This window comes from Lederbergia galactosidilytica (assembly GCF_017873565.1).
Taxonomy (GTDB): Bacteria; Bacillota; Bacilli; order Bacillales; family Bacillaceae_C; genus Lederbergia; species Lederbergia galactosidilytica.
Genome location: NZ_JAGGKH010000012.1, coordinates 1 through 57671, shown reverse-complemented (window position 1 = coordinate 57671; position 57671 = coordinate 1). Strand labels below are relative to the sequence as shown.

Annotated in this window: 51 protein-coding genes and 1 pseudogene; 37 read left to right on the top strand and 15 right to left on the bottom strand. The window is 37.0% G+C overall.

The annotated features are described in order from the left end of the window. The first annotated feature begins 35 nt into the window (after window positions 1–35). Genes dhaK through dhaM form a run of 3 tightly spaced genes read left to right on the top strand, consistent with a single transcriptional unit; the run spans window position 36 to window position 2057 of the window. The gene (dhaK, locus tag J2Z23_RS13555) at window positions 36–1025 is read left to right on the top strand and encodes a dihydroxyacetone kinase subunit DhaK (RefSeq protein WP_057983666.1); all 990 of its coding nucleotides are present in this window, start codon (window positions 36–38) and stop codon (window positions 1023–1025) included. 41 nt (window positions 1026–1066) lie between these two features. After that, window positions 1067–1681: a dihydroxyacetone kinase subunit DhaL gene (gene dhaL, locus J2Z23_RS13550; RefSeq protein WP_057983664.1), complete on the top strand. Its 615-nt coding sequence runs from the start codon at window positions 1067–1069 to the stop codon at window positions 1679–1681. Window positions 1682–1685: 4 nt separating this feature from the next. Continuing rightward, window positions 1686–2057, top strand: coding sequence for a dihydroxyacetone kinase phosphoryl donor subunit DhaM (dhaM, locus tag J2Z23_RS13545; protein ID WP_209974232.1), 372 nt, complete (start codon window positions 1686–1688; stop codon window positions 2055–2057). 67 nt (window positions 2058–2124) lie between these two features. On the opposite strand, the gene J2Z23_RS13540 is transcribed toward dhaM, so the two are convergent. Further along, on the bottom strand, window positions 2125–2601 hold the full coding sequence (locus tag J2Z23_RS13540) for a GNAT family N-acetyltransferase (protein WP_057983660.1): 477 nt from the start codon (window positions 2599–2601) through the stop codon (window positions 2125–2127). A gap of 782 nt (window positions 2602–3383) precedes the next feature. Here J2Z23_RS13540 and J2Z23_RS13535 point away from each other — a divergent pair. The 5 genes from J2Z23_RS13535 to J2Z23_RS13515 all read left to right on the top strand — a co-directional run bounded on the left by J2Z23_RS13535 (window position 3384) and on the right by J2Z23_RS13515 (window position 8787). Further along, a complete protein-coding gene (locus J2Z23_RS13535; protein WP_209974230.1) occupies window positions 3384–3599 on the top strand; it encodes a gamma-type small acid-soluble spore protein in 216 nt (71 codons plus the stop codon). Between the two features lie 212 nt (window positions 3600–3811). Beyond that, window positions 3812–5287, top strand: coding sequence for a protein adenylyltransferase SelO (locus tag J2Z23_RS13530; RefSeq protein ID WP_209974228.1), 1476 nt, complete (start codon window positions 3812–3814; stop codon window positions 5285–5287). Between the two features lie 441 nt (window positions 5288–5728). Next, window positions 5729–6643 (top strand): carbohydrate ABC transporter permease, encoded by a 915-nt coding sequence (locus tag J2Z23_RS13525; RefSeq protein ID WP_057983650.1) that lies wholly within the window; start codon window positions 5729–5731, stop codon window positions 6641–6643. Continuing rightward, window positions 6640–7449, top strand: a complete 810-nt coding sequence (locus J2Z23_RS13520; protein ID WP_057983648.1) for a carbohydrate ABC transporter permease — start codon at window positions 6640–6642, stop codon at window positions 7447–7449. Before J2Z23_RS13525 ends, J2Z23_RS13520 begins: the two co-directional genes overlap by 4 nt. Window positions 7450–7470: 21 nt before the next feature. Further along, complete coding sequence (locus tag J2Z23_RS13515; RefSeq protein WP_209974226.1) at window positions 7471–8787, top strand: ABC transporter substrate-binding protein; 1317 nt, start codon at window positions 7471–7473, stop codon at window positions 8785–8787. A 402-nt stretch (window positions 8788–9189) separates the two neighbouring features. Here the strand turns inward: J2Z23_RS13515 and J2Z23_RS22320 are convergent. Next, window positions 9190–9453, bottom strand: a pseudogene (locus J2Z23_RS22320) (amino acid permease); the annotation flags it as partial. Window positions 9454–9819: 366 nt separating this feature from the next. Continuing rightward, window positions 9820–10254: a DUF2243 domain-containing protein gene (locus J2Z23_RS13505; protein ID WP_057983642.1), complete on the bottom strand. Its 435-nt coding sequence runs from the start codon at window positions 10252–10254 to the stop codon at window positions 9820–9822. A 357-nt stretch (window positions 10255–10611) separates the two neighbouring features. On the opposite strand from J2Z23_RS13505, the gene J2Z23_RS13500 reads away from it, so the two are divergent. Next, window positions 10612–10797, top strand: coding sequence for a type Z 30S ribosomal protein S14 (locus tag J2Z23_RS13500; protein WP_209974224.1), 186 nt, complete (start codon window positions 10612–10614; stop codon window positions 10795–10797). Window positions 10798–11010: 213 nt separating this feature from the next. Here the strand turns inward: J2Z23_RS13500 and rbsK are convergent, their stop codons facing one another. The 3 genes from rbsK to J2Z23_RS13485 are packed head-to-tail and all read right to left on the bottom strand — an operon-like array spanning window position 11011 to window position 13635. Then, the gene (gene rbsK, locus J2Z23_RS13495) at window positions 11011–11925 is read right to left on the bottom strand and encodes a ribokinase (RefSeq protein WP_209974221.1); all 915 of its coding nucleotides are present in this window, start codon (window positions 11923–11925) and stop codon (window positions 11011–11013) included. Between the two features lie 38 nt (window positions 11926–11963). Next, a complete protein-coding gene (gene rpe, locus J2Z23_RS13490; protein WP_057983636.1) occupies window positions 11964–12635 on the bottom strand; it encodes a ribulose-phosphate 3-epimerase in 672 nt (223 codons plus the stop codon). Between the two features lies 1 nt (window position 12636). Then, the gene (locus tag J2Z23_RS13485) at window positions 12637–13635 is read right to left on the bottom strand and encodes a LacI family DNA-binding transcriptional regulator (protein ID WP_209974219.1); all 999 of its coding nucleotides are present in this window, start codon (window positions 13633–13635) and stop codon (window positions 12637–12639) included. 186 nt (window positions 13636–13821) lie between these two features. Between J2Z23_RS13485 and J2Z23_RS13480 the strand changes: the two genes are divergently transcribed. The 4 genes from J2Z23_RS13480 (at window position 13822) to J2Z23_RS13465 (ending at window position 18500) form a co-directional block, all read left to right on the top strand. Next, window positions 13822–15222 carry a PTS transporter subunit IIC gene (locus J2Z23_RS13480; protein WP_064468941.1) on the top strand — a complete coding sequence of 467 codons (1401 nt, stop codon included), beginning with the start codon at window positions 13822–13824 and terminating at the stop codon, window positions 15220–15222. Between the two features lie 347 nt (window positions 15223–15569). Next, entirely contained in the window at window positions 15570–16619 is a 1050-nt protein-coding gene (desA, locus tag J2Z23_RS13475; protein ID WP_209974217.1) for a Delta(5) desaturase DesA, read from the top strand. Between the two features lie 154 nt (window positions 16620–16773). Continuing rightward, the gene (locus J2Z23_RS13470; protein ID WP_209974215.1) at window positions 16774–17904 is read left to right on the top strand and encodes a sensor histidine kinase; all 1131 of its coding nucleotides are present in this window, start codon (window positions 16774–16776) and stop codon (window positions 17902–17904) included. Further along, on the top strand, window positions 17901–18500 hold the full coding sequence (locus J2Z23_RS13465; protein ID WP_057983627.1) for a response regulator transcription factor: 600 nt from the start codon (window positions 17901–17903) through the stop codon (window positions 18498–18500). The genes J2Z23_RS13470 and J2Z23_RS13465 overlap by 4 nt, the downstream gene beginning before the upstream one ends. A gap of 306 nt (window positions 18501–18806) precedes the next feature. Here the strand turns inward: J2Z23_RS13465 and J2Z23_RS13460 are convergent, their stop codons facing one another. Beyond that, window positions 18807–19157 carry a YxeA family protein gene (locus J2Z23_RS13460; RefSeq protein WP_057994304.1) on the bottom strand — a complete coding sequence of 117 codons (351 nt, stop codon included), beginning with the start codon at window positions 19155–19157 and terminating at the stop codon, window positions 18807–18809. Between the two features lie 322 nt (window positions 19158–19479). On the opposite strand from J2Z23_RS13460, the gene rhaM reads away from it, so the two are divergent. The 3 genes from rhaM to J2Z23_RS13445 all read left to right on the top strand — a co-directional run bounded on the left by rhaM (window position 19480) and on the right by J2Z23_RS13445 (window position 21956). Further along, window positions 19480–19794, top strand: coding sequence for an L-rhamnose mutarotase (gene rhaM, locus J2Z23_RS13455; protein ID WP_057983623.1), 315 nt, complete (start codon window positions 19480–19482; stop codon window positions 19792–19794). Window positions 19795–19841: 47 nt separating this feature from the next. Further along, a complete protein-coding gene (locus J2Z23_RS13450; protein WP_064468943.1) occupies window positions 19842–21167 on the top strand; it encodes an MFS transporter in 1326 nt (441 codons plus the stop codon). Between the two features lie 612 nt (window positions 21168–21779). Further along, complete coding sequence (locus J2Z23_RS13445) at window positions 21780–21956, top strand: hypothetical protein (protein WP_165589582.1); 177 nt, start codon at window positions 21780–21782, stop codon at window positions 21954–21956. Window positions 21957–22253: 297 nt separating this feature from the next. Here the strand turns inward: J2Z23_RS13445 and J2Z23_RS13440 are convergent, their stop codons facing one another. The 4 genes from J2Z23_RS13440 to chvE form a co-directional block, all read right to left on the bottom strand. Further along, entirely contained in the window at window positions 22254–23045 is a 792-nt protein-coding gene (locus J2Z23_RS13440; protein ID WP_209974213.1) for a TerC family protein, read from the bottom strand. Between the two features lie 345 nt (window positions 23046–23390). Further along, window positions 23391–24545, bottom strand: coding sequence for a multiple monosaccharide ABC transporter permease (gene mmsB, locus J2Z23_RS13435; RefSeq protein ID WP_209974211.1), 1155 nt, complete (start codon window positions 24543–24545; stop codon window positions 23391–23393). Continuing rightward, window positions 24542–26074: a multiple monosaccharide ABC transporter ATP-binding protein gene (mmsA, locus tag J2Z23_RS13430; RefSeq protein ID WP_064468944.1), complete on the bottom strand. Its 1533-nt coding sequence runs from the start codon at window positions 26072–26074 to the stop codon at window positions 24542–24544. Before mmsA ends, mmsB begins: the two co-directional genes overlap by 4 nt. A 168-nt stretch (window positions 26075–26242) precedes the next feature. Continuing rightward, the gene (gene chvE, locus J2Z23_RS13425; protein ID WP_209974209.1) at window positions 26243–27301 is read right to left on the bottom strand and encodes a multiple monosaccharide ABC transporter substrate-binding protein; all 1059 of its coding nucleotides are present in this window, start codon (window positions 27299–27301) and stop codon (window positions 26243–26245) included. 337 nt (window positions 27302–27638) lie between these two features. Here chvE and ltaS point away from each other — a divergent pair, with 337 nt between their 5' ends. From ltaS to J2Z23_RS13405, 4 genes are all read left to right on the top strand, one after another. Further along, window positions 27639–29558 carry a lipoteichoic acid synthase gene (gene ltaS / locus J2Z23_RS13420; protein WP_209974208.1) on the top strand — a complete coding sequence of 640 codons (1920 nt, stop codon included), beginning with the start codon at window positions 27639–27641 and terminating at the stop codon, window positions 29556–29558. A 219-nt stretch (window positions 29559–29777) separates the two neighbouring features. Next, the gene (locus J2Z23_RS13415) at window positions 29778–31205 is read left to right on the top strand and encodes a vWA domain-containing protein (protein WP_209974205.1); all 1428 of its coding nucleotides are present in this window, start codon (window positions 29778–29780) and stop codon (window positions 31203–31205) included. A 281-nt stretch (window positions 31206–31486) separates the two neighbouring features. After that, window positions 31487–31792 carry a hypothetical protein gene (locus tag J2Z23_RS13410; protein ID WP_057983607.1) on the top strand — a complete coding sequence of 102 codons (306 nt, stop codon included), beginning with the start codon at window positions 31487–31489 and terminating at the stop codon, window positions 31790–31792. Between the two features lie 71 nt (window positions 31793–31863). After that, window positions 31864–32079, top strand: coding sequence for a hypothetical protein (locus tag J2Z23_RS13405; RefSeq protein WP_209974204.1), 216 nt, complete (start codon window positions 31864–31866; stop codon window positions 32077–32079). Here J2Z23_RS13405 and J2Z23_RS13400 read toward each other — a convergent pair. Further along, on the bottom strand, window positions 32076–32363 hold the full coding sequence (locus J2Z23_RS13400; RefSeq protein ID WP_057983602.1) for a hypothetical protein: 288 nt from the start codon (window positions 32361–32363) through the stop codon (window positions 32076–32078). The two genes, J2Z23_RS13405 and J2Z23_RS13400, sit on opposite strands and share 4 nt — an antisense overlap. A 584-nt stretch (window positions 32364–32947) precedes the next feature. Here J2Z23_RS13400 and J2Z23_RS13395 point away from each other — a divergent pair. From J2Z23_RS13395 to J2Z23_RS13355, 9 genes are all read left to right on the top strand, one after another. Further along, on the top strand, window positions 32948–34039 hold the full coding sequence (locus J2Z23_RS13395; RefSeq protein ID WP_057983600.1) for a glycerol dehydrogenase: 1092 nt from the start codon (window positions 32948–32950) through the stop codon (window positions 34037–34039). 221 nt (window positions 34040–34260) lie between these two features. Beyond that, entirely contained in the window at window positions 34261–34896 is a 636-nt protein-coding gene (locus J2Z23_RS13390) for a YesL family protein (protein WP_209974202.1), read from the top strand. 65 nt (window positions 34897–34961) lie between these two features. Next, window positions 34962–35906 (top strand): carbohydrate ABC transporter permease, encoded by a 945-nt coding sequence (locus J2Z23_RS13385; protein WP_057983596.1) that lies wholly within the window; start codon window positions 34962–34964, stop codon window positions 35904–35906. 31 nt (window positions 35907–35937) lie between these two features. Beyond that, window positions 35938–36759, top strand: a complete 822-nt coding sequence (locus J2Z23_RS13380; RefSeq protein WP_057996110.1) for a carbohydrate ABC transporter permease — start codon at window positions 35938–35940, stop codon at window positions 36757–36759. A gap of 150 nt (window positions 36760–36909) precedes the next feature. Then, window positions 36910–38277 carry an ABC transporter substrate-binding protein gene (locus tag J2Z23_RS13375; RefSeq protein WP_209974200.1) on the top strand — a complete coding sequence of 456 codons (1368 nt, stop codon included), beginning with the start codon at window positions 36910–36912 and terminating at the stop codon, window positions 38275–38277. Window positions 38278–38459: 182 nt separating this feature from the next. Then, window positions 38460–40259, top strand: coding sequence for a sensor histidine kinase (locus tag J2Z23_RS13370; RefSeq protein ID WP_209974198.1), 1800 nt, complete (start codon window positions 38460–38462; stop codon window positions 40257–40259). Then, window positions 40252–41871: a response regulator gene (locus J2Z23_RS13365; RefSeq protein WP_209974196.1), complete on the top strand. Its 1620-nt coding sequence runs from the start codon at window positions 40252–40254 to the stop codon at window positions 41869–41871. Before J2Z23_RS13370 ends, J2Z23_RS13365 begins: the two co-directional genes overlap by 8 nt. A 197-nt stretch (window positions 41872–42068) precedes the next feature. Then, a complete protein-coding gene (locus J2Z23_RS13360; RefSeq protein WP_057983588.1) occupies window positions 42069–42386 on the top strand; it encodes a MazG nucleotide pyrophosphohydrolase domain-containing protein in 318 nt (105 codons plus the stop codon). A gap of 14 nt (window positions 42387–42400) precedes the next feature. Continuing rightward, the gene (locus tag J2Z23_RS13355; RefSeq protein ID WP_064468950.1) at window positions 42401–42973 is read left to right on the top strand and encodes an LOG family protein; all 573 of its coding nucleotides are present in this window, start codon (window positions 42401–42403) and stop codon (window positions 42971–42973) included. Between the two features lie 147 nt (window positions 42974–43120). On the opposite strand, the gene J2Z23_RS13350 is transcribed toward J2Z23_RS13355, so the two are convergent. Then, complete coding sequence (locus J2Z23_RS13350) at window positions 43121–44917, bottom strand: glycoside hydrolase family 2 protein (protein WP_064468951.1); 1797 nt, start codon at window positions 44915–44917, stop codon at window positions 43121–43123. Between the two features lie 316 nt (window positions 44918–45233). Between J2Z23_RS13350 and J2Z23_RS13345 the strand changes: the two genes are divergently transcribed. The 7 genes from J2Z23_RS13345 to J2Z23_RS13315 all read left to right on the top strand — a co-directional run bounded on the left by J2Z23_RS13345 (window position 45234) and on the right by J2Z23_RS13315 (window position 52893). Further along, window positions 45234–46127, top strand: coding sequence for an ArsR/SmtB family transcription factor (locus tag J2Z23_RS13345; RefSeq protein WP_064468952.1), 894 nt, complete (start codon window positions 45234–45236; stop codon window positions 46125–46127). Between the two features lie 333 nt (window positions 46128–46460). Then, window positions 46461–47738, top strand: coding sequence for an ABC transporter substrate-binding protein (locus J2Z23_RS13340; protein WP_209974194.1), 1278 nt, complete (start codon window positions 46461–46463; stop codon window positions 47736–47738). Window positions 47739–47808: 70 nt separating this feature from the next. Next, window positions 47809–48747: a carbohydrate ABC transporter permease gene (locus J2Z23_RS13335; protein ID WP_238482761.1), complete on the top strand. Its 939-nt coding sequence runs from the start codon at window positions 47809–47811 to the stop codon at window positions 48745–48747. Window positions 48748–48775: 28 nt separating this feature from the next. Then, a complete protein-coding gene (locus tag J2Z23_RS13330) occupies window positions 48776–49612 on the top strand; it encodes a carbohydrate ABC transporter permease (RefSeq protein WP_064468954.1) in 837 nt (278 codons plus the stop codon). Between the two features lie 294 nt (window positions 49613–49906). Continuing rightward, on the top strand, window positions 49907–50371 hold the full coding sequence (locus J2Z23_RS13325) for a VanZ family protein (RefSeq protein ID WP_209974192.1): 465 nt from the start codon (window positions 49907–49909) through the stop codon (window positions 50369–50371). A gap of 48 nt (window positions 50372–50419) precedes the next feature. Then, window positions 50420–51313 (top strand): UTP--glucose-1-phosphate uridylyltransferase GalU, encoded by an 894-nt coding sequence (gene galU / locus J2Z23_RS13320; RefSeq protein ID WP_082881496.1) that lies wholly within the window; start codon window positions 50420–50422, stop codon window positions 51311–51313. A gap of 740 nt (window positions 51314–52053) precedes the next feature. Next, entirely contained in the window at window positions 52054–52893 is an 840-nt protein-coding gene (locus J2Z23_RS13315; protein WP_057983582.1) for an EcsC family protein, read from the top strand. 375 nt (window positions 52894–53268) lie between these two features. On the opposite strand, the gene pepF is transcribed toward J2Z23_RS13315, so the two are convergent. Then, the gene (gene pepF / locus J2Z23_RS13310; RefSeq protein WP_209974190.1) at window positions 53269–55074 is read right to left on the bottom strand and encodes an oligoendopeptidase F; all 1806 of its coding nucleotides are present in this window, start codon (window positions 55072–55074) and stop codon (window positions 53269–53271) included. A gap of 119 nt (window positions 55075–55193) precedes the next feature. Continuing rightward, the gene (locus tag J2Z23_RS13305) at window positions 55194–55628 is read right to left on the bottom strand and encodes a hypothetical protein (RefSeq protein ID WP_064468956.1); all 435 of its coding nucleotides are present in this window, start codon (window positions 55626–55628) and stop codon (window positions 55194–55196) included. Window positions 55629–57017: 1389 nt separating this feature from the next. On the opposite strand from J2Z23_RS13305, the gene J2Z23_RS13300 reads away from it, so the two are divergent. Then, window positions 57018–57671, top strand: a 654-nt coding sequence (locus J2Z23_RS13300) for an SH3 domain-containing protein (RefSeq protein WP_209974188.1), incomplete at its 3' end; no start/stop codon positions are given.

The window sequence follows — 57671 nt, the reverse complement described above, 5'->3', positions numbered from 1 at the left end:
ATTAGATTGATCATGTTTTAAAGGAGGTTCTTTTTATGAAGAAAATCTTGAATGATCCAAATGAAACGGTGGAGGACATGCTAGAAGGATTGGTACTAGCTTACCCGGAAAAACTGCAAAGACTACCTGAGACCACAGTTGTGACTAGCAAGAATGTGCCGGTAACTGGCAAAGTGGGACTTGTTAGTGGTGGAGGCAGTGGCCATGAACCAGCCCATGCTGGATACATCGGGAAGGGGATGTTAGATGCAGCTGTCGTGGGAGAAGTGTTTACCTCACCAACACCAGATCAAGTTTTGGAAGCGATTAAAGCTGTGGATAGTGGCAAAGGTGTTTTCCTCGTGATTAAAAATTATACCGGGGATGTGATGAATTTTGAAATGGCGGCGGAATTGGCAGAAGCAGAAGGTATCAAGGTAGAAAAGGTGATTGTGAACGATGATGTGGCAGTGGAAGATAGTTCATTCACAACGGGACGCCGTGGGATCGCTGGTACGGTATTTGTTCATAAAATTGCCGGTGCGAAAGCAGATGAGGGAGCCGAATTATCGGAAGTAAAGCGTGTTGCGGAGAAAGTCGTTGCCAATGTTCGCTCCATGGGAATGGCGCTTACTCCTTGTACAGTACCGGCAGCAGGAAAACCAAGTTTCCAATTGGACGAAAATGAAATGGAAATTGGGATTGGGATTCACGGAGAACCGGGGATCGAAAGAAAAAAGATTGGCAAGGCAGCTGAAATTGCAAGTGAACTGACGGAGAAAATAGTCAGGGATCGAGAATTCTCTGGCGAAGTTGCTGTAATGATCAATGGACTTGGAGCTACACCAGAAATGGAACTCTATATTCTGAATAAAAATGTACAAAAAATCTTAAGCGAGAAAGGAATACATATCTATAGGACATATGTTGGCGAATATATGACTTCAATGGAAATGGCGGGGTGCTCGCTTACACTACTGCAATTGGACGAAGAATTAAAGTCACTGCTCGATGCAGCAGCAGACACGATTGCTTTTCATCCATAAAAGCTTATCTACCACTTGAAATAGGAAAGGAGTTACGCCACATGGAAATCAACGCAATGCAAGCGGTTCAATGGATTGAAAAAGCTAACGAAAAATTTCAGGAAAATAGGGAATATCTTACTTCGCTTGATCGCCCAATCGGTGATGGAGATCATGGGCTTAATATGTCTCGTGGCTTTAAGGAAGCGGTAAAAAAGTTGAAAGCTGGGAATTACTCAACACCATCAGATGTTTTCAAAGATGTAGCTATGACCTTGATTTCTAAAGTGGGGGGTGCTTCTGGGCCTTTGTTTGGGACTGCCTTTTTAAAAATGTCTGTTGCGACTGCGGGACAGCAAGTATTAAATGAAACAGCTTTTGTAAAAGGCCTAGAAGCAGCTTTAGATGGAATAAAACAGCGTGGCAAAGCAACAACAGGCGAAAAAACAATGGTAGATGTTTGGCAACCTGTTGTGGCGTGGCTTAAAGACAATGGTTTTGCGACTGCAAGTTTGCTTGTTGAAGCCGAAAAGGCAATGAATACCACAAAAGATATGACTGCTACAAAAGGGCGAGCTGCCTATTTTAAAGAAAAATCAGCCGGACATATCGATGCCGGTGCAACTTCTTCTTATTACCTGTTTGCTGCATTAGCTGAAGTGCTAGGAGGGAAATAACAGGATGACATATGTAGGGGTAGTCCTAATTTCGCATAGTTCCAAAATAGCAGAAGGTGTGAAAGAACTAATTCGGCAGGTCGTTAAGGACGTGCCGCTTGAAATAGCGGGTGGTACGGAAGAGAATGAAATCGGCACGAGTATCAATAAAATTCAAGCCGCCATCAATAAAGCTGACCAAGGAAAAGGTGTGCTTCTGTTCTATGACCTTGGTAGTGCTAAAATGAACGCAGAAATGGCGATCGAAATGAGTGGCTTGGAGAATGTTCGCCTGATTGAAGCGCCAATCGTAGAAGGGGCTTATGTAGCTGCTGTAGAGGCGGGAATGGGGAAAGATTTAGATGATGTAGCCAAACGAGTAAAAGAAAGCTTTTGAAAATGCCTTGGTTTGCTCCCCTAAAATAGAAACAGGCACACAAACCTGAAGTTGTGTGCCTGTTAGGTCAGACTATTTTCCACCCGAATTTTTGATAAATATGAATAGCTGCTTCACTAGTATCCTGGGTTTTTAAATAGGCTTTATTATGATGCTGGGCCAGTAATTCCATTGTTTTAGAAATTAAAGGTTTACCTAACCCTTGACCTTGATAATCTGGGAGAATTTCAACCCAATGGAGTCTTCCTAGTTCCTCTTTTTGCCACATACCAAACCAGGCAGTGGCTGTTCCAATCGTCTCTCCATCCTTTGTCTCGATAAAAATTACCCGCTTGAATAATTGATCTTTAAATGGGAGAAATTCTTTTTTAAAACGCCCGATTGCTTCAGTTTCATTTGCAAACTCTTTCGTGGCAGTAACAATCCTAGCCCAATTGCCTAGATCATCCTCTCGTTCATAAAAACGAAAGTGAAAGCCGGAGGGCATAGTGTATTTAGGAATGTCTTCTAAAGTGTGATGCATAAATATAGGGATTGGTTTCATAAAGGGATTGCTCCTTTCTATCAAAGCTAGCTCGCTACTCGACAGTTTAACCATTATATCATTGTTGCTGAGGAACAGGGAACACTCCTACTAATCGCGGGAAGAAGAGTCGTGCAAAACCTCTCTGAACTTCCACCATGTAATTGAAAGTCGCGCAATCCAGGCAAAGAGTCACGCAATGAAGGTGTAAAGTTGCGCAATCTAGGTAAAGGGCCGCGCAATGAAGGTGTAGAGTTGCGCAATCCAGGCAAAGAGTCACGCAATGAAGGTGTAAAGTTGCGCAATCCAGTAAAGAGTCGCGCAATGAAGGTGTAAAGTTGCGCAATCTAGGTAAAGGGCCGCGCAATTAGGTGGAAGTCACGCAATGCAGGTAAAGAGTCGCGCAATGAAGGTGTAAAGTTGCGCAATGCAGGTAAAGAGTCGCGCAATTAGGTGGAAGTTGCGCAATCCAGTAAAAAGTCACGCAATTAGGTGGAAGTTGCGCAATCCAGTAAAAAGTCACGCAATTAGGTGGAAGTTGCGCAATCCAGGCAAAGAGTCGCGCAATGCAGGTGTAAAGTCGCGCAATCCAGGCAAAGAGTCACGCAATGAAGGTGTAAAGTTGCGCAATCCAGTAAAGAGTCGCGCAATGAAGGTATAAAGTTGCGCAATCCAAGTAAAGAGTCGCGCAATCCAAGTGTAAAGTTGTGCACTGAGCCTAGAGCTTCTCGAGATCAATACTTTTATTCCTGAATGATATGCCCCTTACCCGGTCAAAATATAAGATAAAGGGGGCTATAAAAATGGAACATAAAGATAATCGCTACACGATTTCTGGTACGGATATCGAGGAAGTGAAAAGAAAAAACGGCCAATCAGGTATGTCATATAATGAAGCAATAGAATGGATGGCTAAAACATCGGGTGGACGTGGGACGGCCATCTATAGTGACACTAATATGGAAGAAGTCAAAAAACAGAATCAATCTGTCCAAGATTATAATAAGAATAAAGCGTAGTCAAAAATTTATAAAATCTTACATGATAAAATCCGAATACCGAATATAATAGTTACATGAAAGCGGCTCTTGTCTGATCAGAGCCGTTTTACTATCTTGTAAAAATAGAAGGGGTATATTAGAGAGAGAAGTGGCTATACCTGCTAATATTTAAAGAGTGAAATTCCTATCAATAGGGTATTTTAAAGATAAATGGTACGATACCAATATAGATGAGAGCAGAGAGGATATCAATAGAAATGGGATGGAATTTCGATAATAGTTATGTTCAATTGCCGAAGGTTTTTTATACGAAACAGGCTCCAACGCCTGTTGAAGAACCTAGCTTAGTTTTCTTTAATGGTCCTTTAGCCAAGGTGCTCGGTTTAGAAACACAGGAGTTGATAAATGAAGAGGGAACGGCGATATTCGCTGGTAATCAGCTCCCAGAAGGTGCTATACCGCTTGCACAGGCGTATGCAGGGCACCAATTCGGAAATTTTACGATGTTAGGAGATGGCCGCGCTGTTCTTTTAGGTGAGCAGATCACTCCAAAAGGAGAAAGAGTCGATATTCAGTTAAAGGGGGCAGGGCGCACGCCTTATTCACGCGGTGGAGACGGGCGAGCGGCTCTTGGGCCGATGTTGCGAGAATATCTTATCAGTGAGGCGATGCATGCATTAGAAATTCCTACAACACGGAGTTTAGCAGTGGTCTTTACTGGAGAACCGGTATATCGAGAAACCCCTTTACCAGGAGCGATTTTAACACGGGTGGCAGCAAGTCATTTACGAGTTGGTACATTTGAATATGCAGCACGTTTGCAAGGAGAAGAAGAGTTACGAGCATTGGCCGACTACGCCATCGAGCGCCATTATCCTGAATTATTGAAGGAAGAGCAACCATATCTTTCATTATTACGAGCAGTCATAGAACGGCAATCACAGTTAATCGCCAAATGGCAATTGGTTGGTTTTATCCATGGTGTTATGAACACTGATAATATGACGATTAGCGGAGAAACAATTGATTATGGTCCTTGCGCCTTCATGGATACGTATGATCCCGCTACTGTCTATAGTTCCATTGATCAGCAAGGTCGCTATGCTTACGGGAATCAGCCATATATGGCCGGGTGGAATTTAGCACGGTTTGCTGAAAGTCTATTACCATTGCTGCATGAAAATCATGAAACAGCCTTAGAGTTGGCCCAGCAGGAAATATCGCTGTTTTCAGAGCGCTATCAACAACATTGGTTGCAGGGAATGCGAGCAAAACTAGGTTTATTTAACGAGGAACAAGAGGATGCACAATTGATTGAACAATTATTAAAATGGATGGAAGAACATCAGGCTGATTTCACAAATACATTTCGTGCATTAACACTAAACCAAACAGATAAGCTTTCAAACTGTAAAAGTCCGGAATTGGAAAAGTGGCTTGAACAATGGCAGGTACGTCGTACACGACAACCAGAATCAGAGGCAGATTCACAAGTATTGATGAAGAGAAGCAATCCTTCTATAATTCCCCGTAATCATCTTGTTGAGGAAGCATTAGAAGCGGCTGTGGAAGACGGTGACCTCCAGGTGATGGAGAAGTTGCTTCGAGTACTTGCTGATCCATATGCCTATACTCCAGAGCAAGAGAATTATACAACTTTACCAGAGCCTCCTGATACCCCCTATCAAACATTTTGTGGGACGTAAAAATGAAAATACTAAAGTCATCTTGAGCTTCCCTAAGCAAAAAAATTGGTCCGCAAAAGTTCTTTCTCTGTCTTTTGCGGACTGATCTTATTTTTATCCTATCGGCTTGCAACGGTATGTAAAGAAGATTAGCAAAGTTGTGGTTGCTAATCATGCTACTATTTCACCTATTCCCACCTTTTTGATGTAATAAATAATATTTTAAACATTTACACCCATGACTCAACTACATAACTTTCCCTAAAATCTTCATAATAACTTATTTTATATGAATAAGAATTTCTCTATTATAATTTATTTTTCATAAGTAAGGGTGATTTATCATACTCATATGGTGAATCACCTTTCCTTATTTTATCCGCAAATTAGCTCAATGAAAAAGAGTTGTTTGGTGATCTATCATTCACACATTAAGCAAAAAATACTAAAAGGGGTGTTCACTTGGCTTGGAAGGAGAGGCATTCCAAAAATCGAAGATATCATAATGAATGGAGAGCCTTTGGTTCAGGAATTGTATATTTATTTCCAGCATTGTTGCTTTTAGGGGTTTTTCTTTTCTATCCTATGGTAAAAACATTGTATTTTAGCTTCTTTGAGGTCGGTGGTGGTGGGATAGTTGGTGATTTTGTTGGCTGGAAGCACTATATCAAACTATTCCAATCAGCTGATTTTAGGAAAAGTATTATTGGGACATTTTTATTTGTGCTTTATACAGTTCCTGCCGAAATCCTACTTTCCTTATTTTTAGCCGTCATTGCTAGTGAAAAACTAAAAGGGATTGGAATATTTCGAACTATTTTTTCATCAACGTTAGGAGTGTCTGTCGCAGCTGGGGCCACAATCTTTTTGTTTTTATACCATCCTTCTTTAGGCGTTCTTAACAATATCCTAGGGTATTTTGGAATTGATGGTATTGAGTGGTTGACAGATTCGAAATGGGCCTTATTTTCGGTGGCCTTAACAACTATTTGGATGCATATTGGGATTAATTTTATTATTTTATTAGGCGGACTTCAGAACATATCGAGAGAGCTTTATGAAAGTGCCGCAATGGATGGGGCGGGGTATTTTGCGAAATTATTCAGAATTACAATTCCCATGTTATCGCCGGTTTTATTTTTCGTTATCATCATTGGTGTTATTGGGGCTTTTCAAACATTTGGACAAATCGATATTCTCACAGGTGGAGGTCCTGCAGGCGCAACTAATATCATAGTCTACTCCATTTATTTAGAAGCATTTTCTTATGGAAACTTCGGATTTGCCAGTGCGCAGGCTATTGTACTGTTTGTGTTTATTTTAGCCATTACCATCCTTCAATTTAGAGTGGGAGAAAAGAGGGTGCATTATCAATGATGAAAAAAGTCGTGCTTTATCTATTGCTAATTTTCTCTGCTATCCTTCTATTCTTTCCGATTTTGTATGCCATATCAGCCAGTTTCATGCAACCTCAAGAAATTTATGCAGGCAAATTGTTGCCATCTTCTTTAAGTCTTGATGCTTATAAAGAGGTGTTTAATAGTATTCCTTTGCAACATTTTTTTGTTGTTAGTTTTTGGATGTCCTTCATTGTTATGCTTGGGCAGTTAATTGTTTGTAGCTTATCTGCTTATGCTTTTGTATTTATCCCTTTTAAAGGAAGGAATTTTATTTTCTTCTTATTTCTATCAACGATGTTGATTCCTTGGGAAGCGACGATTATTCCGAACTTCCTCACGATTTTAAACTTAGGATGGATGAATACGTATCAAGGGTTAACCTTACCTTTTTTTGCACTCCCCTTTGGCATCTTCTTGTTAAGACAACATTTTCTAACGATTCCCCAGGAATTATGGGAGTCTGCACAGATGGATGGCTGTTCAAGATTCCGTTTTTACTTGAAATTCGCTTTACCATTATCGACATCTTCACTAACTGCACTAGGAATCTATGGGTTTTTGACGACTTGGAATCAGTATCTATGGCCTTTACTTGTCACCAATGATGATCGAGTGCGTACTGTTCAAATTGGGTTAAAAATGTTGATTGCCAATGAGAGTTCTTCTTCATGGAATATGGTAATGGCGGCTGTAGTGAGTATTCTCTTACCAACATTACTTATCTTATTTATTGGATTAAAATACATTAAACACGGGTTAACCTCAGGAGCATTAAAAGGTTAAATTCTAGGGGGTATTTTTATAATGAGAAAAATCCTTACTGGCTTAACATTATCGATATTACTCATATTAGGGGCATGCAGTAGTGGAACTGGGGATGAAAAGGGAAACTCTAGTGAGCCAGGAAACTCTGAGGAAAAAACAACTATTACATTTTGGCATGCTATGAGTGGTGATAATGGAAAAGCGATAGAAGAAATTGCCGAAAAATTTAATGAACAATCTGATTCCGTAACGGTGGAAGCTATTTTTCAAGGAAGTTATGAGGATCTATTAAATAAATTACGTGCAGTTGGCGGTTCTAGTGAGGCTCCTGCACTTGTACAGGTTTTTGAAGGTGGGACCAAATACATGAGCGGAAGTGGTTTTATTACACCCATGCAGGAGTTTATTGATAAGGAACAATTTGATGTTTCTACATTGGAACCCAATATTTTATCCTATTATCGGGTAGATGACCAACTCTATTCTATGCCTTTTAACACATCGAATGCAGTAATGTTTTACAACAAAGACATGTTTAAAAAAGTGGGATTAGATCCCGAAAATCCCCCGCATACTTTCAGCGAAGTACAAGAAGCAGCCGCAAAACTGACAGATGGCAAAAAACAATATGGTTTTTCTTTTGCTACGATTAGCTGGTTTTTTGAAGAATTGATGGCTAATAATGGTGGTGTCATTATTAACCAAGACAATGGCCGCACTGGAGAGGCTACAGAATCATTGATAAATTCTGAAGAAGGGTTAAGTATCTTTAACTGGATTAATGAGATGAACCAAGCAGGTACGTTCAAGAATTTTGGTAGTAGCTGGGAAGACCCACGGGCGCCATTCTTTGCGGGCCAATTAGGCATGTACTTCGACTCAACAGCTAATACGGCCGAAGTTATTAAGAATTCTCCATTTGAGGTGGGGACCGCGCCGATTCCAGTAGCAGATGGGAAGGAGCCGCAGGGAGCTGTTGTTGGTGGAGCTTCAGTATGGATTACTAATCAAGTATCTGAAGAAAATCAAAACGCCGCATGGGAATTTGTAAAGTATATGACAAATGCTGATGTGCAAGCTGAGTGGGCGGCAGCGACTGGTTATTTCCCGATCACCCCTGCAGCCTATGATGAAAAAGCGCTAAAAGATGTTCATGAGGAATATCCTCAATATTTAACAGCTGTAAAGCAATTGGAAAATACAAAAGCTAACCCAGCGACTGCTGGCGCATTATTTACGATTATGCCTGAAGCAAGAATGATCATTGAAACAGCGCTTGGTGAAATGTATGAAGGAAAAGATCCAAAAGCCGCACTTGATGATGCAGCAAAAAAAATCACTGAAGCTTTAGAATAAGAGGTTTGATCAGACATGCAAAAATGAAGGAAGCTCCACAAGCTGCGCCTGAACTGTGCAAGAGAAAGTTCTGCTTTACTATAAAAGAGGCCACTGTTTTACCCATTTGAAATCTATTAAAATTCTTTAGAAAAAATCCGCTCATAAGCCTCTTGGCAGTTGAGCGGATTTTTAATGCGTATGTTTTAATGTTGTACTAGGCTGGGGGACTGTCGTGTCAGCCTTATTTCAAATAGTTTTTCAGGAATTTTCCTGCTGTTAGTTAAATCGTTAATTAAGTCCGCCAGTAGCGACAATCAACTTTAATTAGAGTAAAAAACGATGAGTCTTATAATAAAGTTTTTTGAAAAATAGAGTTTTTCAAGGGATTTACAGAATTTAAAGTTTCTATTGTAGAAGCTGTTAGTCTTGTTCTGTTTCCGAAGAACCAAATAAAACGCTTACCGATAAGACTATAAACATCACGATTGCTGCCACCTTAATCACGAAAACATTTTGCGTTCGTTCAAATCCTTTTGTAACAATTAGCACAACAATTATAACTAGAATGGCATAAGCAGAAGCGAGTAACCATAAAGGTATATTTGGAAACCAAAACCTCGAAAGGATGGAAAGAGCTGTAAGTTGACTGTCAGTTATGAGCATTTCAGAAAACCAATATACCCAACCGCAACTGAACCCTGCCCAGGAACCATAAGCTTTTTTGGCATAAGATCGAAAAACTCCTTGTTAGGGGGCTTGGGCGGACATCTTTGCTAGCGTTTCTGTCACGATATAAGTACCAATACCTGCTAAAATATAGGAAATATGAAACGAAGGACTGTCTTTTTTAGACCAATTCCCGAACCGAAAAATAGCATGTTCCAATAATACATCCAACCCCAAGAGGAGATAGTTGCCACCATGTTAATTTTTTTCTCCCTCCTAATTCACTTACTGCCTGCACGGGCGGGAATTTCCATATAAAATTCCCTCCATTCTTAATCCATTATTATTAACTGAGAAATTTTTATTGTTTATAGGCTAAAATCCTCATGTTTTCTTTTTAGATAAAAGAAAAAGATAAAAACCAGAGGAAATCAGAATGATAGATAAACCATCATATAATAGGTCGAAGAGAAGGATATTGTTGGTACGATAATAAACATGATGGATCTGTAAAATATGGTGATTTATAATACCCTCAATTAAATTAAAGACTCCAGCACCCAACAAAAAACTAGCCCAAAACAGATGCTTAGGTTTAGGAAGCTTTTTGCTATCACTTACCCATAATAAATAGCCACCAATTAACACAATCAATGTAACTAAGAGGTGAAATAAACCATCACTAACGATTTGATTAAATCTGCTTGTATACATATAAACACTGTGAAATTGAAATATTTGATGGAGGATAATCCCATCAAGCATTCCGATAATACCCATTCCGAATAGAAAGGCACCAATAAACGTTCGATTCTTCATACATATACCACCTCTAAAAATGGACATCTTCAATCACAAGTATGATTTCCTTATGAGTATAGATTATGCAATTCATATTGAGAGGGCTAAATATTAAATGGGAGGGATGAGAAAGGGAATATATGCATAGTGATAATTATTTCCACATGGTAGAGAGAAATTTAAGGGCACACAGATAATTGAATAAAAGGGGTGTTTTTTATAAATAGGGTAGGTGAACAGAGCAACTTTGATCCATGCCTAATGACTTTACTTTCACGTTTTAAATATCCAAAATGTACCTGTTTAAATACTAGAGAAAGTGAGTTAAAATAATAAATACGCTCCTACCTCCAAAATATAAAAGGAGGAATTAAGATGGCGAAAACATCTTTAATAGTAAAACAAAGCAATAATCAAAAATATCAAGTTAGAGAATATACACGTTGTGAACGGTGTGGCCGTCCACATTCAGTGATTCGGAAATTCAAACTATGTCGAATCTGTTTTCGTGAACTTGCTTATCAGGGACAAATTCCTGGAATAAAAAAAGCAAGTTGGTAATGCAAAACTCTCCTAGATTTTAGGCGGAGTTTTTTTATTGTAAACAGCTGCGAAAAGTTTTGGGGATTAGGAGAGGGAAAATCTCTGTGATTAATATAATAAGCAGCTAAATGCCAGCTGCTAACGATGTAATAACATCTGGCTAAATAAAAAGGATCCTGTACTCGAATTATAGTATAGGATCCCTTTTATTAGAAAAGCTAATTGGCTGATTTATTTTATTAAATACGACTCTACTTCATTCAGTGTTGGGATGGCTTCTTGACCACCATGACGTGATACTTTTATACCTGCTGCCACACTTGCAAATTTGGCAGACTCTATTAAATCATTAGTATCTAAATATGAGCTTGCAAGTGCTCCGGCAAAACAGTCGCCTGCTCCAACTGTATCAACTGCTTTAACTTTAATTGCGTCCACTATCGTTGCCTGTCCATTTTGATAAATAAGGCTTCCATCTTCGCCCATTTTTACTATTACATCTTTGATTCCAAGTTCATTTAATTTTTTTGCTGCTTCAAGTGCGGAAGCTTCATCTGTCACTTCAATACCAGTAATCCTTTTCGTTTCTTGTTTATTCGGTGTGATTAAGTCAGCATATTTGAAAGCTTCGTCAAAGATTCCATCCGCTGGTGCCGGATCTAATACAACATACATATTCCGTTCTTTAGCGGCTTTCATTGCGGCAATAATAGATTCCCTGCTTGTCTCCATTTGGATCAACAGAATTTTAGCATCTATTTGGGCGAATGTTTTTGTTATATCTTCCGATGTGAGGGAATCATTAGCACCCTTTGCTCCCACCATTGTATTTTCACCTGTGCTATCAATCATTGCGACGAAGGTTCCTGTTCCAGACTCTTCACTTTGAAGGATATGTGTAGTATCGACGTTTTTAGAATTTAAATTTTGAATTAATTGCTTTCCAGCACTATCATTTCCCACTGCTCCAATTAAGCAAGCTTTCTTTCCGAGTTTTGCCACAGAGACAGCTTGGTTTGCTCCTTTACCGCCCGGCTTCATAGCAATGGAGTCGCAAAATAGAGTATCACCATATTCAGGATAATTCGGTGTATCCACAATTACATCCATATTTATACTGCCGACAACTGCTATATCATATGCCATTTTCAATACCCCCAATTTTTAGTTGAAAAGTTTCCAGTTTATTTCGTTTCATGGTTAAATAATTTTCTAGTAAGAGCAACGTTTTCCTCAAGAGTATGATGACTATTGAAGATAGCACTTGTACCTAAAACGTACATTGTGGCTCCATTTTCCTCACATTTCGGTATGGTATTTGCTCCGATATTTCCATCCACTTGTATTTCGATATTACGATTATATTTTTTTATAATTTCACTTACTTTTGCTATTTTTCTGTACATTGTCGGAATAAATTTTTGACCTGCAAATCCAGGATTTACGGTCATGATGACAATATAATCCAAGAGATCATAGACATTATCCAAAAACTCTAAAGATGTACCGGGGTTAATGGCGACACCCGCTTTTATTCCATGATTTTTAATTCTCGATAGTAGACTGTGCAAGTTTTGAGTTGATTCTTGATGCACAGAAATCATCTCAACACCGCAATCAACAAATAAATCAATATGTCTTTCTGGTTCTTCAATCATTAAATGAACGTCTATTGGAGTGTCTGTTAATTTACGTACCGTCTTAACAAAGTCTGGCCCCAAAGTAAAGTTAGGTACAAATTTTCCATCCATAATATCAATATGGTAAAAATCCACACCTGCCTTATCTAATTCTTTCATGTTTTGTTCTAAATTTCCTAAGTCTGCACACATCAGTGATGGTCCTAATTTATACATGTCAATTCCCTCCAGATGATTTTCGGATCACTAGACTTGGTTCTAAATGATATTGTTTGGGCTTTTGATTTTTATGCTTTATTAAATGAATTAATTCACTTACAGCTAGTTTGCCAATGTCACGTTTACATTGATCCACTGAAGAGAGAGGTGGATACATATATGAAGAAAGGCTTACATTATCATAACCAACAATCTTCACTTCATTGGGAATTTGGAACCCAAACTCATGACAGGCCCGCATGGCACCAATAGCCATTGCGTCATTCGCACAAAAAATACTATCGAAAGATTTTCCCGTTTGAATTAGCGCTTTCGCATTCTCATATCCACTCTCTATTCCAAAGTCACCATAGCAAATTGTTGTTTTTACTGGATTTTCTGATTCGTTTAGTGCAAGTGTGAATCCAGTTAATCGATCAATTGCACTTTTTTCATTTTTAGGACCTGAGATAAAAACAAGGTTTTTGCACTGCTCATCACGGATAAGATGGGTAACAGCTAGTTGAGCACCTAATGAATGATCTACAGTAATGGCTGAATAGGGATGTTCGAAATTAGCCCGGTCAATAGTAATTGTTCTAATCCCACGTTCTTCCAAAACAGCAAGATCATTTGGTCCCACATGTAATGAATTAATAATTGCTCCACTAACATAGTGATCAATCATCGAATCTAAATAATATTCAACTTTCGCTCGATCGTCATCACTATTACATAATAAAATGTTAAATCCATTCTCGTTTGCGAACTTTTCAACTTCCTTGACTAGTTCAGGGAAAAATGGATTATTAAGCGTTGGAACAAGAAAGGCGATTAAATTTGAATTTCCTTCAGATAAACTTTTGGCTAACCTATTTGGTTTATAATTTAACTTTTTTATAATGTTTTCCACATGAGTAATTGTTTCTGTACTAGCGCCACCTTTATTGTTAAGAACTCTTGAAACCGTAGCGACAGAAACACCCGCTTCCTTAGCGACATCTTTTATAGTGACCATTATCTTCCCTCATTTGCGTAACCGATTACTAAATTTTATTTAATCACTATGGATAACTAATGTCAATATAAAAATAGAAGGGAATTTTAATGTTGTATATTAAAAAAAGTTCTGTTATAGTTTTGATAAACGTTTACGTAACCGATTACTAATTTTACTCATTTTATAAAAAGGAAGGTCATCCAGATGTTTATTGAACGATTAAATGATGCTTTTAATGCCTTTATTAATTTAGGTGGGTCGGCCATGATGTTTATTATCATTACGATTCTATCTTTAATAGTGGGGGTTTCTATTTCTAAAGCTATTGAAGGCGGTTTACGAATGGCCATTGCATTAACTGGTATGGGAGCTGTAATTTCATTGCTTTCCAGTGCTTTTGCGCCTGCTTTAGAGAGTTTTGTAGAGTCAACAGGGGTGTCCTTATCTGTCACTGATTTAGGGTGGGCGCCACTCGCAGTGATCACATGGGGTTCTGTTTATACTTTATATTTTGCTTTTATTTGCCTTATAGTAAATGCAATTATGTTAATTGCGAAAAAAACAACTACATTAAATGTAGATTTGTTTAATATTTGGAACCTATCTGTTATTGGGCTCCTTACCATGTATTATTCGGATGACAATTTAATCTTAACGACTTTATTTGTAGGATTTATCTATGCTCTTATGCTTATTAACGCTGATGTTATGAAGCCTACCATTAATAAATTACTAGGTTATGATAAAGAAAATATTACAACTACTGCTCATCCATCTTTGTTAATCGCACCAGTAGTAATGTTGTTTAATAAAATTATTGATGTTTGTTTGCCTTTTATTGATAAATTTGATTTCAATGCCGAAGCATTAAATAAAAAGATTGGATTCTGGGGAAGTAATTTCGCGATTGGTGCTTATTTGGGGGTGTTTATTGGTTTATTAGGTCGTCAGTCGGCAGCTGAAATATTCACCCTAGCTTTTACAGGGGCCGTTGCACTTGAATTATTTTCACTAGTTGGTAGTTGGTTTGGTCCCGCAATTGGTCCACTATCAGAGGGAATAACAAATAAAATGAGTAAACGGTTTAGTGGACGGAAACTACTCATTGGAATTGACTGGCCTATTTTAGCCACTCGCGCTGAACTATGGGCTGTAGCTAATATTTTGGCTCCGATTCTTCTTGTTATAGCTATCTTTCTCCCAGGGAATAAGGTACTGCCACTGGGTGGGATATTATTGACTGTTCTAGCTCCAGCTTTGTTAATTGTAACGCGCGGAAAAGTTATCCGTATGACAATTATTGGGACAATTTTAATTCCACTATTCCTATGGGCGGCTACTTTTATTGCGGAATTTGTTTCGAAAACTTCTAAGGCCATGGGGAATTTCCCGGACGGTTTTGCTTCAGATGCCTTAATTTCTTCTGTAGACTCCGATCCAATTGAGAAAATGCTAGCTATTCTATTCGGAAAAGCTGTTAATACTATGGATATGAAGTTAATAGGATTTTCTGTATTAGCATTGGTAGGTTATATTTTATTATTTGCCTGGTACTTTAAACAAATGCGTAAAGAAAATAGGGAGATAGAAACAGAAAGTAATTAATCCGGACAGTTATTTAAGTATAAATGAATGGAAGAGCAAATAGATTTGGAGAGAATTCCAAATCTATTTGCTCTTTCTTTTTGAACGCAATAGTACAATGTCATAGATGTTAAAAATTCAAGTATACAACAACCTTCAATCTAATGACGAAGTGCTAACCTTGGATTAGATCATTCAAGCTTAAGCTACTTAGAAGTGAGAGAGGAAATTCATTAGTTATTTAATTTATGGAAGAAAACTCACCCATGACATCTATCATGGTCTGCCCGTGACATTCATGTCTTTTATCGATTATTAACATTTCTTAAAATAAAGGAAAAAGATAACGAGAAAGGTGACGTGATTTGATGGCTCAGCTTGATCATCGTAATTTAAGAAAGGAAATTGCCCATTATGAAAAGTCAGATACAAAGAGTAGTATTTGGCAAGTGATCAATACACTTGGTCCGTTTTTTCTTTTATGGTTCCTAGCTTACAAAAGCTTATCTGTTTCTTATTTTCTAACATTGGGACTTTGCATCATTGCAGCTGGATTTTTGGTGCGGATTTTCATCATTTTCCATGATTGCTGTCATGGCTCGTTTTTTCAAAAGAGAAGGGCAAATCAAATTTGGGGTACGATTACAGGGATTTTAACTTTCTGTCCTTATGAACAATGGAAGCATAGTCATTCGATTCACCATGCCACAAGTAGTAATTTGAATAAGCGTGGTACAGGTGATGTTTGGGTTATGACGGTGGATGAATACGTCGCTGCTTCCAAATTACAGAAATTAACGTATCGTTTGTATCGTAATCCATTTGTGATGTTTGTACTTGGTCCAATCTATATTTTTTTAATTGCCTATCGATTCAATACGAAAAATGCTAAATCAAGAGAGCGTCCCAACACTTATATTACCAATATTTCAATTGTAATAGTTATTGCCCTATTATGCTGGTTAGTCGGTTGGCAAACGGTTCTGTTAGTTCAGGGTCCAATTTTCTTTCTTTCTGGTTCACTAGGAATTTGGTTGTTTTATGTTCAACATCAATTTGAGGATTCTTATTTTGAAAACCAGGATAATTGGGATTTTGTCAAGGCAGCTATAGATGGAAGTTCTTATTATAAGTTACCGAAAGTTCTTCAATGGTTAACAGGAAATATTGGTTTTCATCATATCCATCATTTAAGTCCAAGAATCCCAAACTACTATTTAGAAGAAGTGCATAATAACCATAAGTCTTTACAAGAAGCCACAACCATTACTTTATCCAGCAGTCTACGTTCACTGCATTTCCGCTTATGGGATGAAAAAAATAAAAGATTCATTGGGTTTAGAGAAATTAAAAGAATGATGGAAAAAGAAAGCGAAGATAAACTTTCTGTCTCAGTTTCATCAGTGAAAAATTCGTAGGATTCTTAAAACATCTTTGTGTTATGATGGCAAAGAGGCCCTACAAGGGAGAATCAGAGCGCATTGCTTAAGCCTGCCGACAGAATGTCGCAAACAAAGCTGTTTCATGAAAAGAGCGCTTGCGCTATTCTTATTCGGATATGAGGTTAAAGAGATGAAAAAGATTATACAAAAACTGAAAAGTTCGGGAATATCTCCCTATATATGGACAATTCTAGCCATTCTCCCATTTTATTTCGTTCTCCAATCATCTGCAATTGTGGACGTAGTGATGGGAATTACGTTGATTATTATTTTCTTCGTTGCCTTACGTTTTGCTTATGTGTCAAAAAAATGGCCTGTCCATTTATGGACGATTATTTTAATTGCCATCTCCATGGCCATGTCTCTGCTATTTCAATATATATATTTTGCCTTTTATATAGCCTACTGTATAGGGCATATCAAAAATCGCGCCACATTTTTAACTTTATATATTATTCATTTGCTTTTTACCGCTATTTCCATCACTTTACTTACGATTTATCATAATGATTCATTTTTACAAGAGTTGCCGTTTATTATCATCCTGTGTTTAAGTGTGATTTTATTGCCAATTAATATTTATAATCGTAAACGTCAAGAAAAGTTAGAACAACAATTAGAATATGCAAATAATAAAATTGCTGAGCTTGTAAAACAAGAGGAACGCCAACGGATTGCCCGTGATTTACATGACACATTAGGACAAAAATTGTCTATGATCGGTTTAAAAAGTGATCTAGCGAGAAAGTTGATTTATAAACGGCCAGAGCAGGCTAAACATGAGTTGAAAGATATTCAGCAAACGGCCCGAACAGCGTTGAATGAAGTCAGAACAATGGTCTCGCAAATGCGTGGAATTAGATTACAGGAAGAATTGGTGAGAGTTCGGGAAATTTTACATGTCGCCCAGATTGATTTGTTAGTCGATCATGATGTCGAGTTAAAAAATGTATCCATCTTCCTTGAAAATATTTTAAGCATGTGTGTCAAAGAGGCTGTCAATAATGTGGTCAAACATAGTCAGGCGAAGACATGTTGGGTTATGGTGGAGCAATCAGATAAGGAGATTGAAATCACGGTTGAGGATGATGGAGTCGGAATGAGCGATCATCGTTACTTTGCAAGAGGGAATGGTCTGATGGGGATAAAAGAGCGGTTAGAATTTGTCAATGGAACATTAGACATTACAGAGGGAAAGGGAACAATCCTTAAAATGAGGGTGCCGACCGTGATAAAAAAGGTGAAGGAGGAAAATATATGATTCGGATTGTCATCGCTGAGGATCAAAGAATGGTGTTAGGGGCACTTGGATCCTTGCTTAGTTTGGAAGATGATATGGAAGTAGTCGGAATGGCTAATAATGGCGAAGATGCTATTCAATTAGTGAAACAATTCGAACCTGATATATGTATTATGGATATTGAAATGCCAGGAAAGTCAGGGCTAGAGTCAGCTGAGGAACTACGAATTTTAAATTGTAAAGTGATCATCCTTACAACCTTTGCCAGGTCTGGATATTTTCAACGTGCGATAAAAGCTGGAGTTCATGGCTATTTATTAAAAGACAGCCCGAGTGAGGAATTGGCAAATGCCATTCGTCATGTTATGTCAGGTAGAAAAATCTATGCCCCTGAACTAATGGATGACCTGTATAGTGAGGAAAACCCACTTACTGTTCGGGAAAAGGCAGTATTAGAATTGGTAGCTGATGGAAGAAACACAAAGGAAATCGCAGAAACACTAAGTATTAAAACTGGCACAGTCAGAAACTACATTTCACAAATCCTCGATAAACTCGAAGTAACCAATCGAATCGAAGCTATCACCCAATCAAAGAAAAAAGGATGGTTCAAATAAAGATGGGGACTGTCCCCTGCTCTGATAAAAGGGTGCCGCGTTAATTAGTTAAAGATATTCAAAGGGGAGTTAGTAATTTTGTACTACCCCCTAAGGTTGCAGAGTTGCACTCTTTTGCTACTTTTTGGGAGGGACAATCACGTAATATAGGACATTCAAGATTTTGTTTTCGTTTTAGGACGAACTGTCCATTAGCAAGGTTGTTTTGGCTAATAATTAAAGAGATTAATTTTATTAACGAATGCCCATACACACAAAGAATAGCCTCGTTCCTACCCACATAGGAAAACTTAAATAATGAAGTGATTATTTTACTCCCTCTTGCAATTTCTCCAATGCTTTCTCTGGTATATCCTCTTCATTAACTTCTTGATATGATGTAACACCTTTTTTATCCTTATAATATAAGATCAAATAAGCATCCTTGCGAAGTTCTTTTAAAGCGAAGAATTCTAAGGTCGCTTCCTCTCCATCTTCATTAAATCCCGTTAATGTGTAATCATATATATCCTGACGACCATCGTCCTTTTTATCTCCATCTCCCTTTACTTGAACGTAATATTTTTCTGCGCCCAATCGGTTTAAATCAATCCCACAGCCAGTAAGAATAGTCGAAAATAACAAAGTAACTGTAAAAAAAAGAATAGCCTTCTTCATTTATATCCCTCCTGGTTTCATATTAACAATATCTATTTTAATGTGGATCCCCTACTGAAACTATTCATTTCCCTTACAATCATCGGTATTACCCTTACAATTTTGAAAGAATAATGGGGACAGTCCCCCAGTATATTAAAGTATTAACGTATTGGGGGACAGTCCCCGTAAAAACAGCTAAATGGGCTGAAACAAAGATAAGTAAAAATAAAATGTTGGTTTTGTGTTGACTTTTGTAAGGGGGTTCATTACTATAAAGATATCGATTGTTGCAAGCGTTACCACAAGAAAGCTTGATTTATAAAAGAAGGAAGGCGAAGGGATGAAACGAAAAGGATTTATTATGAAGGTTTATCCAGATAAACATGAAGAATATGAGAAGAGACATAATGAAATTTGGCCAGAGATGGTCGAGGAGTTACGCCGACATGGAGCGCGGAATTATTCCATTTTTTTAGATAAAGACACTGATCAATTATTTGGTTATATCGAGATAGCGGATGAAGAAAAGTGGAGTAGAATGGCAGAAACGGCAATCAACCAAAAATGGTGGGAGTTTATGGAGCCAGTTATGGAAACGAATTCAGATAACAGCCCGGTTACGATTGATTTAACAGAAGTATTTCATATGGACTAGGTTAAACCACGTAGTTGAAAGAAAACATCATAGAGTAGGAGAGAAAAATGGGGAATACAAAATTTGCTGCTAAAAATGTTACTGGATGGAAAGCGACCGTTGCCATATCAATGGCGAATTATATAGAAGCAGGTTCGATCATCGCTGCTGCTAGTAGTCTTACATTATGGCAAACATACTTAGGATTTGATAGTTTAGGTGTGGGTTTGTTAGGAGCATTAAGTGCCAATGCCTTAGGAGCCGCAATCGGTGCACTTATTGGCGGCCCATTAACGGATAAATATGGGAGAAAAATCATTTTTAGCTATGACTTAATGGTTTATATGATCGGGGTAGCTTTGATCGCAGCTTCTGTGAATTTTCCAATGCTATTAATTGGTACGATTATAACTGGAATTGCTGTAGGTGCAGGTGTGCCAGTATCTTGGACATATATTGCAGAGGAATCTCCGAAAGAAAAACGAGCCGCTCATGTGGGGGCAGCCCAACTCGCTTGGTCAATTGGACCGATGATTACATTTGCTTTAGCTGTAATCGTAGCTCCATTAGGACTATTGGGATCAAGGCTAATTTTCCTGCATTTATTAATTATCGCGGCGATTGCCCTTTATATTCGACGAGGGTTGCCAGAGTCGAAGATTTGGGAAGAACAAAAAGCAAAAGATGATCTGGATAAAGCAAATGGGATTATTAAAAAAGGTATTTTAAAGGAATTATTTACATTAAAGCCAAATCGTGAAGCATTATTTTTATTATTAGGTATCTATCTGTTTTGGAATTTAACGGCAGGGGCAATGGGATATTTTATGCCATATATTTATGAAAATGTTGGTGGATTAAGTAATATGCAAGCAAATCTCCTCCAGTCTTTCTTATGGATGTTTACTGTTCTAACGACGTTTTTTGTCTTCATGAAAATTGGAGATAAAATGAGCCGCAAAACATTATTCACTATTGGAGCAGTTATGGGTGTGGTTGCTTGGATTATCTTAACATTTATGCCAATGACATGGCCAACACTTATTACTTTTGTGATTTTATGGGGTTCTGCAGCAGGTATTGGAGCACAAGCCTTCTATGCATTATGGACAAGTGAATTATTTCCGACGAGATACCGGGCAACAGCGCAAGGATTTATGTATTTTATTGTAAGGACTGGTATCGCGTTGTGGTCAATCGCTTTGCCAATAATTATGGATACACTTACATTTGTGGTTGCCGGGATTGTCATGATGGCCTTCTTAGTCATCCATCTCATAATTGGGATTGTATTAGCTCCAAATACAAGGGGGAAGACATTAACAGAAATAGAAGAAGAGCGCTATGGCCACATTGTAGAAGATGATAGAAGTGTGTTGGAAAAGACGAACTAAAAACTGAGGGAAATTTGGAAACTATGCAAACAGCTTTTTGAGATAAATACGTGAAAGTAATAGCCTTTAACACTGTAAATAAATATTCTCGATATTAGGGATAGCTAATTAGTGTTCATGTGCCATGATGTGCGGTTCTATTCTTTTATTTGGTAACTTCTTCTCATCATGTTTACATGAGTTCAAACCATTTTTAAGAGAAGAGAAAGTATGTGATTATAATTGAATTGAGCTTCTGGTACTCATAATGAACAACTAAAAAATAAGATGCCATTTTCTTGGGCATCTTATTCTAATGGAATTTCATAATTCCCCAAGATGAGGGTGTTACCATGTTTTAGCTCATAATCATTTTTATAGATAAGATGCCTAATATCATTATATTGACTACCTTCATAACTATATTTTCCCTGCGGCTTATAGATGAACGACGCTACTTTTTTAAAAGTGTAAACAGTATATCTGTCATACTCTTCACCCTCAACTTTATGAAGGGTGTAACTTATCGCATAATCGCTTTTTGAATTTTCTTCTTCTATTATAGAGTACGTATTAGCTACATAAAATCGAGGTATCACCGAAAAAAGAAGAATTATTAGCAGGAAGAAATTGATGGCAAAGACGGCTTTAGTATTATTAAAATATAATAATGAAAAGATACAAAAGATAAAGAGAAAGACAAAATCGGGAATCAATGTACCAATGATGAATTCTTTTCCATCAGTTGGGGAGATGAAATCATATCCTAAAAGGGAAATAATGAGCATGGCTATTCTAAAAGTTCCGTAAACTAAAGATAACGAAATAAATAGTTTTCAAAATCGCTTTAGTTTTTGTTTTCAAAGGATTCATCTCAGTACGATTATGCCATACCTGTTTTCTCATAAATAGTTATTATTGAAAATAGCTACTTGGAAGTCGATTAGATTCTTCCCAAGTAGCTATTTTAGTGACTGTATCTTTCTTTCTAAATTAATAAAGACGATGGGATGTCGCGAGTTGGCCTGCTAGGAGGCGTGCACCTAGCAGATTTTCCTTTTCCCTTTAAAAGTTAATCCTAGTTAAATCAGCTCCTGCATGACTTTCTTATGAAGAAGAGCTTTCATGGGATGTCTTTTTTTTATGTGGGGTTGTTTTTCCTGACATAAACCAACCGATAACAGCAATTCCTAAAAGCACGCCCCAAAACGCAATTGTCCAACCTGTGCTATGTGGGAATTGTTCATCCAAGATTCCTACTTTTTCATGGCTAAGTGTAATGACAGCAAGTTTTATACCTACCCAAGCAACAATTAAATAAGCAACTGTCTCAAGTCGAGGACGGGATGCGAGAAGTTTTACAAATAGATTAGCTGCATATTTGATTAAAATCAAACCAGCAATTCCCGCTAATACAACGATTAAAAATTGTCCGCCATCCATTCCGCCAAATTGTGGAAGTGGTGTTTCTGGTAGAACGATCGCAAGTGCGACAGCAGCCAAGATCGAATCGATCGCAAAAGCAAGGTCCGCTAAGCCAATTTTGGCCACCGTTGGCCAGAACCCGCTACCAGCGGATTTTTTGTTCAAATCATCTTTTTCATCCTTTGCTGAACCAAAAAAGTCTTGAATGACATGTTTTAAACCTAAATAAATTAAGTAAGCTGCACCAATTGCTTGCACTTGCCATACATTAGCAATAAAAGAAATAGCGAATAGGGCTAAGAACCGGAAAAGAAACGCGCCCAAAATTCCGTAATTAATGGCTTTCTTTTTTTGTTCTTCTGGCAAGTGTTTGGCGATGACAGCCAAAACGAGTGCGTTGTCAGCAGATAAGATTCCCTCTAATCCAATGAGAATGATTAAAGTCCAGCCGTATTCAATCCATAGTGAGTCCAAGTAGTATTCTCCCTTCTAATAAAAAAATAGAGGCTTCTACCAATGAATGGTAAAAGCCCCTAAAAATATAAAGACCTTTACCACATTGGCAAAGGTCTTGCTAACAACGTTAAAAGTTGCCCGTAAAGCCGAGAGTATGATCGATACTCTGTAATGACGACTTTACCGTAAAAGCTACTCCCCTTTGAAACTATTAAAAACATAACATTAAATCTTCTATATGTCAATCAGTTTTTCCTTTCCCTTAATGGGACCCTGCTTCCTATAGTGGCGCTAGATAAAGGCGTGTATGGAGTGAAAGACAATATCACCACTTTCCCCTCATTGCAAAAAGTATCTGACTTACTATGCCGATTTCTTCTTACTAATAATATCAAAGGCAACTGCTATTAATAGTACAAGCCCTTTGATCGCCTGCTGCCAATCAATACCTAGGCCGAGAATTGACATTCCATTATTCATCACTCCCATGACTAAGCCGCCGACGATTGCGCCAATGACCGTTCCTACTCCACCATAAGCGGAAGCACCGCCGATAAAGACAGCTGCAATTGCATCCAATTCAAACAGGTTTCCAGCTTTTGGCGTAGCCGCATTTAAGCGTGCTGCAAAAATTAGTCCTGATAAGGCAGCTAAGACCCCCATATTGACAAACACTCCGAATGTAATTTGCTTCGTTTTCACACCAGAAAGCTCGGCGGCTTTTAAATTTCCACCTACTGCATAAATATGTCGACCGATAATGGTTTTCTTCATCACAAAGGTGTAGAGGGCGATAAGTGCAAGGAGAATGACTAGAATATTAGGAATGCCACGGTAGGTTGCTAACACATACGTAAATCCATTGACGATTAGGAAGATCGCTATTAGCTTACTATAGAATAGCTTGGTTGGCAGTACGTCAAACTGATATTTTACTTGTGATTGATGGTTCTTCCATTCGATTCCAATGAATAATAAAGAGAGGGCAAACCCAACGATCATCGATAAAGTATGAAAACCGCCATCGTTAAATGGATTGGGTAAAAAACTAGTACTAATTTTTTGAAAGGAAATCGGAAAGGGTGCAATCGATTGTCCTTTTAATACAACTAATGTCAAACCGCGGAATAATAACATTCCCGCTAATGTGACGATAAAGGCGGGAATGCCGACATACGCGATCCAAAACCCTTGCCAAGCTCCAATGATGGCCCCAAGTAGTAAGCAAATGATAATAACGAGGAAGGGATTTAAATTCAAGTTGACCATTAATATTGCCGCGATCGCACCGACAAAGGCCGCAACAGAACCAACAGATAAATCAATATGCCCAGTGATGATCACAAGAACCATCCCAATTGCTAAAACTAATATATAGCTATTTTGTAAGATTAAGTTCGTAATATTTAATGGTTTTAGAAGTGTTCCACCGGTTAAAAGTTGAAATAAGACGACAATGAAGATGAGCGCAATGATCATGCTATATTGGCGCATATTTAGTTTGAATAAGGCTTTCATTCTGCATCCCCCTTACTATTTGTCATATATTTCATTAATAATTCCTGTGTTGCCTCCGTTTTTGTAACTTCACCAGTAAATTCCCCTTCACTCATCACATAGATTCTGTCACAGATACCGAGGATTTCAGGCAGTTCAGAAGAAATCATTAAAATTCCTTTACCTTCATTGGCAAGGTGGTGGATAATTGTATAAATTTCATATTTAGCACCCACATCAATCCCACGAGTCGGTTCATCTAAAATTAGTAATTCAGGCTCTGAAAAAATCCATTTACTTAAGACGACTTTTTGCTGGTTTCCTCCGCTTAAGTTTCCGGTTTTCTGAGTAACAGAAGGGGTTTTGATATTCATGGTTCTTCGAAAAGAATCGGCTTGTTCATATTCTTCATATTGATCAACCACTTGTCTTTTAGAGATTTTCTCAAGTTTTGAAAGGGAAATGTTTTCTTTAATATCATTCATAAGAATGAGCCCATATGTTTTCCTATCTTCACTAACATAGGCCATTCCGGCTTCAATCGCTTTTGGTACAGTAGATACATCGATCAATTGACCACCCTTTAACACGTCACCTGAGGTCTTCTTTCCATAAGATTGACCAAATAAACTCATGGCTAATTCGGTACGGCCTGCACCCATTAATCCCGCAACTCCGACAATTTCCCCACGTCTAATATGGAAATGAATATCTTTTACGACTTGGCGATCTTTTTGTACAGGATGATCTACTGTCCATCCTTTTACTTCAAAAAAGGTTTTACCAATATTTGGCGTACGCTCTGGATAACGGTTTGATAAACTTCTTCCGACCATTCCATGAATAATACGGTCTTCGGTAATTTCTGCAGTGTTAATTGTTTCAATCGTTCTACCATCGCGGATTATTGTAGCCTTATCAGCCACCTGTTTAATTTCATTTAATTTGTGAGAGATAATAATCGATGTGATGCCCTTTGTTTGAAGCTCCTTTAAAAGGTTCAGCAAATTGATACTGTCACTTTCATTTAAGGCTGCAGTGGGTTCATCAAGAATTAATAAGCGAACATCTTTGGATAGAGCTTTGGCAATTTCAATAAGTTGCTGTTTCCCCACACCAATATTTTTAATGAATGTGTCTGGTGATTCCTTCAAACCAACTACTTTTAAAAGCTCTTTTGTTCTCTTTTTAGTTTCATTCCAATTAATAACACCCTTTACAGCTTGTTCATTTCCAAGAAAGATATTTTCTGCAATTGAAAGTTCGGGAATTAAGGCTAGCTCTTGGTGGATAATAACAATCCCTAACTCTTCACTTTGACGAATATCTTTAAAGTTGCATTCCTCATTTTTAAAAAAGATGTTTCCATCATATGATCCGTATGGATAGACACCACTTAACACCTTCATTAAAGTGGATTTACCTGCGCCATTTTCTCCACATAATGCATGAATTTCGCCTTCCTGTACTTGGAAGTTTACGCGATCAAGGGCTTTTACACCGGGAAATTCCTTCGAAATATCTTTCATCTCTAATAAAATGGGTTTCATCTTTTTCCCAACCTTTCAGATCTGTTCAGGCCATAAGGTAAAAGGGGTGGAAGACATCATCCGCTTCTCCAATGGGTGATGCCTTCCTAGTTACTGAAAACAGATTTTTTTGTTGCATGCCAATTGCTCACCGTGAGACAACTACTATGACGAATTCAGCTTTTCACATTATTGCACCTCATCTTCCGTATAGTAGCCACCCTCAATAATTACTTCTTTATAGTTGTCAATATCAACTAGCACTGGTTCTAGCAAATAGGAAGGGACAACCTTTTTGCCATTGTCATATGTTTCCGTGTCATTTACTTCCGCTTCTTCTCCTTCTAAAACAGCACTGACCATTTCAACTGCTTTTTTTGCGAGTTCACGAGTATCTTTAAACACTGTCGAGGTTTGTTCACCTGCTACGATGGATTTGATGGAGGCCAGTTCAGCATCTTGTCCGGTAACAACAGGTAATTCCTTGTAACCAATATTTTTCAGTGCAGAAATCACTCCAATACTAATACCATCATATGGCGATAAAATTGCATCGACTTCCTCATCTGTGTAATGTGTACTTAATAAGTTTTCCATTCTTGATTGTGCTTGGGCCGCATCCCATCTTAATGTAGAGACTTTATCCATTCCCATTTGTCCGCTTTTTACAATTAGTTTGCCTTCATCAATATAGGGTTGAAGAATTGACATCGCTCCATCATAGAAAAAATAGGCGTTATTGTCATCAGGTGAGCCACCGAACAATTCAATATTAAAAGGACCATCCTCATTCTTTAAATCCAAAGCTTCCTCAATGTATTGTCCTTGTAATACGCCTACCTGAAAATTATCAAATGTTGCATAATAGGTGACATGTTCAGTGCCTTTAATTAGCCGATCATAGGCTATCACTTGAATGCCTTCAGCATCTGCTTGTTCTAATACTGTCGTTAAAGCCTCCCCATCAATAGAAGCAATGACTAAAATATCGACTCCTTGTGTAATCATATTTTCAATTTGAGATATTTGGTTTTCCACCACATCTTCTGCGTATTGAAGAACAGTTTTATATCCTAGATCTTCGAATTCCTTCACCATATTTTTTCCATCATGCACCCAGCGTTCAGAAGATTTTGTTGGCATCGCAATTCCGACAAATCCTTTTTCACTTCCCCCTGTTTTTCCTCCACATGCTGTTAAGGTGACAATAAGTGCTAAAGAAATTAACATCAAAAGGTATTTCTTCATTATTTCTCCCCCTGTTTATTTGACTATAATTCAGTATATGGGGCTTGGATGAGATGTAATACAAGATGTTCCATATTCTAAAAGGGGGCTTCAATCTTCCGGATTTTTTTGTTAAGATAAAATGAAATCTTTTTTAGAGACTAAAAAGAAGAGAGACATTTTAGTAGAAACAGTGCTGTTTGCTGTCATTAGAGAGTCTCTATGAAATAAGATTGTAATGTTTTATTATCCAGAGAGCGGGTAATATGATACACTGATATGATGGCGCTCTTTGAATTGTTAGGTGAGGGTATTCATTGGGAAGTATGCGGGATAAGAATTTTATGAGGTGAACATAATGAAAAAATTTCTAACGTCCAAAGCCGGCTTCTTTTCCGTTATCGTCCTTTGCTTTTGGATAAAAACGTATATTATTTATCAAGTGGAGTTTGACTTAGGGGTTAATAATATATTGCAACAATTTTTATTGTTCTTTAATCCACTTAATTCAGGGCTTATCTTTCTAGGTCTTGCATTATTTGCCAAAGGAAGAAAAGCAGGCGTTTGGCTATTGACAATTTATACAACTTTAAATGTGCTTTTATATGCAAATGTGGTATTTTATCGTTTTAATAGCGACTTTATTACCATTCCTACATTAACCCAAACAGGGAATTTTGCGAGTTTGGGTGGGAGTATTGCTGACTTAGTTGCATGGCATGACTTATTTTACCTAGTTGATTTAATTTTACTTGTCGTGTTTTTTATTAAATCAAAGGGAAACTGGTCGACGGAACGCTTACCGATGAAAAAGCCTATGCTCGTCCTAGCTACTGGTGCGATTTTGTTTACAGTGAATTTAGGATTAGCGGAAATTGATCGTCCTCAGTTATTAAAAAGAACATTTGACCGAAATTATATTGTGAAATATTTGGGCGCATATAATTTTATGATTTATGATGCAGTGCTAAGCTTTAACTCATCAAAGCAACGTGTCCTGGCTTCAAGTGATGACATAACCGAGGTAGAAAATTACACGAAAAGTAAGTATGCCGAACCAAACCCAGATTATTTTGGTGCAGCTGCTGGTAAAAATATCATTAAAATCCATTTAGAGTCATTTCAATCTTTTTTGATTGATTATAAATTAAATGGGGAAGAAGTGACCCCTTTTATCAATTCACTTGTTCATGATTCAGAGCAGAACTTTACGTATTTTGATAACTTTTTCCATCAAACGGAACAAGGAAAAACGGCAGATGCGGAATTGATTATGGATAACTCTTTATACGGATTGCCACAAGGTGCGGCGTTTGTAACGAAGGGGAATAACACATATCAAGCATTACCAGCGATATTACAGCAACAGCAAGGATATACAAATGCTGTGTTTCATGGAGATTATAAATCTTTTTGGAATCGAGATGAGATTTATAAACAATTTGGAATCGATCATTTCTTTGATGCTAGCTATTACGATATGGCCGATGATAATGTGATTGGATATGGATTAAAAGATAAGCCATTCTTTGAGGAGTCTATGCCTTATCTTGAATCACTACCACAGCCTTTTTATGCGCATATGATGACATTAACGCATCATCATCCGTATTTAATTGATGAGGAAGATGCCACAATCGAGCCAGCTACAACAGGAGATGCATCAGTGGATCGATATTTCCAAACCGCCCGCTATTTGGATGAGTCTGTGGAGCAATTTTTCAATAGCTTAAAGGCATCTGGTTTATATGAAGATTCGGTGATCTTTTTGTATGGCGATCATTACGGTGTTTCAACCAACCATAATCGGGCAATGTCTGAGCTACTTGGGGAAGATATTACAAATTTAAAATCAGCTGAGCTCCAGCGCGTTCCATTTTTGATTAAAATTCCGGGAATGGAAGGCCAAGGTATTAACCATGAATATACTGGCCAAATGGATGTCGTACCGACAATCTTACATCTGCTAGGAATTGAAGCGCGCGACTATATTCAATTTGGGACAGATCTTTTCTCTGAGGAACACAAAGATTTCGTTCCATTTCGAAATGGTGACTTCATGACAGAGAAATTTAGTCGGGTGGACGGCGTTTACTATGACAACCAAACCAAAGATGTAATCGAAGAACCAACAGAAGAAATGAAAGATTTACGAGACACCGTTATGCAGGAGTTAGAGCTATCTGACCAGGTATTATACGGTGACCTCCTAAGATTTTACACACCTAATCAAGACTGGACACCTGTCGATCCGACGAAGTATATGTACGGAAAATAAGGGGACAGTCCCCCACTCTGGTAAAGTGGTAAAGACTAAGGTGGCAAATATAAAAAGACCTAGCGCTTATTCTTTGACAGAATATGCGCTAGGTCTTTTTTGGCGAAATCTTATTTGATCTCTTGCATTCATTGGTATTTTAAATTAAGGTCCTTATCCCTAGAAACCTATTAGCTATTAGAAACGTAAATAATAGAGCAAAATAAGGGGGAAGATGTCATGGGTAAATCAAAAGTTTGGACGCTCGCAATTGCCTTTTTAATCATTTGCGGTATCCTAGTTGGATGCCGTGCAGAAGATGTGCCAGAAACATCCCAAGCAGATGCTAAAAAACAAGAGAATTCACCTATAAAAGGAGAAAAAGAAGAGAGCAATGCTGAAACCATTCCTAGTGCAGCAACCACAATGGAGGAAACTGTCGTACAGAAGCCGGGACGACTGGTGGATGAACATATGGAACCTGAAATAGAAGCGGCTCGAACAGTCGATTTCACCAAGTATTTTCGATATTATGAGGATACATTCCTAGATATTGTTCATAAAGAATTACCAGCTTACTTTCAAAAAAATACAACATTAAGTCCTGAGGAAGTTTATGATTATCTTGTCTATGAGCTTGGTTCCGGACAATATGAGCCTTATTATGAAAAACTTGTTACTTACGATCATGGGTACGAAATGCCGGAACTGCCGCAGGGTGAGGACGAAATTGAACTAGCTAAAAAAGAGCAAACAAATCTAGTTATTCTGATGGATGCCAGTGGAAGTATGAAGGCAACTATTGCAGATGACACAAGAATGGATCTTGCTAAAGAAGCAATTGAAAAATTCACAAAAGATATTGGGAAAGATGTGAATGTGTCTCTTCTTGCCTATGGACATAAAGGCACTGGGGATAACGCGGATAAGAAGCTATCATGCTCTTCGATCGATACAATTTATCCATTGAAAGAATATAATCAAACAGAATTTCATCAAGCTTTGAATTCGTTCCAAGCAAGTGGATGGACACCACTGGCAGGCGCAATGGAGAAGGCGAATGACCTGCTTGCTCCTTATGGAGAAGAGGGGTATAGAAACATTGTCTATATTGTAAGTGATGGGGTTGAAACATGTGATGGGGATCCCATTGCAGCGGCGAAAAAACTAAATGAGAGCAATATAGAAGCAAAAGTAAATATCATTGGTTTTGATGTAGATAATGAGGGACAAACTCAACTAAAGCAAGTAGCAGAAGCTGGTGGAGGTCAATATGCGACTGTTAGAGATCCTGCTGAATTTGATGTTGTCTTGAAGAAAAAATGGCAGCCTAGTATGATGCAAGTCATGAGCCAGCAAGGTGTACACTTACATGAGTTAGTAGATCAATTAACCGAATTAACTAGTATATATGATCCACTCTCGAATCTTTCTGCCCGGGAAGCCATTCGAATTTCTGATGCCACTCGCTTTTTATTGAAAGAAGAATGGATCGATCAAGAGACAGCAGACTATATTGCGGAACGCTCCAAGCAAATGGAAGAGTTAAGAAAAGAGCATTTCCAACAATTAAAAGAAGAAAAAAGTACAGAGGCCGAAAATGCTCGCAAAGAGATTGATACTGAAGTAGAGGCGTGGAAAGAAAAATGGTATAAGGAAATAGAATAGAAATGGAGAATGTAGAGGGTTATTAACAGCTTCATCCGGTAAGTTTCCAAAATAAAAATAATACTTATCAAACTACAAACAAGAAAATGGAATAGGCTCCGCGGGCGAGTGTCAAGTCTCCTCGGGCTCCGCCTTTCGGAGCCTTGCCTTACTGATCTCTTACTTCCCGCCGGAGTCTCGTCTATTCCATTTGCTAGGATGGCTTATCGTTTTGGTGTTTTTTACAAATTGATTCGAATCTTCTAAAAAGGATTAATGTTACGAATATTAGGAGGGGTATGATGTTAAAAGAATCTATTAAGGTATTAGGAATTATTTCATCCTTACTGGTAATCGTGGGATTAGTGTTGATGTTTTCTAGTGTTTCCTTTGGAACTTTCTTAGGAGACATTTGGCTTGCAAATCAGGTGGAGGGGATTGCTGATACTAGTCAATACATGATTGTGCTTGAAACTCATAAAAACAACTTTGTAATTGCTGGAAGTATCCTCTTTGCTGTGGGGGTAATAACGGCCATCCTCACTTATTTTATATATCTATTTTACGGAATAAGAGAAACAACAATATCGCCTGATAATAAAAATTAGAATAGGCTATCGTTTATTCAAGAATCGGAAGCGGATGTTGAAGAAGAACAGGGGAATTGATGAAATTTTTTATGAAAATTGAACAATACCATTGTAAAGAAAGACTCCATTTTGATCAATCTTATTTCAAAATGGAGTCGCTTGTTTATCGTAATAAATGGGTTTGTGAAGTATTTTTGACCCAACTCTATTTTATAACTTTATCAGTGAGTAGTAATTTTATAGAGATTTCACCATTGATACTTAACTACGGGCTTGTCACCGTCATTATCTTATCAATCTCTTAAGGTTGAAACATAACGAATTTAACCTTCTGATTAGTGGATGGTCGGGTTGTAGTCCACACTTCCATACCAGCAGTTTCCATTTCAGCTAAAAGATTTTCGATTGCTTCGATAATCGCCTGCTTCGCCTTTGGATGATCACCCATCCCATCGATACTTTCTTCTTCCCAGTAGTAATAACTGGCGAAAGCTTCCGTATGTTTTTTATAAATATGATAAGTCACTTGAATTCTTAGGTCTTGGTGTTGAATCCACAAGGACCCAGCTCCACTCAGTGATGGTTCCATATCTGCATCCTCCTCATCACAATAAGATCGTCTATAATAAAACAAAGTTGTTAATTGAAGCAAATAGGGTAGCTGTATTATAACATTTATAAGGGTTAAGTGTCTATTTGCCTCAATAAGATTGCTTGTGAACTACTCACCATTTACTTTTCTAACGAAAATTTGAAGTGGGAGCTTCTCCGTTCCACGATGAAAGCAACCTTCCATCTCCCAAAGCGTTGCTTCCCGCCGTCCGTCCAGCGGTAGATGTCGGATAGTTTCAAAGGTTCGTTCGTTACCTTGGATATTTTACGCACAGAAGGACAACTTGGTTTCCGTATACTTGATTCTCTGTGCCACCCTATATAGTTATCAGAGAACACTTGTACTTATTATACCAGATTTTTATGAATAGTAAGTAACTTTGGCTTACGCCAACCGAATTTCATCTCCACCTTATCGTTGGGCTACGCCCTGCACACGATTGAAGATGGAGACTTCTTTCGGAAATCTGTTAAAGACATATGTGAAATTATTCACAAATTAATGAGAACATGTTATGATTAAAGCATAAGATATCCACTATTTTCAAAGGAGAGAGAAGAATGACCAATATTATCTTTGTTTCACCTAATAAATATGTCCAAGGAAAAGGAGCCCTTAGAGACCTTGGGGTTCACGTAAAAACTATGGCAAAGAAGCCACTTATCATTTCTGACCATATTGTTTGGGATCTTACGAAAGAGATGATTACGAAAGGCTTTCAGGAGGAGAAACTTGATTTTCATTTTGTCGAATTTAACGGCGAAGCTTCTATGAATGAAATTCACCGGATTGTCGAAGAAGGAAAAGCGAATCAGGTTGATTATGTGATTGGAGTGGGAGGAGGAAAAACACTCGATACGGCAAAAGCGATTGCAGATGGTTTGGATACAGGGGTGGTAATTGTACCGACAACAGCTTCAACAGATGCTCCAACAAGTGCCTTATCCGTTATTTATAGTGATGCTGGCGTATTTGAATCATACAAATTCTTCGCCAAAAATCCTGATTTAGTATTGGTTGATACGGAAGTTGTGGCAAAAGCACCAGCTCGATTATTTGCCTCAGGGATTGCTGATGCAATGGCAACATGGGTGGAAGCAAGAGCGACCATTAAAAGTAATGGGATAGCCATGGCTGGTGGAAAAACAAGTATAGCGGCTAAGGCTATTGCAAAAGCTTGTGAAGAGACTTTATTTGCTTATGGAATTCCTGCTTATCAAGCCGTTCAAAAGGGCGTTGTGACACAACATGTTGAAGCAGTAGTCGAAGCTAACACCTTATTATCTGGACTCGGTTTTGAGAGTGGTGGATTAGCTGGCGCCCATGCGATCCATAACGGTTTTACTGTTCTAGACGGAGAAATCCACCATCTCACTCACGGAGAAAAAGTAGCCTATGGAACGCTTGTCCAGTTAATGTTAGAGCTTCATCCAGAAACAGAACTAGCAAAATACATTATGTTTTATCAAGCACTAGGCTTACCAACTACATTAAAAGAAATGCATTTAGATGAAGTAACATACGAAGATCTTCTTAAAGTAGGACAAGCTGCAATACAAGAGGGAGAAACAATGGGGAATTTGTCCGAAGATATTACAGCTGAAGATGTGGCCAATGCCATTATTGCGGTTGATCAATTAGCACAAAAATAATAACGAACAAGCTAAGTTTCAAATGAATAATGATAAAAAAATTCTTTCGCTTTTTGCGAGAGAATTTTTTTGTTTTTGTCTCAATATGAAAATTGACCAAGGATATAAGTAAAAAAAACATCGCGGATAGTAAAATTATTCTATTTTTAATGTTTATTCAGTTTAGTAAGATTTGAAGTTAGAGAGGGGTCAAAATTCAAATGGTGTAAGAGGTGATGGAGATGAATCTACAAACTGGGTTAACAGGGGGCCTCTATAAGGTTTGTGAGTGGATGTATCGATTGGCTTATCTAAATTTATTATGGATAATCTTCACTTTCATTGGGTTTATTATAGTTGGGTTTGGTCCTGCAACTGTAGCAATGTATTCTGTCATGCGGAAATGGTTAGATAGTGAAGATGACTTTTCGGTATTTCCTACCTTCCTAGCTTATTATCGATTAGAGTTTAAGCAAGCGAATAAGATCGGTCTTGTCTTATTCACCGTCAGCCTCTTTATCGTGATTGATACTAGACTAGTAGGTTCTTTTGATGGTGTTATACTTTATATTTTTTTAAGCAGCTTGATCACTGTGAGCATTTTATTATTGGTTGTGATGTTGTACATTTTTCCACTTGTTGTCCAATATAAAAATACAACTTTCCAGTACTTTAAATCTGCGCTTATTCTCGGGGTATCCTTTCCCATTCGGACTTTGCTCATGTTTGGATCGGTTCTATCAGTCGTTTTTATTTGTCTTATCTTCCCAGTTATCTCCTTCTTCTATTTAGGAAGTGGCTTAAGTTTTATTACAATGTTCTTTTCAGACCATTTATTCAGAAAAATAAATGAAGGACAAATGGTCGTAACCAATTGACACTTATGATAAGTAATCAACACTTCATGTGTTTAACGGAATGATGAAAAATGAGGTGAAAAGGAATGAAAGACAATCTTGAGGTACAGAAAAATCCGAAAGCGTTGCCGTTAAAGGTAAATAAAAAGGCAATAATTGAAAGAAATGAAAATTTAGCAGGGGCTTTATTTGTTTCACCAATGTTACTCGGCGTAACAGTTATCGTTCTCCTTCCTATGATAGCAACCTTCGTTCTTGCTTTTGTGGATTGGAAATTTATTTCTGGTTGGGAAAACCTGAAATGGGTAGGATTGCAAAATTTCCGAGAATTATTCGGTGACGAGGTATTCATAAAATCTTTATTCAATAATGCTATTTTTATTTTAACCGTTCCTCTCACTATGGCTTTCTCTATTTTCTTAGCAATTGTTATTGATAAACATGTATATCTGAAGGATTATTTTAAAGTGGCTTTCTTTATGCCCTATATCTCTAGTGTTGTAGCCATTGCAACCGTTTGGCAAGTACTATTTCATCCTTCCGCTGGTCCGATTAATCAGGTCCTAATGTCATTAGGGATTGAAAATCCACCTGCATGGATAGCAGATCCGAGTTTTGCTTTAATTTCGGTGATGATCATTCATATCTGGATCTCGGTGGGCTTTAATCTCATTGTTTATATTGCTGGCTTGCAATCAATTCCAAAGGAGTTATATGAAGCAGCGGAGATGGATGGTGCCAACCCATGGTATATGTTTAAAAATATTACCTTACCATTAGTTTCTCCTACAACTTTTTTCTTGTTGATTACAGGAATTATAGGAACATTTAAGGTATTTGATTTAATCGCTGTCTTGACTGCAGGAGGACCTTTAAAATCAACAACAATGCTTGTGTGGCATTTATATGAGACAGCGTTTATTAAATTGGAAATCGGCTATGCTTCTGCGATTGCTGTCATATTATTTCTGTTTGTATTTTTAATCACGATTTTACAGTGGTTCGGTCAGAAAAAATGGGTGAATTATTAAAGGAGGGGAAAACTTGAAGAATACAAAAACATTGATTGCGAAAAAGCTGATTGTCACAGCCGTTACATTCTTTTGTAGTATTGCTTTTCTACTACCATTCCTCTGGATGCTATCCACTTCTTTTAAAATTGAGGCAGATGTCTTTAAATATCCTATTCAATGGATTCCAGAAACTTGGAATGCCATTCAGAATTACCGGGAAGTATGGTTTGGTGACTATCCTTTTTATCTCTATTATTGGAATTCCATTAAGGTTGCGGTTCTAACAACTTTAATATCTTGTACAGTTTCTTCTCTAGCAGCCTATGGGTTTTCAAAAGTTCGCTTTCCAGCAGGAAGTTGGTTATTTATTATTGTACTGGCGACTTATATGGTACCACCGCAAGCAAGCTTAGTTCCTCAATTTCTTATGTTTAGAAGTGTTGGTTTATTTGATAACCACTTTGGTCTGATTTTACTTGGAAGTTTTAGTGTGCTAGGTACATTTATGCTGCGGCAATTTTTTATGGGGATTCCAACTGATTTCATTGATGCAGCTAAGATGGATGGTGCCGGCCACTGGAAGATTTTTTGGCGGATTGCCTTGCCAATTGTACGCCCAGCAGTTGCTACCTACGCTATTTTAAGATTTATCTGGACATGGAATGATTATCAAAATCCATTGATATTCTTACGAACAGATCAACTTTATACGATTCAGTTAGCTATGCAAAAATTTACAACAATCAATGGTGAGTTCTATTCATTAATGATGGCGGCGGCTGTGTCTGCTATTCTCCCATTATTAATTGTGTTTATAATTGGGCAAAAGCAAGTCATTGAAGGGATCGCTCTAGGAGGTGTAAAAGGGTAAATATTAGTACATTTGGCAATGTCAAAATATTAACTATATAAGTAAAAATAGTGCCATTACAAAAAACTACAGTTTGTTATAATCTCGTGTAAGTGCTTACAGATGATGTGTCAGCAGACACCATTTCTGCTAAAATGAGGGGGGATTGTTGTGAGAAAAAATATATGGTTAGCGTGTTTAGTCGTTTTACTAGCTGGTATTTTGGTAGCTTGTAATTCAAACGACAATGAAAAGGCAGGAACAGATACTTCAGAGAAAAAGCAAGCAGGTTCAGATAATCAAGAGGAGGTTACAATTAAGTTCCATACACATGGTAATGAGGCCTCTTATAACTGGTCTGATACGATTGCTGCCTTTGAAGAGGAGTACCCGAATATTAAGGTTGATTTAGTGATCCTCAGTGAAAAAGGGGATACAAATGAAGCCCTGCAAAAATTGGATCTAGAAGCTGCTTCCGGTTCACAGCTTGATGTACTGATGTTCAGTGATCCAGCCTCTTACGCGGAGCGTGTAGATTTAGGAATGGTCGCTGCTATTGATGAATTTATTGAGGAAGATGGCTATTCAGTGGAAGAAGATTATAAAGTGAATACCATTTTAAATGATCATTATTATGCACTACCTGGTAAGTTTAATCCTTGGTATGTACTCGTTAATAAAGATCATTTACAAGAAGCTGGTCTTGAAGTGCCAACAGAATGGACATGGGATGATTTTCAAGATTACGCTAAAAAACTAACAACAGATGATCATTATGGCACTTTCTTCCATGGTCCACAAAATGGTGGCTGGATGGAATATATGAGTCTAGCACTTGCAAGTAAAGAAGAAAATTCAACCTTTGTAAAGGAAAATGGTGAAGCAAACTTTGATGATCCCATGTTCCGGAAAACATTAGCAATGCGTGTGGAAATGGAAAAAGAAGATAAATCGGCTACACCATATGCTGATATTTTATCCCAAAATCTTCATTATCGTAATCAATGGTTTAACCAAGATGCTAGTTTATTACTAATTGGTAGTTGGATGAATACTGAACTTGGTGGAACAGATCAATTCCCATTAGATTTTGAAGTGGGAGTTGCTCCTTATCCGAACAATGAAGGTAGTGATAATAATGGATTTACTCCAGTGACAACAGACTATATGGCGGTTGCTGAAAAATCTAAACAGAAAGAAGCGGCCTATACATTTATTCGGTGGTATACGACGGAAGGGCAAGTCGTTCAAGGCAAAAATATACCATCTTGGAATGGGGTCGATGAAACTGAGTTTGCAGATATCGTGGACACTATTTTAGACGATACAGTTAGCCCTGAAAAAGTTGACAAAGAATCACTTATTAATGTGTTAACGAATGCGAAATCATCTAAGCTGATTCCACCTGTAGCAGGTCAAGCGGAAATTTATCAGGTTGTCAATGATGAATACGAGAAGCTCATTTATGGTGAACAAGATCTTGATAAGACGATTGATGAGTTGCAGAAAAAGGCGACTGCAATTTTAGAAAGTAATTAATCACTTGTGATGAATGGGTGAGTCTAGTATCAGTTTGCTCCCATAGCTAGATTGATACTAGACATGCTCATGATTATTTTTATAACATGGGATCTATATAGAATGGTTCACCATCAGTAAAATACGAAATTACTGATGGTATTTTCGTATTTTTGTATGTTATGTAAAAGGAGATTACCTATGTGTTTAAAAAAACTCGATTGTTTGCCTTGCCATCCTTTCGGAATAAAGTCATTCTAGCATCCGTCATTTGTATTGTTTTACCTGTCATTATCACCTTATCCATATACAATTATCTAACGAAGGATGCAATGAAGGAACAAGCTATTTCCAATGCAAACAAAGAGCTTGAATTAGCAGAGGAATATGTCTTAAAGCTATTAGAGGATATGCTCAATATTACAAATTTTGTACAGTTAAATACTGAGTTAAATGCTATTTTAAAAGAAAAAGCTGAACAAGATGATTCGAGTAATCAGGGGTATGAACAATTTTTAAAAGATCGGACAGTTATGAATACGATTGAGAATATTACTTTAGTAGGGGAGAAAGCGCAGGTTACGATCCTATTAAAAAATGGAAAGTATTACACGAATTATTCGATATCTGACTATAATCCATTAGAAATATTTCAGGAAGATTGGTTTGCTCAATTGGATACAAAAAATGGCTATGAATCTATTTGGATCGATACAGCCCCCACTGTATTCCAATCTTATCAAGGAACCAATCCGTATCAACTATCAGTTGCCAGAACGCTTCGTAATAATAATTCAGAGATCTATGGGTATCTTGTTGTGACGATATTTGAAAATACAATCAGTCAAATTTTTGATAATCGATTAAATGATGAGGAAATATTATTAGTGAATGACGAGAATACAATTCTATCTCATCGGGATACCGACCAAATTGGAAAGACCTTTTCATATTTAAACGGTTTAAATAAAAATGAAACCGCTATTATTGATATAGAAAATCAACATTACTTATTAACAGCCAAAGATATCTCATTTAATCGCTGGAAGTTAGTATCATTAGTACCATACCGGGAGGCAATATCAAATATTAATTCAATCTTTAACAAGGTATTTTTTCTACTTCTTATTCTTTTTACGATTTTCTTTGTTATTTTAGCCTATTTCATCAATCGAATCACAAAACCGTTAGTCTATTTAGGTAGTGTCGTAGAGAAAGTCCAAGCAGGTAATCTTTCGGTTCGATCTCAAATTCAAACAAATGATGAAATTGGACGTTTTTCACAATCCTTTGACAGAATGTTAGACCAAATTAATGAAATGATTAAGGAGACAAAAGCTACACAAGCAAGAAAAAGAAAAGCTGAATTAGCGATGCTGCAAGCACAGATAAATCCGCATTTTCTTTTTAATGTATTAAATTCTATTCGGATGAAAGTTTTTAAACACGGTGATAAGGAAAGTGCAAAAATGATAAGTTCCTTATCAAAATTATTACGAATGACGATTGATACGCAGAAGGGGATGATCCCATTTGCAGAGGAAGTTAGCATTGTAAGCGATTATGTCTTTTTAATGAATATGAGGCAGAAAGAAAAGGTTAGCTTTATAACAAATATAACTAATGAATCATACCAGCATACGATTCCGCGTTTTATTTTGCAGCCAATTATTGAGAATTCTATTATACATGGCTTAAATCAAAAAGCAGGAACAATCACATTGCATGCATTAACAACGAAAGATAAGTTTATTGTTGAAATTGAAGATGATGGACAAGGGATGGTTAAAGAAAAATTATTAGAGATTCCAAAAAATATAAAGCTATTAGGCGATAAGAAACGACATCAAAATAGTTTCTCAAGTATAGGATTATCGAATGTCTATGAACGATTAGTGATGACTTTTGGAAAAGAATTTGAAATGAAAGTTGATAGTTCTGAAGGTAAAGGCACTAGAATTATATTGCTTATTCCAGAAAAGGGGGTAGGAATCGATGTATAAGGTAATGTTAGTGGATGATGATTATCCAGCTATCGAATTTTTGTCGGAAATGATTGAATGGAATGAACTGAATATTGAGTTGCAAAGCACTCATGAGAATGGTGCGAATGCATTAGCTTATGCACAAACAGATATGCCCGATATTTTAATTACCGATATTGGTATGCCAAAAATGGATGGATTAGAATTAACAAAAAAAATGAAGCAACGAAAACCTGATTTACAAGTTGCCATTTTATCCTGTCATAATGAATTTACCTATGCCCAAAAAGCGATCAAATTAGGTGTTCAAGATTATATTTTAAAAGAAACATTAGACCCTGAAGATTTAACAGAACTTTTAATGAGCATTAAAGAGAACTTAGAGAATAACCAACGGAAAAATCTTAAACGACTTAAATTAGAGAATGCAGTGGAAAGAAGTAAGCATCTAGCAAAAGAAAAATTTATTAAAGAACTTATCTATCAATCACCAAATGCCAAAAAAGATTGGTGCTATGAAAATAATTTTTCGGGTTTCAAATTGGAGAAGAGGGACTATATTCCTGTTCTTTGCTTTATTGAAGATTATAATGCATTAAAAGCTTCCTATGCCTCAGAGGATACCTTTCAGTTTGCGGTGCAAAACGTGATCGAGGAAGTCGTACATAATAGTGAATATGAAGATAAACATTTCGTTTTTGAAGAATATAAATCCTTTATGCTAATACCTTACCAGCCATCTTTAAAAATTGATAATTTTGGGGAAGCTGCTAATCTCTTGAGAGTATTACAGAAGACATTAAAAGACTATTTGAATATCCAAATGTCTTTTTTAATAGGGGAAAAAATTGCTCCAGAAGACCTGCAATTTGAATTAACAAATTTATTAGCTAGTAACACCCAACGTTTTTACATGGAGCCTAGTGCAATTATGAGGAGAAAGGAGACGCATGATCATAATACAGAAGATTTATTTCATTATTATGATCAAGCTGCAGTGGAATTGCGGCGTTTAATTTTTAAAAAAGAGATTCGTAATATTCCTCCATATGTAACAAAATGGCTAGATTTTATTCAAGAGAATACTTTTCATCCAGAAGTGATAAAGGAATGGATTCTCAAACTGTTATTAGAGCTAAAAATAAAGTTAAAAGCGTTACAATATTTTCAAACTAGCTTTAATCTTGAGATTCTTCATAAAGAGATTGTATATATTGAGACGATCACTGCATTAAAAACCTGGTTCATAGATTGTTTAGAATCAGCTATTATACTAACAACTGAGTCATTATATAGTTCAAAGCATAAAGAAATATTAGAAGCATGTATCTACGTATCATTGAATATCGAAAAGAAATTATACTTAGATGAAGTGGCAAACCATATATTTTTAAATCCTAGCTATTTTAGCCGCTTGTTTAAAAAAGAAATGGGAAAAACCTTTGTTGAATACGTAAAATCCATAAAAGTGGAAAGAGCAAAAGAATTGCTCGATCAAACGACTCACTCCATTAGCGAGATCTGCGAACGATTAGGATATGATAACCAAAGCTATTTCATTAAACTATTTAAAAAACATGAAGGGCTTACACCTGCAGAATATAGAGAGATACAGAACTTGCCTGAATAACCTACAAGATACTGCAAAGCTGAAAAATAGAGAAGATATGATACCCCAACTGTAACGGAAGTGCCGCTAAACAGTGGGGCTTTTTTATTATAGAAGATTATCTAGTGAATCTCAATTAGATAGATAACAGTATAATAACACTATATATTGTGTTATTATTCATAATGAACGCTATATATCGGAAATGGGGCGAAGCTTTGGATGTGAAAGAGTTTCAGAAATGGATTGGGTCTTATTATAAGGAAAGAGGCTGGTCTGATTTAGATATCTTTGTACGGGTAGGTTTTTTGTCGGAAGAAACCGGAGAAGTAGCAAGAGCAATTAGGGCATTAGAAATAGGGAGGGATCGACCAGATGAAATGGTGAGTACAGTTGATGAAGATAAGGAAAATCTCAAAGAAGAGTTAGGAGACGTATTAGGCAATGTGGTAGTGATTGCCAATCAATATAATATTGATTTAGAAGATATCTTTTTACAACATAAAAATAAATTGTTACATAGATACCAAAATTAGAAGGATGATCAATTATGAATATTAAAAACATAGCCGTGTTCTGTGGTTCAAGCGCTGGAAAAAATAAAATTTATTTGGAAAATGCCAAAAAACTTGGTGAAGAATTAGCCTCTAGTGGGAGAACGTTAGTATATGGCGGTGCGCAAGTTGGCTGCATGGGGGCATTGGCTAATTCAGCGTTAAATAATGGGGGCAATGTTATCGGGATAATACCTAAGAAATTACAAGATGTTGAGATAGCTCATCAAAATTTAACTGAACTTTATGTCGTAGAAACTATGCATGAACGAAAAGCAAAAATGGCTGATTTAGCGAATGGATTTATTGCTCTTCCCGGAGGAGCAGGAACATTAGAAGAATGGTTTGAGGTATTCACTTGGGCACAGCTTGGTTATCACCAAAAGCCGTGTGGTTTATTAAATGTGAATGGCTTTTTCGAACCATTAATTTCGATGTTAGATTATACGATTGAAGAAGGGTTTATGAATGCTATGTATAAGGATTTAATCATTATTGATTCTGATCCAAATAGCTTATTGGATAAAATGGAGTATTATTCCCCACCTTTAAAAGCAAAATGGGAATAATTTTGGATAGATAACTAAGGGATTTACTTCTCCGCTTTATAATATAAGTCCGATGAACCATACCTATTGAAGGGAGAAATTGATCTTACTAAAAGGCAGGGTGCTGCCCGAAGTGGGACAGCACCTTAAGATAGCCGAGTTGCTATTTTACTCGAAAATATACCCGTTATTATATTTATAATTTAAAATTGCTCGGATCTTTTGCGGATCAAATTTATAGTCATGATTATGGTCTAGTAAGCCATTTACCTCTTGTTCGACATCTGTAAGTTGTGTGTAGCAAATACCTGACACATAATCTAAATCCATGAAGGCCCGAGTAAGATCTTCAAGTCTCTGTAGGACCGCTTCTTCAGAGGTTAGTCTTTCTCCATATCCCCAAGACTCTTCATCTTCATCATGATGAAAAGCAATCCCACCGTACTCGCTTATAATAATTGGCTCTTCATTGTACTTATAGCCCTTGCTATAGTTTTGTCGGTTACTTGTAGAGGAAGGGCTACCATTTACCGCTTCTTCAAAATCCTTATATTTATCCCTAATAACTTCATGGTCGGCTGTGTAATCATGAATAGTTAAGATATCTGTTAAGGTGTGCTCCCAACCATCATTACCGATTATCAATCTAGTTTGATCCAATAGTTTGGCCATCTGGTATAAAAAGTTCACAAATTGCTGCTGTTTTTCATTTTCATATACTTCATTAATTCCCCAAGATTCATTCATCAAAGTATAGATGATTGTCGAGGGATGATTATAGTGTTTTTCAATAATTTTTTTTGTTTCGTGCAGCGCATTGTTAATAGATTTCTCGTTTAATTCAAAAAAACTTGGTACTTCGGCCCACATGGCTACACCTAATAGATCGCATAGATACATATAGCGTCGATCTGCTACTTTTTGGTGCATTCTAACCCCGTTAAAGCCCATTTCCTTAACTTTCAATAGATCATTGACTAAATCATCTATAGAACGAGGAGTTAATAAACCCTCGCCATAATATCCTTGGTCAAGAATAAGCTTTTGGTAAAACTCCTTATTGTTAAGAAGAACTTTTCGGCCCTTGTGATCGATCTTACGCATTCCGAAGTAACTTTGCACACAGTCAGTCTGCTCTTCTTTATCTTCTAATGTGAATGTAATATCATATAAATTTGGTGTGTCAGGTGTCCAATATTCAACTCGGAAATCTGCTTCTTCCATGCTTACATCAATCGATAATTTGGCAGAATCATTAATAATACTCATCCCGGATCTGCGAATCGATTTCCCTTTATAGCTCACCTGGACTTGCAAGTAGCCATCAATATAATCACCATTTGTGTATACTTCTAGCTCAATAGTTCCCTTGTCAACATTGGGAGTCATTTTTGCTTCTTCAATAAAAAAGCTCTCAACCTGTTCTAACCAAACACTTTGCCAAATTCCTGTGGTACGGGTATACCAGCATAAAAAGTTATGATCTTTCCAGGACTGCTTTCCAATAATTTGAGCACAGCTATTTTTATCTTCTACTCTGATAACAATTTTATTGGAACCAGCATCTAATTGGTCTGTTAATTCGAAACTAAATGGAACATGACCACCTTCGTGTTCTCCAATAAATTGTCCATTTAACCATACTTTGGTCAGATAATCAACTGCTTCAAAGTGGATAAATGTTCTTTTATTAGTTTGTTCCATTTCAAATGTTCGTTTATACCAAATAATATTATGTTCTCCGGCATCACCAATTCCAGAGAGTTTACTTTGATACACATAAGGAACATTTATTTTATGAGTAAAGGACTTATCTAAAAACCATCTCTCTTTTTCTCCTATATTTTCATTATCATAAGTAAAATCCCATTGGCCATCTAAACTTGACCAATTATCTTGTCTTACAAATTGTGGCCGCGGATAAGTTAGACCACTATAATCCCCTTTTTTAATCATTTCTAACATAAAAAAACTCCTCTTCTATTCGATATTCTCACAACTAAAATTCAAGATGGACAATAAAAGTAAGATTTCTTACGTTTTTCTCAAACTTAATATAACATTATAATATGTTTCGTTACAAGTTTAATTAAAATAATAATATTTAAATTGTATTTTGTTATTTAGTGGAATTATCATTTAATACTTCTAGCCGAATGTTGTCGCGGATAAAACCTTCGCGCATTTCTTTCAGGCAATATTATTCCATGTTATATTGTATTTAAGGTAATTAAACTGTAATAAAGTTGAGGTGGTTAGAATTAAAAATTTACATCTGAACATGGATAATGCTGTTGAGGTATGCAAAGCAATCGCGAATGAACATCGAATGAATATTTTAAAGGTATTGAGCACTGGACCACATAATGTGAATGAACTCTCCGAAAAATTAGGGCTGCCATTCTCTACAACGGCGGTTAATGTGAAAAAATTACAAGATATGAATTTAATTACGACTGAATTAATACCAGGGCGGGGAACACAAAAAATTAATACAAAGAATTTCGATCGAATTATTATTGATCTTTTTCCTGAGGATCAAATAGAGGAGGGGAATATGATTACCTTTGATATGCCGATTGGTGAATACATAGACTGTCAGGCTGAACCGAGTTGTGGCATAGTTGGGATGGATGATTATATTGGAATGCAAGATGACCCACGTTCATTTTATGAAACGGGAAGAAAACACGCCCAATTACTTTATTTTCGTGTTGGTCATGTTGAATATCGTTATCCTAATCGCCTTCCTTATGGTGCTAAAGCAACGGAGCTGGAATTTAGTGCAGAGATTTGTTCGGAAGCTCCCTATCACAAACTTGATTGGCCATCTGATATCACACTGTGGATTAACGATATTGAGATCGGTACCTGGACTTCACCCGGAGATTTTGGAGGGGAAAGAGGTTTTAATACACCGAAATGGTGGGGATTACATTTTACCCAATATGGCCTCTTGAAAAACTGGAAAATTAGCAAGGACGGGAGCTTTCTAGATGGTGTAAAAATCTCGGATGTTACAGTAAATGAATTAAACCTTGATGAGAAGCCTTTTATTTCACTCCGTTTAGGGGTCAAGAAAGATGCTGTGAATGTAGGTGGATTAAATTTATTTGGCAAGGAATTTGGGAATTATCGGCAAGGGATTATTATGAATTTGCGTTATGTAGATTAGATGTGAGAGGCTTCGATTGTCCAATAAGTCTACCACTTTGAAAAGGTGAAGGGTGATATGATCCCTACGCCTTTTTTATTTGCGAAGTAGGTTCAACTTTCTAATAAAATTGCCAAAAGGCTCCATTTACTAGAGAAAGAGAGTTTTTTAGCGAGTGTTAATATCTAGAAAACTATCACGTTATCCGAAAAATAAACAAACTAATTTAGAGAATTCTTCTTTCAATGTTTTTTTATTAATATAATAAAAAAATATTATTACAATTTTTATTGCAACAAAACATATAAACATGTTATATTGTGTTTGAAATCATTTTACGAGGAGGAAGTAAAATTGAAAGCGTTAAAGAAGCTTGCAGTTATCGTGTTAATTTTATCTGTGATTTTAGCGGGCTGTTCTTCCAAAGCAAAAGATGGAGATACAGCTAGTACAGGGAAGAATGGAAAACAAATTGAATTAAAATATTGGGTACCTTTTAGTGGATCTGATGGTAAATATATGGAAGAAATGGTGAAGGAATTTAATAATTCACAAGATGAAATTAAAGTCGAATTTATGAATAATAACTGGGATGATTATTATACAACGCTGAAAACATCACTTGTTTCTAATTCAGCTCCAGATATAGCTGTTTCGCATATTTCACACCTATCTGAGCTGATTCCAACAAAAAAGATTGAACCGTTGGACGAGTTAGCGAGTGATGCTGGTCTTGATTGGTCCACATATGCTGATAATCAAGAAAATGCGGTTATCTTTGACGGAAAACATTATGCTATTCCTCTAGATACTCACGCTGTAATTATGTTCTACAACAAAAAATATCTAAAAGATGCAGGTCTTCTCAATGAGGATGGCTCGATTAAAATGAATCAAGGTGCAGACGGATTTACGGCAATGCTGAAAATTTTGAAAAAGGAATTGCCAAACGATGTAAGCCCTCTAATTATTGGCTCAAATAATGTATTTACTTTTTGGATTTGGGATGCATTATTGAACCAACAAGGAGTTACCTATCTTGAAGATGGTAAGGCGAATCTAACCTCACCTGAAAGTAAGGAAGCAATGAACCTATTAAAAACTTGGTTAGATGAAGATTTAATGCCTGCAGATATTGGGGATAATAGTTACGATATTTTCAAAACACAAAAAGCAGCCATTACTTTTACTGGTGTATGGGCGACAGGGAACTTTGAAACTGAGGAGTCACTTGATTTTGCAGCTGTTCCATTTCCACAATTATTTGGTCAGCCCGCGGCATGGGGAGATTCTCATACGCTAATCGTGCCAAAGCAAGATGATCGCGAGAAAGAGGTTGCTGCTGTTAAGTTTGCTGACTGGTTAGCTGAAAATGGTGTGATGTGGGCAAAAGCAGGGCATGTCCCATCTAAACCATCTGTCATTGAATCTGAAGAATATCAAGAAATGCCTTATCGGGCGGATTATGCCTCTGTTATGGATATTGTTAAATATATGCCAGATACACCAAAGCTAGGGGCGATCAATGATGCCATTCTTGAATCATTGGTTAAAGTAAACTATGGACAAGCTACAGTAGATGAAGGATTAGAAGAAGCACAAATAAAAGTAAATGAATTGTTAAGCAAATAATCGTTATTATCATGTTGATGTGGGATGCCAATGGTTATTCCGCATCATCTTTTTTGAAAGGGTGAATGCCTTGTCTAAGATAAACGCTGTGCTTCAAAACGAGAAGCTACGTAGTCACAGTAAAAATAAAATATTAAGGAAGCGAAAAAGAAAAAATTATTTAACTGCCCTGGTTTTTCTAGCTCCTTTTATGATTCTATATTTATGGTTCTGGGTCTATCCGATTATCCAAGGGTTTTTAACTAGTTTAACAACAGGATCTTATGGAGTTGAACAGAACTTTGCAGGATTAACCAACTACAAATACATGTTAACAGATGAGAAGTTTTGGGCCTCCTTTGGTAATACGCTTTATTTTATTGTGATTTCGACGCCAACGATCGTGATTTTTGGGTTGCTTATGGCACTATTGGTAAATGCAAAATTAAAAGGGACTACTTTTCTCAGAAGCGTTTATTTTATGCCTTATATGTTGTCTGTTTCGGTTATTGCCAGTATTTGGGTGTTTATTTTACAATCAAAAACAGGGCTTTTGGCAGAAACATTAAGTATATTTGGGATTACAACACAGATCTCATTCTTTGGGAGTTGGGGAATGGGGTGGCTGTCAATCTTGATTGCTACGTTATGGTGGACTGTCGGTTTTAATATGATTCTGTTTTTAGCAGGATTGCAAGAGATTCCTGAAGAGTTATATGAAGCAGCAGATATAGATGGAGCCAATGGTTGGAACAAGTTTCGCTATATTACTATGCCTTCATTAAAGGGAGTTACGACATTAGTTATTATCTTGCAGACGATCGCATCTTTTAAGCTATTTGGACAAACATTTTTGATTACCAACGGTGGACCAGGTATTTCAACGACACCGCTTGTCCATTATATCTATCAAATCGCTTTCCGCCAGTGGGATATGGGTTATGCAACAGCTGTATCATTTGTATTATTTTTCATTATTTCATTAATCTCTGTTATTCAATCAAAATTGCTGACTGATAAAAAATCATAGAGAGATGAAATAGGGAGGTGGACAACAAGTGAAAAAAGAAAGAAGGACAAAGAGTAGATTTTGGGTGTATGTCTTAGCTTATGCCATTGCCATTATTATGCTATTGCCAATGTTATGGATGTTAATTTCAGCTTTTAAAGCGCCAGGTTCAACTGTAACCGTTATAAGTAAGCTACTCATGCCCCCATACACTTTGGATAGTTTTATAGAAGTATTGAAACCAGATGGTACAGCGATGATGTGGAGATGGACTTTGAACAGTGTGATTGTTGGGGGCGTACAAACAGTCGTTACGGTTTTGTTTAGTTCATGGGCAGCCTATGCAGTTTCAAGAATTGAATTTAAAGGAAAAAAACTTCTTATCGCTTTTATTTTAGCCGGTTTGATGGTCCCAATGGAATCGATTGTTGTACCTTTATTCAACATGATTGTTGATCTGGATTGGGTTAATTCGTATAAGGCCCTTATTTTACCCGGAATGATGTTACCACTCGCATTTTTGATCTTAAAGCAGTTTATTGATCAATTACCAAAAGAACTCCTGGAGGCAGCGGAAATAGACGGTGCTGGTCCGTTTCTCACTTGGTGGAAAATTATTTTCCCACTATCTAGCAGTTCAATGGCAGCGGTTAGTATCTTCGTTTTTGTCCAATCTTGGAATAACCTACTATGGCCGCTATTGGTTGCACAAGAGACAAAAATGATGACATTACCAGTCGGTATACCGACGTTTCAAAGTAATTTTGCAACTGACTTGGCTGTTCCGATGGCCTCAAATGTGGCTGCCAGTATCCCTGCATTAATAGTATTTCTACTATTCCAACGTCATATTATTAAAGGGATTTCAATGACTGGAATAAAATAATGTTGAAAATTTAGAAGGCTGTTAGGTTTTTTTACCTAGCAGCTTTTTTACTTAGAAAGATTTTTGTTGAAAAATTAATTACCCATGAAGCATGGTATAATCAAATAACAGAGTTAGATGAAATAAAGAGTCCATTAGAGATGATGTTTTGATTAAAGTCTCTTTCACATGGGAGTATGCTTCGATGGTACTACCATAATGCTTGTCATTGATATCAACTCAAGATGGCTCACCTAGCAACTCTTGCATATAAAGTGCTTTGAGGAAATGTAGACTCAAAATTAAGGAGTTAGTATGAAGTCTTATTATAAGTATATTTTTTTCTTATTGGCATTACTTTGGATGGTGCTAATCTTTACTTTATCTGATCAACCAAGAGCGGAGTCAAGAGTGTTAAGTTTAAATTTAACAGAGAAGGTTATGACAACGATAAAGAAGGTTTCACCCCAGCTGGAGGTTAGTGAAGTACGATTGCATCATCTTATTAGGAAGAGTGCACATTTTTTTGCTTATTGTTTCCTAGGGATCCTAGTGTGTTTTGCTATTAAGCGGATGAAACTAACGCAAGCTCGTGGTATTGGATTGGCTTTGACCATTTGCATTTTGTTTGCTATTTCTGATGAAACACATCAATTATTTGTGTCTGGACGTGGAGCTGAGATCAAGGATGTAGTGATTGATAGTGCTGGGGCTAGTTTGGGGATTGGTTTGTATTTATGTATGGCTAATTTAGTGAAGAGATTTTCAAAAGATGTATAAATCGCTATTTTTTACTGCAGTTTTTAATTGCAGATTGGGGGGAAGAATTTGAAAGTCAGAAAAGCAATTATTCCAGCAGCAGGATTAGGAACGAGATTTTTGCCAGCAACAAAAGCGATGCCGAAAGAGATGCTTCCGATTTTGGATAAACCGACCATTCAATATATTATCGAAGAAGCGATTGCCTCAGGAATTGAGGAAATTTTGATCGTGACTGGGAAAAGTAAAAGGGCAATTGAGGATCATTTTGATCGTTCTTTCGAATTGGAGAGTGAGCTTGAGAAGAAGAATAAACTCGATTTGCTTGAGCTCGTACGGGGAATCTCCAATATGGTAGATATCCATTATATTCGGCAAAAAGAACCAAAAGGACTTGGTCATGCTATCTCCTGTGCGAGAACTTTTGTCGGAAATGAACCATTTGCTGTTCTTCTTGGAGATGATGTTATATATAATGAGGAGAAACCTTGTTTGAAGCAAATGTTAGAGGCGTACGAACAATATGAAACATCCATACTAGGGGTTCAAGAAGTAGAGGCAGAAAATGTACATAAATATGGAATTGTAGATGGTGAGAAGCTCTCTGCTCATATTTATTCTGTGCGAGATTTAGTGGAAAAGCCAGACCTTGAGGAGGCTCCTTCGAATATTGCCATTTTAGGTCGTTATATTATTAATCCTAGTATTTTTAACATACTTGAGCGAACACCACCAGGAAAAGATGGGGAAATCCAATTAACCGATTCTCTAAGAGAGCTAGCACAAATTGAAACGATATATGCTTATCAATTTGAAGGAATACGCTATGATGTCGGCAACAAATTAGGCTTTTTAGAAGCAACAGTAGAAGCTGCTTTACGTCGCCAAGATATACGGGATAAATTTCTTCATTATCTTATCGAGGTTGTCGAGAAGGAAAAGGCGAAGGGTAAGCATAAGTAGCTTTATAATAGGAATGTTTTATTGACAAACTTATAGGAATTATTTTACAATAAATATAAAGTCAACGAATAGTCCCTAAAGGGGAGTAGCTTTTATAACAAGGTCGTCATTACGGAGTATTATGCTCTCGGCCTTGTTGGCAACAGATTGTTGTTAGCGAGACCTTTACCAATTGGTAATGGTTTCACCTTGAGAAAAAGCCTTTACCAGTAAATGGTAGAGGCTTTTTTCGTGAATTTAGCTTTTAAATGATAGATAAATCGTAAGAAAAAAAGAGTTTTATTTGAAAAAAACTATAAAAAACCTTTAGAAGGGTATTAATTGATACTAAGAAAGTGCGTATCAATTTTAGGAGAGATTGTAATAACATTGTATAGGACTGGTGAATGTATTGGAGGTCACCACTTATTTAAAGGTATTATAAGCAATAATTTAGCAGAATAGATGCGAATGAATCAAAGCTCGGTCAAAGTTGAAAAGTTTTTGGTACATCTAAGAATTCGAATCTGAAAAATCCTACAACCATTATTTTAGGTTACCCATAAAACTCACCATTTCAACTAGGGAGATATTTTATCGTTTGCTAACAAGGCTTATTTTTTACACTGGAGATGGAAAATAAGGATCAAATTATGCCCCGCATCGTCTCCAGATAAACGTGAAATAATATTAAATAGAAAGTGGATTTTTCGTTGAAATGATATCCGGCTTTCTATAGGCAGGAAGGATGAAGCATTAGAATGGAAACATCAGCGCAATTAGTAGATGAATTAAAAGAGATTGAAAAATGGGAGAAGTCCCAAAAAGGTTTATGGTTTTGGGAGAGAATTGGTCGTCTTCCTTTCCAGCTTTTAGACAAACTTACACCAACTTTTTTACAAAGAAAATTGGGCGTTCTTCTGGACGAGTTAGGTCAATATATTCAATCAGGGGGAAGATATTTAAGTTCAGTGTCATCATTAAAATCCTATTACCCGCACCAAAATATTCATACATTAGAGGATTTGGAATCAATCCCAGTAAAGCAAATGGATGATGCTGTTAAGAAACTGAGAAAAAGTCGAAAGCGACTTGCAACCTTTCAAGGAGCGAGCACAGGAATTGGCGGTTTCATCACCATATCGATAGATATTCCATTCCTATTAGGTCTTCAATTAAAAACTCTTCAAGATATTGCTATTTGTTACGGATATCATCCGAATGATCAAAAGGAAAGATTATATATATTAAAAATCCTCCAACTTGTTTCATCAGATATTATTGGAAAGCGAACAATCTTAAAGCAATTATCCCTGATAGATTCTCCTGATGAAGCTGCTCGTAGAGATATTATTTCGGAACTGCAAGGGTGGAGAGAAGTGGTTATGACTTATCGAGATCAAGTTGGCTGGAAGAAGCTATTCCAAATGATCCCTATTATTGGCGCGATTTTCGGAGCTATGACTAATCGTTCCACACTCCATGAATTATCAGAGGCAGGGATGATGCTTTATCGAAAGAGAAGGATTAAAGAACGTTTAAGACAAAACGGATACAACATCATTAAACCGGGAAGCCAATCAGAAAATAAAAGTGAGTAAATTAATAAAAGGCTGAGACAAAAATATTTGCGCCAAAGAAAAGCCGAACTATTATATGCATATAAAACCACTTCGGAAATATACTTGGCTTTTCAAAGGTGGCTGGTGAGCTTCCTAAGATCTACAGGATGTAGGTCACGAAGGCGTTGCGACGTACAAGGAAGTACTAGTGTAGGTGAAGCAACAGGAAGTTGCGCTTTGATCCTGCCGCCAGGACGGCGCGTAATTAGCCTTTGATCCTCCTTTGCACTCTGGAATCTCACCGATGCCTTACCTTATCTCCTACAGGAGACTACGTATATTTCCTACGCTATGGTATCATCATTCGTCTTTGATGCTTACTATTTTAATTATGTCCCAGCCTCCTGCAAGTGGTTAGCCAATTTCCTCGGTGAGCTTCTCGATTTGATCGATCAAATCACCAATATAGCTAATTGTATCCCGTAGCGGCTGATCTGTTGTAATATCAATACCAGCCATTTTTGCTAGTTCAGCCGGATTTTTAGAGCCACCAGCCTGGAGGACGTTCAACCAATCCTCGACTGCCGGTTTTCCTTCATTTAGCACACGTTTCGCCATTTCTGTGGAGATCGTTAGACCGGCGCTGTATGTGTAAGGATACAAGCCCATATAATAATGTGGTTGGCGCATCCATGTTAATTCAGCACCGTCATTGATAATGACGTCTTCTCCCCAAAACTCTTCTAGGACGCCTCTTTTTAATTCATTTAAAATAGTGGCATTGACATTTCCACCATCATCAACAATTTCGTAAACCTTCCGCTGATAGGCTGCTTCAAGCAGATGAGTGACGAAATTATGATAGTAGGTACGTGAAATGATCGAGGATAGTACCCAGCGTTTGAATTTTGGATCCTCAGAATTTTTTAACAGATGGTTAGCCATCAGCATTTCATTCATGGTCGATGGAGCTTCAATAAAGTACATGGAGGCATCCCCGTTAAATACACTTTGATTTTTATAAGCATTATAGAAATGTCCGGCATGTCCAAGCTCATGTGCAAGAACAAATACGTCTTCCATACTTCCCGTCCATGAAATCAAGATATAAGAATGATTGCCGTATGGACTAGCACAGAAGGCCCCTGTTGATTTTCCAGTGTTTTGGGCGAAATCGATCCACCGTTCTGAATAAGCTCGATCCACCATATCTGTATAATCTTTTCCCATGATGGCAAGAGCATCGTCAATATATTTCTTCGATTCCTCAATTGTCACTGTTGGCTCATAAGAAGGATCGACAGGAATTTTTAAATCAGCAAAGGTCATTTCATCTAATTGATGAATTTTTTGTAGAAGCTTTGCATATTTTCGCATATGTGGAGCTAACTCTTTCATGATCACATCAATTTGACGATTATACATGGAACGATCAACATCTTGTTCCATCAATAGGTAGTCAATGACAGATTGATATCCCCGCAAGTCGGAAGTCGTTTTTTCCATTTGTAAGTGCATGTCATATGTTTTGGCTGTTGTATGTTGATAATCGCGCAATTTAGCAGAAAACGCAGCAAATGCAGCACGTCTCTTTTCTGAATCAGGATTTGATTCCCAACTGCCTTCAAAAGAAACATAGCTTAATGGATAATTTTCATTATTCACTTTAAAATCTGGAAATTTCATATCTACTAATTTTGTTGTGTTATATAAGCTATAAGGTGACTCAAAAGTAGATGAGAAAGCTGCTAATGTTTTTTCAACTTCAGGATGAAGCTGGTATGGTTTTTTCTTAATAATATCTTTTAATAGGACAGCAAAATCTTCTGAATGGGCACTTGCATCCTGTAAAACTTCTATTGATAGCTCTGATAGTTCACTCATGAGAAAAGAAGTTTGGCTGGAAATTTTCGCAGCAACAGAACTAAATTTGCTATCTCGCATTTGTGCTTGATCATCCGTTTGATCTACACTAGCTGCAAGAGAGGCATATGTACCAATTGGAATAAGTTGCTCATAGAGTTTTCTATATTCGTTTAATGCTTTTATTGCGGAATCTGCGTCCTGAATTGTGCCCTTGTAGGCATTAGCAAATTCTGCTGCCTCTTTCCCTACAGTTTCCAAAGCCTGTTCATAAGCTTCGTCAGTTGCAAATAAATCTTTTAAATTCCATGTTTCTTCTTTTTTAACTTGTGCGCGTGTAGGTAAGCTTTGTACCAATTGGCCCCACTCCTTTGTTTGGAAAATTTCTAACTCTCTTATTAGTATAATATATAAAGTGAAATGTTCCAAAAAGGAAATCCCTCTTTGTAATGATCAAGAGGGATTAAATGCATACGCTATTCGATGATTGTAAATGTGCCTTCTGTTACGTATTCAAAATCCTCTTTAAACATCCGAACAATATAATCTCCTGGTTCAAATTCTCCGTCTTCATCAACAAGATGAAATTCATAAAGCAAGCTATTCCAGGTTGGATCAACGGAAACTTCCCAATCATCATAAATAGTTTCACTGCCAAAATCATCTTTTATTAACGTAAAATGGATCGTTGTCGTTTTAAAATTTGATGATGTTTGGGCTTCAAATAAAAAATCTTCGTCTTGTTTAAAAATTCTTTTCTCTTGTGAGATTCCATCATCGAAAGTTCCTGTTCCAAAGATAATAACATTATTACCCTCTAACAATGAAGCTAGGAGGCTACAGCCTGATAGCATGGAAACAAAAAGAATGATCGTTATTAATTTACTAGTCTTCAATAAAATACTATTCATTTTTTGCATACTCCTCATTATGAATATTGCAGTAAGTATCCATAATAGTGGTCTCTAAATTTAAAGTAAATGGGCCTTCCCCACTGTTAAGCGAATTAGGAGTGATCTCTAACTTAATTGGGATTTAAGGTTTAACCATCTAAGAAAGTGGGAAAGGTACATTGAGTCAATAAATTAAACATCTGCGTAATCATAAAAAAGACTTGCTATTCATAAAGCGATTTAATTACTTAACAATCAGAACAATATATGTATAAAAAATTAAATAGTACAATTGAATAAAAGTGGTCCTAAAGATTGTAGTTAAAAAGACTTATTTCGAGAAAAGTTGGTAATATTTGCCGATTTTTGCATATTTTTGTATATTAAACTTGGAATGTATTATATAATTTAAAGTAGAAAGGAGGATTTAGATCGAAAAGGACATTTTACCTATTACATAATTCAGTGTAGTCAACGGTATTTTTGGATAAATGATTTAGTCTTGCAAAGTAATTGAGCGAGATTGAGTCCTACTCTAACTTATGGTTGATAAGGACACTTCTTTTAATATGCAAGTAAAGGCTTCTCTAATATGTATATTACTATCAAACTAGCAAGAGGGACTTCAAGCATAGTGATAATGGACTTCCAAAATAATGCTAATGAAAAATGTAATAGTAACATTAAGGGGGAGTTAGCCTAGCGTCAAAAACGTGGTCTCAAACAATATAGCTCCATCTAACATAACATACAAGAGATCTACAATTGGACGTTTGCAGCTGGTATTTTATCTCGTATCAACAAAAAAACAAAAGCAAAGGTAAATGGATAAGCGGATATGTAAGTACAGGCAAGACTAACATACCAGCAAACCATCTACCCTACCGCCCTCTGTATCGGAAACAAGAGTGTTTCCATGACATGGGCTCGACTTAACATTGCCATATTCATATTTTGGGGAAAATGTGATATGGCTCGCGTCTCATTACAGAAAGAATCGAAAGGAAAGTCAATTGGAAAACTGAATATGTGATAAGTCAATATTTCACAGGCAAGACGATCACAATCCAGAAAAACTATCTACCTCTTCATCAGTCAAGTGAATGCAGGTTCGACTTTAAATCTACGCAATAGTACAATGCCAACACTCAATTTGGGAAGTTGATTGAAAGGCACAAATTTACTTCCTAAGATTCTAATGTAAAGACATGTCGTAGTCAGTATATTATGATAAAGGTCTCTGATCCAAAAGTAAAGGGGCCTTATACACTGTCATGAAAGGGGTCCAAGGTCTGAAATGAAGGGAATTAATATGCAAAAAGCTGGGCGTTTTGCTCGTTTGTAGCTTCATTTGTATATTAAACTTGGACTATAGTATTATGATTCGCATCTAGAAAGGAGAGTCCAATGAAAAAAAGAGTCATTTTACCTACCTTATGTTTTGCTGTCTTGTCTACTGTAGCCTTTGAACAGACGATTGAGGCTGCTGAGCCACCAAGTGGGATTGAGTCGCAACATAATGTGAGGTATGTCGCAGTCGATCAAGGTTCTAGTCTGAACATGCGGGCCGAGGCTTCGACAAATGCATCTGTTGTTAGTAAATTAGCTAACGGAACATCTGTTACAGTGCTCTCGGAGGCAAATGGTTGGGCGAAAATTAATGCCAATGGCAAGACAGGATATGTAAGTAATCAGTTTTTAAATGGGCAAAAAGCTGCTCCTAAGTTAGCCACACCTAAGCAAACATCTGTTAAAACTGAAACAAAGTATGTCTCCGTAAATACGGGATCTATTTTAAATTTACGCAGTAGTGCTAGTACAAGTGCTTCAATAATTGGGAACTTATCGAATGGTACAGCAGTAACGGTTCAATCAGATTCCAAAGGTTGGGCGAAAGTAACTGTAAACGGAAAAACGGGATATGTAAGTAGTCAATATTTAACAGGCAAGACGAACACAGCCCCAACAAAACCGTCTACATCCACACCAGCAAAGACGGAAACAAAATATGTATCTGTTAACTCAGGTTCTAAATTGAATCTACGCAGTGGTGCTAGTACA

Coding starts and splice junctions, on each gene's coding strand:
- J2Z23_RS13345 (WP_064468952.1), top strand. CDS start 45,234: ATGGATAATGCTGTTGAGGTATGCAAAGCAATCGCGAATGAACATCGA.
- mmsB (WP_209974211.1), bottom strand. CDS start 24,545: ATGAAAGCCTTATTCAAACTAAATATGCGCCAATATAGCATGATCATT.
- J2Z23_RS13395 (WP_057983600.1), top strand. CDS start 32,948: ATGACCAATATTATCTTTGTTTCACCTAATAAATATGTCCAAGGAAAA.
- J2Z23_RS13355 (WP_064468950.1), top strand. CDS start 42,401: ATGAATATTAAAAACATAGCCGTGTTCTGTGGTTCAAGCGCTGGAAAA.
- J2Z23_RS13390 (WP_209974202.1), top strand. CDS start 34,261: ATGAATCTACAAACTGGGTTAACAGGGGGCCTCTATAAGGTTTGTGAG.
- J2Z23_RS13415 (WP_209974205.1), top strand. CDS start 29,778: ATGGGTAAATCAAAAGTTTGGACGCTCGCAATTGCCTTTTTAATCATT.
- J2Z23_RS13505 (WP_057983642.1), bottom strand. CDS start 10,254: ATGAAGAATCGAACGTTTATTGGTGCCTTTCTATTCGGAATGGGTATT.
- J2Z23_RS13500 (WP_209974224.1), top strand. CDS start 10,612: ATGGCGAAAACATCTTTAATAGTAAAACAAAGCAATAATCAAAAATAT.
- J2Z23_RS13405 (WP_209974204.1), top strand. CDS start 31,864: ATGAAAATTGAACAATACCATTGTAAAGAAAGACTCCATTTTGATCAA.
- J2Z23_RS13445 (WP_165589582.1), top strand. CDS start 21,780: ATGGCAAAGACGGCTTTAGTATTATTAAAATATAATAATGAAAAGATA.
- J2Z23_RS13315 (WP_057983582.1), top strand. CDS start 52,054: ATGGAAACATCAGCGCAATTAGTAGATGAATTAAAAGAGATTGAAAAA.
- J2Z23_RS13515 (WP_209974226.1), top strand. CDS start 7,471: ATGAGAAAAATCCTTACTGGCTTAACATTATCGATATTACTCATATTA.
- J2Z23_RS13530 (WP_209974228.1), top strand. CDS start 3,812: ATGAGAGCAGAGAGGATATCAATAGAAATGGGATGGAATTTCGATAAT.
- dhaM (WP_209974232.1), top strand. CDS start 1,686: ATGACATATGTAGGGGTAGTCCTAATTTCGCATAGTTCCAAAATAGCA.
- J2Z23_RS13535 (WP_209974230.1), top strand. CDS start 3,384: ATGGAACATAAAGATAATCGCTACACGATTTCTGGTACGGATATCGAG.
- dhaK (WP_057983666.1), top strand. CDS start 36: ATGAAGAAAATCTTGAATGATCCAAATGAAACGGTGGAGGACATGCTA.
- J2Z23_RS13410 (WP_057983607.1), top strand. CDS start 31,487: ATGTTAAAAGAATCTATTAAGGTATTAGGAATTATTTCATCCTTACTG.
- J2Z23_RS13480 (WP_064468941.1), top strand. CDS start 13,822: ATGTTTATTGAACGATTAAATGATGCTTTTAATGCCTTTATTAATTTA.
- mmsA (WP_064468944.1), bottom strand. CDS start 26,074: ATGAAACCCATTTTATTAGAGATGAAAGATATTTCGAAGGAATTTCCC.
- J2Z23_RS13520 (WP_057983648.1), top strand. CDS start 6,640: ATGATGAAAAAAGTCGTGCTTTATCTATTGCTAATTTTCTCTGCTATC.
- J2Z23_RS13325 (WP_209974192.1), top strand. CDS start 49,907: ATGAAGTCTTATTATAAGTATATTTTTTTCTTATTGGCATTACTTTGG.
- J2Z23_RS13485 (WP_209974219.1), bottom strand. CDS start 13,635: ATGGTCACTATAAAAGATGTCGCTAAGGAAGCGGGTGTTTCTGTCGCT.
- desA (WP_209974217.1), top strand. CDS start 15,570: ATGGCTCAGCTTGATCATCGTAATTTAAGAAAGGAAATTGCCCATTAT.
- J2Z23_RS13540 (WP_057983660.1), bottom strand. CDS start 2,601: ATGAAACCAATCCCTATATTTATGCATCACACTTTAGAAGACATTCCT.
- ltaS (WP_209974208.1), top strand. CDS start 27,639: ATGAAAAAATTTCTAACGTCCAAAGCCGGCTTCTTTTCCGTTATCGTC.
- J2Z23_RS13400 (WP_057983602.1), bottom strand. CDS start 32,363: ATGGAACCATCACTGAGTGGAGCTGGGTCCTTGTGGATTCAACACCAA.
- J2Z23_RS13385 (WP_057983596.1), top strand. CDS start 34,962: ATGAAAGACAATCTTGAGGTACAGAAAAATCCGAAAGCGTTGCCGTTA.
- rhaM (WP_057983623.1), top strand. CDS start 19,480: ATGAAACGAAAAGGATTTATTATGAAGGTTTATCCAGATAAACATGAA.
- J2Z23_RS13460 (WP_057994304.1), bottom strand. CDS start 19,157: ATGAAGAAGGCTATTCTTTTTTTTACAGTTACTTTGTTATTTTCGACT.
- J2Z23_RS13350 (WP_064468951.1), bottom strand. CDS start 44,917: ATGTTAGAAATGATTAAAAAAGGGGATTATAGTGGTCTAACTTATCCG.
- J2Z23_RS13465 (WP_057983627.1), top strand. CDS start 17,901: ATGATTCGGATTGTCATCGCTGAGGATCAAAGAATGGTGTTAGGGGCA.
- rpe (WP_057983636.1), bottom strand. CDS start 12,635: ATGTATAAATTAGGACCATCACTGATGTGTGCAGACTTAGGAAATTTA.
- J2Z23_RS13470 (WP_209974215.1), top strand. CDS start 16,774: ATGAAAAAGATTATACAAAAACTGAAAAGTTCGGGAATATCTCCCTAT.
- chvE (WP_209974209.1), bottom strand. CDS start 27,301: ATGAAGAAATACCTTTTGATGTTAATTTCTTTAGCACTTATTGTCACC.
- J2Z23_RS13305 (WP_064468956.1), bottom strand. CDS start 55,628: ATGAATAGTATTTTATTGAAGACTAGTAAATTAATAACGATCATTCTT.
- J2Z23_RS13450 (WP_064468943.1), top strand. CDS start 19,842: ATGGGGAATACAAAATTTGCTGCTAAAAATGTTACTGGATGGAAAGCG.
- rbsK (WP_209974221.1), bottom strand. CDS start 11,925: ATGGCATATGATATAGCAGTTGTCGGCAGTATAAATATGGATGTAATT.
- J2Z23_RS13365 (WP_209974196.1), top strand. CDS start 40,252: ATGTATAAGGTAATGTTAGTGGATGATGATTATCCAGCTATCGAATTT.
- dhaL (WP_057983664.1), top strand. CDS start 1,067: ATGGAAATCAACGCAATGCAAGCGGTTCAATGGATTGAAAAAGCTAAC.